Raw genomic sequence first — 56,450 nt, 5'->3', positions numbered from 1 at the left:
GGCAGGTCAGCTTGACCAGCATGGAGTCGAAGTGCGGGCTGATCTCCGCGCCCGAGTAGACGGTGCCGCCGTCAAGCCGGACGCCGGCGCCGCCGGCCGAGCGGTAGCCGGTGATCTTGCCGACGTCGGGCCGGAAGCCGTTGGCCGGGTCCTCCGTGGTGATGCGGCACTGCAGGGCGGCACCCTTGAGCTGGACGCTCTCCTGGGACAGGCCCAGGTCCGCGAGGCTCTCACCGGCGGCGATGCGCAGCTGCGCCTGGACGAGATCGACGTCGGTGACTTCCTCGGTCACCGTGTGCTCGACCTGGATCCGGGGGTTCATTTCGATGAATACGTGCTGGCCGGCCCGCTCACCCACCGTGTCGACAAGGAATTCGACGGTACCGGCGTTGACGTAGTTCAGCGCTTTCGCGAACTTCACGGCGTCGCGGTACAGCGCCTGCCGGATGCCTTCGTCCAGGTTCGGCGCCGGGGCGATCTCGATGACCTTCTGGTGGCGGCGCTGGATGGAACAGTCACGCTCGAAGAGGTGCATCACGTTGCCCTCCGCGTCGGCCAGGATCTGGACCTCGATGTGGCGCGGGCGCAGGACGGCCTGCTCCAGGAACATGGTGGGGTCGCCGAACGCGGCGTCGGCTTCGCGCATGGCGGCCTGCAGGGCCTCCGGGAGCGCCTCGCGGGTGTCCACGCGGCGCATGCCGCGCCCGCCGCCGCCGGCGACGGCCTTGGCAAAAATGGGGAAGCCGATTTCATCCGCGGCGGCGATCAGTTCGTCCAGGTCCTTCGATGGCTGGCTGGACTTGAGGACCGGGACGCCGGCCTTGCGCGCGGCCTCGAGGGCGGCAACCTTGTTACCTGCGAGTTCCAGGACCTCGGCCGGCGGGCCGACGAAGGTGATGCCGGCCTCCTTCGCGGCCCGCGCCAGGCGCGGGTTCTCGGAGAGGAAACCGTAACCGGGGTAAATGGCGTCCGCCCCGGACTCCTTGGCGACGCGCACCACCTCATCAACGTCCAGGTAGGCCCGGACCGGGTGTCCCTCCTCGCCGATCAGATACGCCTCATCGGCCTTCTGGCGGTGAATGGAGTTGCGGTCCTCGTGGGGAAACACAGCGACAGTCTTGGCACCCAGCTCGTAGCTCGCGCGGAAGGCGCGAATCGCGATTTCGCCGCGGTTGGCCACCAGAATCTTAGAAAACATACTTCTCCTGCTTCATCGCGGGCGTATCGGTAAGTGCTCACAGTGTCTAGGACCTGTGCGGGCAAACACAAATCATTGTGGCGACTGTCACAGCATTATCCGTCACGGACGCCGCGATGGGCAGGGCCTTGGCCTTAGAGCTTTCCCCGTCCATCCGATTGGCGAGGTTCTGGCGCCCCACGCCGGATGAAACAGGTTTCGCCGGAGCATCAACATATGATGAGTGGGTGGGTGGCGCACGCACGCCCCGGCTCCGAAGAACGCAGGAGCCGGCACGACCCCGTCTCGGCAACCGGCGTTAGGTATTGGTTTTTCAAGTGCAAGTAGTGAGCATCAGCAGCCTCAAAGGCGGTGTCGGCAAGACATCCGTGACCACCGGACTGGCGTCGGCGGCATTGGCCGCCGGCATCCCCACCCTCGTCGTCGACCTTGATCCGCATGCTGACGCCAGCACGGCCCTGGGCGTGAGTCCGGACGATCAGCTCGATATCGGCAGGATGCTGAGGTCGCCGCGGCGGGCACATCTGGCGGACAACGTGGTCCCCAGCGGCTGGGTGGAACACGCCCGGATCAACGGCCGCAGCAACGCCAACGGCAGTGCCAACGGCAGGATTCAGTCCGGCGCGGCAACCTCCGTCCTGGACGTGGCCGTCGGCTCTGCCTATACCGGCATCTACGACCGCCCCGACCTGGGCCGCCGCGACCTTCGCCGACTCTCCACGGTCCTGGCCGGCGCCACGAACTACGAACTCGTCCTGGTCGATTGCCCCCCGTCACTGAACGGCCTGACCCGGATGGCGTGGTCCGCAAGCGACAAGGTGACCCTGGTAGCCGAGCCCGGGCTTTTCTCGGTGGCCGGCACGGAACGCACCATGCGCGCCATCCAGCTCTTCCGGCAGGAATTCGCCCCCAAGCTGTCCCCTGCCGGCATCGTGGCCAACCGGGTGCGCAGCAGTTCGGCCGAGCACACGTTCCGGCTCTCGGAGATGGAATCCATGTTCGGCCAACTGCTGTTGAGCCCGCATATCCCGGAGCAGGCCAACTGGCAGCAGATCCAGGGCGCCGCCCACTCCATCCACCACTGGCCCGGCGACTCGGCCAAGAATGCGGCCGGGCTCTTCGATGCCCTGCTGCAGAACCTGCTGAACCAGGGCGGCGTGGCCCCGGCCGGCGCTGTCCGCGACCGCAGCCTTCGGTAGCCCCGGACTGCCGTACACAGCCCAACAGAAATGAGGCCGCCTTCCCTGTCCGGGAGGCGGCCTCATCTTGTTGTACTCAGGTTCTGTGCTCAGTCATTCCTGTGCTCAGTCGTTGCTGTGCTCAGTCACGTCTGCAGCTGCGGGCGCTAGCCGATCTTGCGGGCCGCCCGGCGTTTGCTCAGCTCGTCGTCGGGAAAGGACTGGTCCGCGGCGTGTTCGCTGGGAAGAGCTGCGAGGCTTCCTTCAACTTCGCGCCATACGCGGCCGACGGCGATGCCGAACACCCCCTGGCCGCCCTGGACGAGATCGATGACTTCATCTGCCGATGTGCACTCGTAGACGCTGGCGCCGTCGCTCATGAGCGTGATTTGGGCGAGGTCCTCGACGCCGCGCTCCCGCAGGTGTTCCACGGCGGTGCGGATCTGTTGCAGGGAGACGCCCGTGTCCAGGAGCCGTTTGACCACCTTGAGAACCAGAATGTCGCGGAAGCCGTAGAGCCGCTGCGAGCCGGAGCCGGCCGCACCGCGGACGGCGGGCTCAACGAGTCCGGTGCGCGCCCAATAATCGAGTTGGCGGTAGGTAATGCCGGCCGCCTTGCAGGCGGTGGGTCCGCGGTAGCCCGCGTCCTCGTCCAGAACGGGGAGATCCTCGGTGAACAGCAGGCCTTGGGCACCGCTGGCGGGCACAGCAACGCCGGCCGTTGAGGCCTGCTTCAGCTCGCCTGCTTCGCCTTTCGGACTCACGTGGACCCTCCTTGTCGTGGGTTCCCCTGGGTTTGTTGCATCGGCAGCAATAGATGTGAACAGCTGCATGACACCGGATGAATATTTCATCCGTGTAATTCAGCCGGACTGCACCTTCCAGTGTGACTTGCGCGGCTACCGTATGCAATGGGAACTTGTACCTTCGACGTTAGGCCTGCCGGGGCCCAAGGTCAAAGACGTTGGGGCTATTCCAAGGGCGTGTCGAAAGTTTCATCCTCGACTTTAACGTTTGGTGCCGCCACAGCTGTCACGCACGTATCAGAAACACCAGCAGTCACAGGCACGCCCGCAATCGCGGCAGGTTCCCTGGCGCCGGTTGCCTGGGCCGGCTCAGCCGCCGAAGTCTTCGGGTTCGACGTCGTCGAGGAACTCGCGGAAGCGCCGCAGTTCGACTTCCTCGTCCACGGCGGGTCCGGGGTGCGTGTCCTCGCCCTCGTCGTGTTCGGTGATCCGGACGCCGGCCTCGTCCATGACGGCGTCGGCGCACCAGATCCGGCACTTGGCGCGCAGGGCAACGGCCAACCCATCGGAGGCCCGGGAGCTCACGGTGGTGCCGTTCTCGAACTGCAGCTGCCCGTAGAAGATGTTGTCCTCCACCGCCACGATGTTGACGCTGACGATCGTGTGGCCCAGGGCCTCGACAACGTCCACCAGGAGGTCGTGGGTCATCGGCCGGGGCGGGATGACCCCCTGCTGGGCCAGGGCGATGGCGCTGGCCTCCGGGGTCCCGATCCAGATGGGCACGTGGCGCTCACCATGGATTTCCTTGAGCAGGACAAGCGGCTGGTTGGACGGCAACTCGATCCGCACGCCGACAATCTCCACCTCAATCATCAGATGTCCATCCTTGAGATGCGGTCGTGGACCAGCGCCTGGTGCAAGGACAGGCAGAGGTCGCTGATTTCCCGGGCCGCCTCGGCGGCGCGGGCGTGGGAGGCTGCGTCCTTGCGGGAGGTCAGGGTGGCCACAGCACGCTCCACGAGCCCGAATTCGCGGTCGGCAGCCGCCTGGAAGGGCCGCAGGTGGCGGGGTTCCAGGCCATGGCTCTCCAGCTGGACGCAGGCCCGCGCGACCTGCAACGCGTGTTCGTCGAATTTGCCGTTGACGTGCCCGATCAGGCCGTAGCTCAGGAGCGATTCCAGCAGTGGGACGCTCGCCCCGGATTCGGCGCGCAGCTGCTCCTCGCTGAGCCTGCGTGCCCGGCTCTGCAGCTCGGAGGCGAGCTCCTCGGAGACAATCCGCGGGGACAACGTGACGCCTGCCGGCAGGTTCTCCGGCCGTTCGCCCCGGTCGATCGCATCCAGGTAGTCCTTGATAACCTTCAGCGGCAGGTACTGGTCACGCTGGAGTGAGAGGACGAAGCGCAGCCGTTCGACGTCGTTCTCGGAGTACTGACGGTAGCCGGCAGGTGTCCGCTGCGGGTTGATGAGTCCCTTTTCTTCAAGGAACCGGATTTTTGACGCAGTCATGCTGGGGAAGTCGTCGCTCAGTTGAGCCAGGACTTCCCCGATGTTCAGAACCTGGGGTCCGCGCCGATCCGCATGTGCCGTGGCCACAGGCAACTACCCCGGAATCAGACGTTGCCTGCTGCGCGGGCAGGGCTGAGGTAGAAGGTGAGGCGGAATTTGCCGATCTGGACCTCGTTGCCGGACTTCAGTTCCACCGAGTCCACGCGGTCGTGGTTGACGTAGGTGCCGTTCAGGCTCCCGGTGTCCACAACCTCAAAGCTGCGCGCAGTGCGGCGGAATTCGACGTGCCTGCGCGAGACAGTGACGTCGTCGAGGAAGATGTCGGCGTCCGGGTGGCGGCCCGCCGTGGTGACGTCGGAGTCCAGCAGGAACCGCGCACCGGCGTTGGGGCCGCTGTGCGCGACGAGCAGGGCCGATCCGAAGGGAAGGGCCTCAACCGCTGCCCGTTCCTCAGTTGAAAGCTTCGGCGTGAAATTGGGTTCGTCGCGCACCGGAGTGAGGTTGATCGACGTGGTCTCCGAAGCCTTCACTCCACCCGTGCCGTAACCGTCACCGGTGTCGTTCCGTTCGTGCCCAAACATTGAGTCCTCCTCATTCGTTGCAGGTGTCCCCCCTGCAAACAACGCATGCCGTCCGGAAAAGCCTTGCAGTCCCGGTAATGAGGCCCTTCGGCGGGGCGCGGCTTTGTTTTGTTATCCCAACAACACTCGCCGGCGGCCCCGGCCCGAATGACCTCTGTCTTTAGCCTACCTGCTGTTCATACTCGGATGCACTGAGCAAGGACTCGACCGCGTCGGCTTCCGCGAGCTTGATTTCGATCAGCCAGCCTTCACCGTACGGATCGGAGTTGATAAGGGCGGAATCGGTGTCCAGCGACTCGTTCCTGGCCACCACCTCGCCCGTCACCGGGGCGTAAATGTCGCTGACGCTCTTGGTGGATTCGACCTCTCCGACGACGTCGTTGGCCTTGATGGTCGTCCCGACCTCGGGCATCTGGGCGTAGACGACATCCCCGAGGGCGTCCTGGGCAAAATCAGTGATGCCCACGCGCACAACCCCGTCGGCGTTGGGGGCCGAAACCCATTCGTGTTCTGCGGTGTAGGACAAGTCTTCGGGAATGATGCTCATGACGGGCCTTTCATCGGGTCAATCACCTGGCGGCGGCAGTCGTTTGTTCTAGCCGCCGCTGAAAGTATAGGCACATCGGGCAGGGGCCGGGGAGGCATCTGCGAAGATGGTGCCATGGCAGAACATGCTCCGTTGAAGGGCGGGAATGTGAACAACCGGGGCGCCGGGACCGTCCGGACACGTGAGGGCTAGGCCGTGCCTGAGCTTCCTGAAGTTGCGGCCCTGACGGACTTTCTGGACGAGCACCTGCGCGGAGCAATGGTGCGGAAAATCCAGCCGGTCTCCTTCGCCGTGCTCAAGACGGCAGACCCTCCCTACTCCGACCTCCAGGGCAAGGCCGTCAGCGGCGTGCAAAGGTTCGGCAAGTTTGTCAGCCTGGAAGCGGACGGGCTGCATTTTGTCTTCCACCTCGCCCGGGCCGGCTGGGTCCGCTTCACGGACTCCCCCACCGACGCCCAGCTGAAAATGGGGAAGGGCCACATCGCGCTGCGGCTGACGTTCTCCGCCGATTCCGGCCCGGTGGGCATGGACCTGACCGAGGCGGGCACGAAGAAGAGCCTGGCGGTCTATGTGGTCCGTGATCCGCACGACGTGCCCGGCATCGCGGCGCTCGGACCGGATCCGTTCAGTCCGGACTTCGACGTCGATGCCCTGGCCGGGATTCTCGGCTCCAGTTCCCAGCAGATCAAGGGCGTCCTGAGGAGCCAGGGCATCATCGCCGGGATTGGGAACGCGTACAGTGACGAGATCCTGCACGCCGCCAGGACTTCGCCGTTCGCGATCGCCAGGTCGCTGGACCGGACGCACGTGCAGCACCTCTACGACGCCATCCACACCATTCTGGGAACGGCGGTGGCGGAGGCCAAGGGCAAGCCGCCCAACGAGCTCAAGGACACCAAGCGGAGCCACATGCGGGTCCACGGCCGGACCGGCGAACCGTGTCCGGTGTGCGGGGACACGGTCCGGGAGGTTTCCTTTGCCGATTCCGCCCTGCAGTACTGCCCGACGTGCCAGACCAAAGGAAAGATCCTGGCCGACCGCCGGACGTCCCGCTTCCTGAAATAGCGGATCACCGCGGACCTTCCTGGGAACACCACGGAGCGGATGTGTCCGGGAAACAGAAAACCCCGCCATTCCTTCATCAGGAATGGCGGGGTTTCAGCTGTTGGTCGGGCTGACAGGATTTGAACCTGCGACCCCTTGACCCCCAGTCAAGTGCGCTACCAAGCTGCGCTACAGCCCGCTGGTTCCACCGTTCTCCGCCCGGAAGTCTTCCCGGATTCGCTCCAGGTTTTCTTCCAAGCAGTCCGGCCGAACCACCTCCAAAAGCTTACACGATCCGGGAGGGTGCCTGTGACAATTTCAGGCTGTCACGGCAAGGTGTGTCGGAATTAACGTTTCTTGCCACGCTTTTCGCGCACGCGCATGTTGACCTCAATCGGTGTGCCCTCGAAGCCGAAGGTCTCCCGGAGGCGTCGGGTGATGAAGCGGCGGTATCCCGGATCCAGGAATCCGGTGGTGAAGAGCACGAACTTCGGCGGCCGGCTCGAGGCCTGGGTGCCGAACAGGATGCGGGGCTGCTTGCCGCCGCGGACCGGGTGCGGGTGCGCTGCGACAAGTTCGCCCAGGAACGCGTTGAGGCGTCCGGTGGGGATGCGCTTGTCCCAGCTTTCCAGGGCGGTGTCCAGGGCCGGGACGAGCCGGTCCTTGTGCCAGCCGGTCTTGGCCGAGATGTTCACGCGCGGTGCCCAGGCCACGTGTGCCAGGTCCTGCTCGATTTCGCGTTCCAGGTAGCGGCGGCGCTCGTCGTCAAGGAGGTCCCATTTGTTGAAGGCCAGCACCAGGGCGCGGCCGGATTCAACGGCAAGCTGCAGGATGCGGACGTCCTGCTCGCTGAGCACCTCGTCCACGGCCAGGAGCACGACGGCGACCTCGGCCTTTTCGAGCGCGCTCTGCGTGCGCAGGGAAGCGTAGAAGTCCGCGCCCTGGGCCATGTGCTGGCGGCGCCGGATGCCGGCGGTGTCCACGAAGCGCCACGTGCGTCCGCCGAGTTCGATGAATTCATCGACCGGGTCGCGGGTGGTGCCGGCGGTGTTGTCCACCACCACACGCTCGGAACCGGCAAGTTTGTTCAGCAGCGAGGACTTGCCGACGTTCGGGCGGCCGATCAGGGCGATGCGGCGGGGTCCGCCGGAGCGCTCGAGGCCCTCAATCAGTGAGTACTCCGGGAGGGTTTCCATGACGTGGTCCAGGAGGTCCGCCACGCCGCGGCCGTGCAGGGCCGAGACGGGGTACGGTTCGCCGAAGCCCAGGCCCCAGAGGGTGGCCGAGTCGGCTTCCTGGGCGAAGTCGTCCACCTTGTTGGCCACCATGATGACCGGCTTCTTCGACTTGCGCAGCATCTTCATGACGCCTTCGTCGGTCGCGGTTGCGCCCACGGCGGAGTCGACGACGAACAGGACGGCGTCGGCAAGTTCCACGGCCATCTCGGCCTGCTCCGCCACACGGGCGTGGATGCCGCGGGCATCGTGCTCCCACCCGCCGGTGTCCACCACGGTGAAGTTGCGGCCGTTCCAGTTTGCCGAGTACATGACACGGTCGCGGGTGACGCCGGGGGTGTCCTCGACCACGGCCTCGCGGCGGCCCAGGATCCTGTTGACCAGGGTGGATTTGCCCACGTTGGGCCGTCCGATGATGGCGAGGACCGGGTCCAGCTTGACCGGGCCGTCAAAGTCCTCGTCGTCGAAGTGGCCGCTCAGCAGCGCGGCGTCGTCTTCGTCGAGCTCGTAGTCGTCCAGCCCGGCACGCAGCGAGGCCGCGCGCAGTTCCGCTTCGTCATCGTCCAGGGCGGCAAGGTTTTCAGCCACCTGGTCGGTGCCGGTGGGCGTGTATTCGTCTTCGCCGGCGCCAAAATTGCCGGAGGTTTGAGTCGTATCGCTCATTGCACTTTCCTTAGGTGGTGATCTGCCGGCGTCCCGGCTACTTCTTCATGACGTTCATGCGGTGATTCCGCGTGGGGCAGGGGCTGCCCGGTTCTTAGTACTGAGTCCTGGACATGGCGCGCTAATGCGGCCCGGATTTCGGTTCCCGCCCTGTCCATTGAAACACGCCCGGTCTCGCCGGGCCTGCGGCTGACGTTGATGGCCCCGCCGAAGCTGACATGCAGGCGCCGGCGCGGTGCGGGCACGGTGTCCAGGTGTTCGCCGTCGATTCTTGTGCCCAGGATGGCCACGGGGACCACAGTGGCGCGCGAGTTAAGCGCCAGCCAGGCGACGCCGTTGTTGATCGCGGCGGCCTCACCGCTCCCCCGCGTGCCTTCGGGAAGAATCCCGACGCACCGTCCGGCGTCGAGCAGGCTCCGGGCCGTGGCCAGCGCCGCACGGCCACCGCGGCGGTCGACGGGCAACTGGCCCGACGCCGCCAGGACGCGGCCGAGGAACCCGGTGAACATCTCCTGCTTGACGAGGATGTGCATGGGCCGGGGCGAGGCGCCGAACATGACGGGCCCGTCCAGGAAGCTGATGTGGTTTCCCGCGAAGATCACGGGACCGGCCGCCGGGACGTTGGAGCGTCCGCTGACCGACGTGCGGTAGACGAGGTGGTCCAGGAGCCAGCCCACGGGCCGGCTCCACGCCGTCGTCCACTGACCGGGCAGGGAGGCCGGCGCTGTCCCCGGCAGTCCGGCGCGCCCCTCAGTCACCGTGGACGGCCCGGAGCGGAACGGGAGAGTGGTTGACCACGGTGTCCACGATGTCGAGGGCGGCCTGGACCGTCTCGTCAAAGTCCAGGTCGGAGGAGTCCAGGGTCACGACGCCGTCGGCGGCCGTGGTGAAGTTCACTACGGTGGAGTCCTTGGCATCGCGGTGCGTGACCTGGGCTGCCAACTGCTCGGCATTCTGGCTGCCGCCCAACTGGATGCCGCGGCGGCGCAGCCGGGCTTCCTCGCTGGCGGTCAGCAACATCCGCACCTCGGCATGGGGCGCGACGACGGTGGTGATGTCCCGGCCCTCGACCACCATGCGGCGGTGGTGCTTTTCGATCAGCTCGCGCTGCCGGCGGATCAGTTCAGTCCGCGCGCCCAGGGTGGTGGCGACGGCGCTGACTGCCGCGGAAATGGCGGGTTCCCGGATGGCGAGAGTGACATCGTGCCCGCCGACGCGGACGTACTCTTCCTGCGGGCTGGTGCTGATTTCCAGCGGCAGGGTCTCGGCGGCGGTCTCGACGGCGGCCCCGTCGTCCAGGTCCGTGCCGCTCTGCAGGCAGAACCATGTCAGGGCGCGGTACATCGCGCCGGTGTCGAGGTAGGCCAGTTTCAGCCGGCGGGCCACCTCTTTGCTCACGCTGGATTTGCCGGAGCCGGAGGGGCCGTCGATGGCAACCACAAGGCTTTTTCCGGGGCGGACTACGTCCACTGTCTCGATGAGTTCCTGGGTCATTACTGGAGTACCCGCCATCCACGGTCGTTGAGGGCTGCTATCAAAAGGTCGTGCTTGTTGGGCAGGACGGAAATTTCCACCATGCCCACATTCTGCCCCGAAGAGTGGTCGAGGCGGAGGTCTTCGACATTGACGCCGATCTCGCCAATCTCGGTCAGCAGCTTGGCGATCTGTCCGGGTGTGTCATCCACCAGCACCGTCAGCCACGAGTATGCCTGCGGGGGTCCGCCGTGCTTGCCCGGGATCCGGGACTGGCCGGCATTGCCTTCGCTGATCAGCTGGGCAAGGTCCAGCCTGGCGCCGGGAGCGGCCGGTGACTCCAGGGTGCCGATCAGCCGGTTGAGGTCCTCGCGGACTCCGTGCAGGATCTCCACCACCTTTTCCGCGTTCGCGCCAAGGATCTGGACCCAGAGCGTGGGATCGCTTGCGGCGATCCGGGTGACATCCCTCAGCCCGTTGCCGGCCAGGGACAGGGCGTGCAGGGGCGTGCCCTGCAGGCGGCTGGCCACGAGCGAGGACATCACCTGCGGCAGGTGTGAGACGAGCGCCACGGCTGCATCGTGCTCGTCGGCAGCGAATTCGGACACGACGGCGCCGAGATCGCCAGCCAGCGCACGCGCCACCCGCAGGGACTCCGGCAGTGTCTCCTCCGCCGGGCACACGACCCACGGCATGGAGGTGAACAGCTCGCCCCGGGCCGCGACCGGGCCCGATTTCTCGCGCCCGGCCATGGGGTGGGTCCCCACGTAGCGGCCCAGGTCCGCGCCTCGGCTGCGCAGATCGGCCAGGATCTGCGCCTTCACGCTCGCGATGTCCACCACGACGGCGTGCGGGTAGTCCTGGAGCGCCTTGGCCACGACGTCCGCCGTGACATCCGGCGGCGCGGCCACGACGACGAGCTCCGGCGCCTCCCCCTCGAGGCGCGCCAGCGGCAGGCCGGCGCCGATGTCGACGGCGACGGCCTGGTTGGTCGGTGAGGGATCCGAGAGGAACACAGGGACGCCCCGCCCCCGCAGCCCCAGCCCGATGCTGGTGCCCAGTAGCCCGGAGCCCAGGACGAGCACCGGGCCGTTCAGGTGGCCGCGTCCGTGCGTGCGGAAGGCGGACATGCTTACAGCCCCACGGAGGCCAGCAGGTGGCCGACTTCCTGCTTGCCGAGGTTGCGGATGCTGCCCTGGCGCTGGTCGCCGAGCCCGATGGGGCCGACCTTGACGCGCACCAGGCGCAGCACGGGGAAGCCGACGGCGTCGAACATGCGCCGGACGATCCGGTTCTTGCCCGAGTGCAGCACGACCTCGATCAGCACGTGGCCCGGGGTCGAGTCGACGAGCTTGAAGGAGTCCACCGAGGCGATGCCGTCCTCGAGTTCGACGCCGCCCTTGAGTTCGGCGCCCACGCCCTGCGGGAAGGGCCCGCGGACCTGCACGAGGTAGGTTTTGGGCACTTCATAGGACGGGTGCGTCAGGCGGTTGGCGAGCTCGCCGTCGTTCGTCAGCAGCAGCAGCCCTTCGGTGGCGACGTCAAGCCGGCCCACGTGGAAGAGGCGTTCGCCGTGGTGGTTGCGGACAAAATCGCTGATGCACGGGCGGCCGTCCGGGTCCTCCATGGTGGAGACAACGCCCTTGGGCTTGTTGAAGACCATGTAGACCATGTTCTCGTCCAGCTGGATGCGCAGTCCGTCGACGTGGATCACTGCCGTCTTCGGGTCGACGCGCACGCCGAGTTCGGTGACCACCTGGCCGTCGACCTCGACGCGGCCCTCGGCGATCATTTCCTCGCAGACCCGCCGTGAGGCGACGCCGGCGGAAGCCATGACCTTCTGGAGGCGGGTGCCGTCGGCGTCGTGCAGCTCAGACTGCGGCACCTCGGCTCGGGGTCCGCGCTTGCGGGCCGGCTTGCGCACGGGCCCGAGGTTCTGGCCGAAGCGTTCACTGCCGAAGACGCGGGAACCGGTGGCCTTGGCCGCTCCGGCGCCGACGCGCGGCTTGGGTTTGAGGGCGCCGGGAGTGCCGGGGGCCTTGCCGAAGCCGGGCTTGCGGGCTGCTGCCTTGCGGGCGGCCTCCTTGCCGGAAGGCGCTTTCGACTTCCAGTCAGCGGAAGCCGGGCGGGCGGCCGACGGCGCGCCGTCCGGACCCTGCAGGTCCGGATCGATGAAGGCCTCTTCGCGAGGCTTGGGGTGCTTGAAGGGGCGGTCTCCGCCGCCCTTGTAGCCGGCTCCGCCGCTGCGGCCTGCGCCGCCCTGGGAGCTGCGGCCTGCGCCGCCCTTGTAGTCGGCTCCGCCGCTGCGGCCCGAACCGCCCTGTGCGCCGCGGCCTGAGCCTTGCGCTGAGTTTTGTCCGGCACTGTTACGTCCCGAACTGTTACGTGGTGAACCCTGGCGTCCCGCCTGTGTCATGACCCGTCCTTCGTTTGTTGGCCGACGGCCGCTGTCTCCCGACAACACCCGCCGACTGGGCAAAATGATTCTGCCCTAGTGGATACTCGTGCGCAGGCAGTTGTTCCTGCCTACATTCTTCCAGCGTCGTAAAACTCTTCGATGCCTTCAAGCCCCGGAAGGTGGGGTGAAAGCTGTGGCAATTCCGCCACCGAGCCGATTCCCATTCGCTCCAGGAAATACGACGTCGTGCGGTACAGGATTGCTCCGGATTCAGGATCGGTTCCCGAGTCCTCGATCAGCCCCCGCTGCGTCAGCGTCCGCACGACAGAGTCAACGTTGACTCCTCGAATTGCAGACACCCGCGCCCTAGATACGGGCTGGCGGTAAGCGATGACGGCGAGCGTTTCGAGCGCCGCCTGCGTCAGCCTGGCCGTCTGTCCTTCCAGCACGAATTCGCCAACGATCTCGGCGAATTCAGCGCGGGAATAGATCCGCCAGCCTCCGGCGATATTCCGCAATTCAAAACCCCGGGCGGTGGCGCTGAAGCCGTTCAAACTGGCATCGTCCACATCCGGGGCATTAACAGTATAACCGTTATACTCCCGCTGCAGTTCAGCCAGCAGGGTCTCGACGACGTCGACCGTCAGGTTCAGTCCGGCTGCCAGGGCCTGGGCCGTGGCCGGTTCGTCGATCACCATCAGGACCGCTTCGAGGGCCGCGCGGGCACCCCCTGGCAGGCTCGCGACGTCCGGCCGCGCGTCTGTCCCGGCGTCCGGCCCGGCCTCGCGGGCAGCGTCAGGGAGTCGTTCGTTCACGGTTGGTCCTCGTATTCTTCACTCAGGTTTTCGCTGCTCCACCCCTGGGTATCGGCCGTCCAGTGCACCGTCAGTTCCCCCAGCGGCAGCAGCTGGTCAAAGCCCACTGCCCGGTCGCGGAACAGCTCCAGCAACGCCAGGAACCGCGCCACCACCACCAGCGTGGATTCGGCGTCGGCGATCAGGGCCCGGAAGCTCAGCGGCGTGCCCAGCCGCAGCCGGTTCCCCAGCAGCTCGGCCTGTTCCTTGACGCTGACGGGCGCACCGTGCAGGTGCGCGAGGCCTACTTCGGTGGGGGCTGCCTCCTTGGGTTTGAGGGCCGCCTCGGCCAGGGAGGCGAACTGGGCAGGGGTGTGCCGCCACAGCAGTTCCGGAAGCAGGGCAGCGAAGTGTCCCTCAAGGGCAACCTGCCGGGGATATTGCCGGGCCTCAAGCTCGAGTGTGGAGCCGATCATGCCGGCCACCTGCTTGAACGCCTTGTACTGCAGCAGCCGGGCGAACAGGAGGTCCCGGGCCTCCAGCAGGGCAATGTCCTCATCGTCCTCAACCTCGCCCGCGGGCAGCAGCCGGGCCGCCTTGAGGTCCAGGAGGGTGGCCGCAATCACCAGGAATTCGCTGGCCTCATCCAGGGCCCACTCCTCCCCCAGCTGCTGCAGGCCCCTGATGTACTTGATGAATTCGTCAGTGACCGTGGACAGCGCCACCTCGGTGATGTCCAGCTGGTGCTTGGAGATCAGGCCGAGCAGGAGATCGAACGGGCCGGTGAAGTTGGCCAGCCGCACTTCGAATCCGGGCTTTTTGACGCCCTGTTCTGCTGGGTGCTCCGGCCGCGCGGCCCGCGCGGATTCCGCGCGTGTGTCGAGCTCCGCAGGCATGTCGAGATTCGCTGGCGGAGAAAAGGCGCCTGCCACGACCCTGGCTAGGGCGCGCCGCCGCGCGAGATCAGCTCTTTGGCCAGGCGGCGGTAGGCGTCGGCACCGACGTGGTTGCCCGCGTAGGTTGTGATGGGCTCGGCCGCGACCGTGGCGTCGGCAAATTTGATCGAGCGCTTGATGACGGTTTCGAAGACCTTGTCGCCAAAGGCCTCCACGAGGCGGGCGATCACCTCGCGGCCGTGCAGGGTCCGGGCGTCGTACATCGTGGCGAGCACGCCGTCGACCTGCAGGCGCGGGTTGAGGCGGTCCTGGACCTTGTCGATGGTTTCCACGAGCAGCGCCACGGCGCGCAGGGCAAAGAATTCACAGATCAGCGGGATGATGACCCCATGGGCGGCGGTCAGCGCGTTGACGGTGAGCAGGCCGAGCGAGGGCTGGCAATCGATCAGGACGACGTCGTAGTCGTCCTCGACCTTTTTCAAGGCCCGGTCCAGCACCTGTTCGCGGGCCACTTCATTGACCAGCTGCACCTCGGCGGCGGAGAGGTCGATGTTGGCCGGGAGCAGATCCACGTTTTCCACGCCGGTCTTCTGGATGGCGTCGCGGATGTCCACCTTGCGGTCCATCAGCACGTTGTACACCGTGAGGTCGAGCTCGTGAGGATTGGTGCCCAGGCCGGCGGACAGGGCACCCTGCGGATCGAAGTCGACCAGGAGCACGCGGCGGCCGTATTCGGCCAGGGCGGCGGCGAGGTTGATCGTGGACGTGGTTTTGCCCACCCCGCCCTTCTGGTTCACCATGGCGATAACCCGCGCAGGACCGTGGGAGGACAGCGGCGCGGGCTCCGGAAAGTCGCGTTGGGGCCGCCCGGTGGGGCCCATGACGGCGTCTTCCAGATCGAGTTCGGTGCCTTCCAGAGTTGCTGAACCCTGTTCGCTGCTCACGTATCTATCCACACTTTCGATGACGGTGATTGTCGTGCTTCATTTTGCCGCCTCCGGGCTCCCGGAGCCCAGCGCGTTCCTCCCAAGGTTACAGCGCCCGACACGGTATTCGCCGGACCTTGACACTGCGCCGGAGGCTGTGCCTTGACGTTCGGGTTGAAGTCGAAGGTTGCTACCCGGCTGTCACGGCGGCCCGGGCGTGCCGGCAGGCACGCCCGGGGGATGCCGAGGGGACGCCCGCAGGCGCGCAGCGAGGGGCTGAAACAGGCAGGCGGGCCCGCGCTCCGGCGGCCCCGGAGATATTGAAGTTTGTACCACGCAGGCCTACATTGAAACGACGAGGTGGCAGCGGCTCATGCACGAACTTTCGATCACGCAAAGTCTTGTAGAGGCGGTCCTGGACCGGACCGGTGGCCGCTCCGTGATGGGCGTCAACCTGCGGATCGGACCCTTGAGCGGCGTCCTCCCGGACGCCGTGCGCTTTTGCTTCGAAGTCGTTTCAGCTGACACGCCGCTGGCCGGGGCAACCCTGACGATCGATGAATCCGAGGGCCGGGCCAGATGCCGCAGCTGCCGCGACGAGTTCGTCCTTGAGGACATGTTTCTGCTCTGCCCCTGCGGCAGTGCCGATGTCGAAGTCGTCAGTGGCCGGGAGCTCCTGGTCACCTCGGTGGAGGTTGCGTAGACATGTGTGCGACGTGCGGATGCGGCGACGACGCCGGCACCAGAGTTTCGGACCTCGACGGCACTGTGCACGACATCTTGCCCGCTGCTGCGGCCCCGCACGAACATCCGCATCCGCACGATCACGGCCATCAGCACGCCCACGATCACGATCACGGCCATCCCCATCCCCAATCCCCCGGGACAGCCGACGCCGGGCACAGCCCCGCGGCGGAAGGACGGACCCTCATCTCCCTGGAGGAGAACCTGCTCGCCAAGAACGACCTCCTGGCCGCACGGAACCGGGGTTGGCTGGAAGGACGCGGCATCCAGGCCTTCAATGTCATGAGTTCCCCAGGGGCCGGCAAGACCACGCTCCTGGTCCGGACCATCAGGGAACTTGCCGGTGAGCTGGACATTGGTGTGATCGAAGGGGACCAGGAGACCTCGCTGGACGCCGACCGGATCCGGTCCACCGGGCGGCCGGTGATCCAAATCAACACCGGGGCAGGCTGCCACCTGGATGCCGGGATGCTGCAGCGGGCGCTCGGCGCGCTGGATCCGGTCCCCGGATCGACACTCTTCATCGAAAACGTGGGCAACCTGGTGTGCCCCGCATTGTTCGACCTCGGCGAATCGGCCCGGGTCGTCGTGATCTCAGTTACGGAGGGCGATGACAAACCGCAGAAATACCCCCACATGTTCCTGGCTGCCGACCTGGTGATCATCAACAAAGCAGACCTGCTCCCCTATGTGGAGTTCGACGTCGAGCGTTGCGTGCGCCAGGCGCGCCTGCTGAATCCCGGCGTCGACGTCCTGACCCTGTCAGCTACCACCGGCGACGGCATGGACGGCTGGCTGGAGTGGATCCGGAAGAATCCCCACCCGGCGGCGGCTGCCGCCGGGAGTGCGCCGCGCTCTGGCGGACTACGCGTTTGACCGTTGACGCAACATTCGAGCCGCGGCCACAGGGCGGGCTCCGAAGGAGGCAACGATGCCTACAGCTACTGCATTGAAAGCGGAAGAAACCTTGATCCACGTCCTGTGGATCAATGCCGGACTCAGTTGCGACGGTGACTCCGTGGCCCTGACGGCGGCAACCCAGCCAAGCGTCGAGGAGATAGCCCTTGGGGCGCTTCCCGGACTACCCAAGATTGCCATGCACTGGCCGCTGATCGACTTCGAATGCGGCCCGCAGCAAGGCGCCGACGACTTCCTCGAGTGGTTCCGCAAGGCGGACCGCGGCGAGCTGGAGCCGTTTGTGCTGGTGGTGGAGGGGTCCATCCCGAATGAAAAGCTGCACGCCGCGGGCGGCTACTGGGCGGCCTTCGGCAACAACCTCGACACCGGACAGCCGATCACCACCAGCGAGTGGCTGGACCGGCTGGCGCCCAAGGCGACGGCGATCATCGCCGCGGGGACCTGTGCGACCTACGGCGGCATCCATGCCATGGCCGGAAACCCCACCGGCGCCATGGGGGTGCCCGACTATCTCGGGTATGACTGGCGCTCCAAAGCCGGGATCCCGATCGTGTGCGTCCCGGGCTGCCCCATCCAGCCGGACAACCTTTCCGAAACCATGACGTACCTGCTGTATCAGGCCACCGGACAGGCCCCCATGATTCCCCTGGATGAGGCGCTCCGGCCGACCTGGCTGTTTGGCCAGACGGTGCACGAGGGATGCGACCGCGCGGGGTACTACGAACAGGGCGACTTCGCCACCGAATACGGGTCCCCGAAGTGCATTGTCAAGCTCGGCTGCTGGGGGCCGGTGGTCAAGTGCAACGTGCCCAAACGCGGCTGGATGAACGGAATCGGCGGCTGCCCCAACGTGGGCGGCATCTGCATCGGTTGCACCATGCCGGGCTTCCCGGACAAATTCATGCCGTTCATGGACGAACCTCCCGGCGGCAAGCTGTCGACCGCCTCGATCATGCCGTACGGCAAGACCATCAGGACACTGCGGAACATCACGAAGCACACGCTGGACCAGGAACCCCGCTGGCGCAATCCCGGTAATGATCTGCTGACCGGCGCCAAGCGGACCTGGTAGGGACGCTAGGCAGAGAGGCAATGCAATGACTTCGACGATTCCGATGCCCTCAGCGGACGGTACCGCGGGCGAGAACCTGGTAGAGATGGCCTGGGACCCGATCACAAGGATCGTCGGCAGCCTCGGCATCTACACCAAGGTCGATTTCAAGAACAACCAAGTGGTGGAATGCCACAGCACGTCCTCGATTTTCCGCGGCTATTCCATCTTCATGCGCGGCAAGGACCCCCGGGACGCACACTTCATCACGAGCCGGATCTGCGGAATCTGTGGCGACAACCACGCCACCTGTTCCTGTTACGCGCAGAACATGGCCTACGGCGTGAAGCCGCCCCACCTCGGCGAATGGATCGTCAACCTCGGCGAGGCTGCCGAGTACATGTTTGACCACAACATCTTCCAGGAGAACCTGGTCGGCGTGGACTACTGCGAGAAGATGGTCTCCGAAACCAACCCGTCGGTGCTGGCCAAAGCCGAGAACACACCGGCCCCGCAGGCAGCCGCGCACGGCTACCGCACCATCGCGGACATCATGCGCTCGCTGAACCCGTTTACCGGGGAGTTCTACCGCGAGGCACTGCAAGTGAGCCGGATGACCAGGGAAATGTTCTGCCTGATGGAGGGCCGGCATGTCCATCCCTCCACGCTGTATCCCGGCGGCGTGGGCACCGTGGCGACGATCCAGCTGATGACGGACTACATCACCCGGCTCATGCGGTACGTGGAGTTCATGAAGAAGGTCGTGCCGATGCACGATGACCTCTTCGACTTCTTCTATGCGGCCCTGCCCGGGTACGAGCAGGTGGGGCTGCGGCGCACCCTGCTGGGCTGCTGGGGGTCCTTCCAGGACCCGGAGTTCTGCAATTTCGCCTACAAGGACATGACGGAGTGGGGCCGGAAGATGTTCGTCACGCCCGGCGTCGTGGTGGACGGCAAACTCGTGACCACGGACCTGGTGCGCATCAACCTGGGGATCCGGATCATGCTGGGCTCGTCTTACTACGAGGACTGGGGCGACCAGGAAATGTTCGTCACCCGCGACCCGCTGGGCAACCCGGTGGACCGCCGGCACCCCTGGAACCAGCACACCAACCCGCGGCCGCAGAAGCGCGACCTCGAGGACAAGTACAGCTGGGTGATGTCACCGCGGTGGAATGACGGCGAAAGCAACCTGGCGCTGGATACCGGCGGCGGCCCGCTGGCCCGGCTCTGGTCGACCGCCCTTGCCGGCTTAGTCGACACCGGCTACCTCAAGTCAACGGGCACCAGCGTCCAGATCGAGCTACCCAAGACTGCGCTGAAGGGCCCGGTGACCCTGGAATGGAAGATCCCGCAGTGGAGCAACACGCTGGAGCGGAACCGCGCCCGGACCTATTTCCAGGCCTACGCGGCGGCCGCCGCCCTGCACTTCGCTGAAAAGGCGCTCGAGGAAATCCGGGCCGGCCGCACCAAGACGTGGGAGTCCTTCGAGGTGCCGGAGGAAGCCATCAGCTGCGGCTTCACCGAAGCCGTCCGCGGCGTGCTCTCGCACCACATGGTGATCCGCGACGGCAAGATCGCCAACTACCATCCCTATCCGCCGACGCCGTGGAACGCCAGCCCGCGCGACTCCGAGGGAACACCAGGCCCGTATGAGGACGCGGTGCAGGGCCAGCCCATCTTCGAGGAGAACGACCGCGACCATTTCAAGGGCATCGACATCATGCGCACCGTCCGCAGCTTCGACCCCTGCCTGCCGTGCGGCGTCCACATGTATCTCGGCGACGGGCAGACGCTGGACTTGCTGCACTCCCCCACGCAGTCGCTCACCGGTGAGTAGCCCGCCATGGACCGGGAGAATCTGTTGGGCTCGGCCGGTGAACGGATCAGTTCGCTCCTGGACGCGCTGGGCTCCGGCGGTCCGGTGGCCCGGGACCGGGCGGAAGAACTGGTCCGGCAGGTGACGGAACTGTACGGTGCCGGGCTGGAACGGATCCTGCACGTGCTCGATTCGCAGGATGCGCTCGGGCCCGGAACGGTGTCCGCCCTCACGTCCGACCCGTTGGTGTCGGGCCTGCTCCTGATCCACGGGCTGCACCCCGTGGACCTGCCCGGCAGGGTCGCCGGCGCCCTGGACTCGGTCCGGCCCTACCTCGGCTCGCACGGCGGCGATGTGGAACTGCTCGGCATCAGCGAAGAAGGCGTCGTCCGGCTGAGGCTGCTGGGCAGCTGCCAGGGCTGTCCGTCGTCGTCGGTGACGCTCAAGCTCGCCGTCGAGGACGCGATCGAATCTGCGGCGCCCGAGGTGACCGGCATCGAAGTGGAGGAAGCGGCTCCCGCCGCCGTTCCCGCCCTCATCCCGGTCGGCGCCCTGCGCTCGCGGCTGGACGGGCTGGTCGGCCCGCCCGACGGCGGCATTCGCAGTGCCGCGCCGGACTGGGCGGTCCCCGACTCCGGCACACCGGCCCCAGGCACGTGGCAGGCGGTCCCGGCCCTCGCTGAGCTGGAGTCCGGAGCCGTGGCCGGCTTCCTGGTGGCGGGCGTGGAGGTGCTCACGTGCCGGATCGGCCCGGACATCTACGCGTTTGTGGACAGCTGCCCGCGGTGCACCCACACCATGCCGGGCGCCTCGCTGCAGCGGGCGCTGGCTGCCCCGGTGGGCGGGGGGCTGTTGCGCTGCCCGCACTGCCGCAGCCACTTCGACGTCCGGAAGGCCGGGGCCTGCCTCGAGGACAAGGGGCTGCATCTTGATCCCCTCCCGCTGCTGCTCCGCGACGGGGTTCCCTCCGTGGCCGTCCCCACCACCGCGGACCCGCTGTGAGATGCCGGCACATGAATTCCGCGGCACCGGAACGGAGCAGGGCATGACGGCGACGCCGGGAACCGGGAGTCAGCCGGCCGGCAGCGCCGGAAACAGCGCCGGAAACAACAGCGCCGGAATCAACAGTGCCGGAAACAGCGCGTCGGCGCTGGCCGTGCTCCGCCGGATAGCGTCCACCCGCCCGGCCCAGCCTGCCGGCGAGCGCTGCGAGATGTGCGCGGAGCCCATCCCGGAAGTCCACCAGCACGTGGTGGATCTGGAGGGCCGCTCCCTGCTGTGCACGTGCCGGCCCTGCTATCTGCTGTTCACGGACTCGTCGGCCCATCTGCGCTACCGCTCCGTCCCTGACCGCTACCTCTCGTTCGAACCCTTCGAGCTCGGCCAGGCCCAGTGGGACGAGCTGGAAATCCCGGTGGGGCTGGCATTCTTCTTCTTCAACTCGACTCTTGGCCGGACGGCCGCTTTCTACCCGAGCCCCGCGGGCGCCACTGAGTCCGAACTACCCCTGGCTGCCTGGGCGTCGGTCGAGGCGGCCAACCCGGCCATCACCGTGCTCGCCCCCGACACGGAAGCCCTGCTGATCCGCGCCCCCGGCCCCGACCGGGACCGGGCGGACTGCCACCTGGTCCCCATCGATGCGTGCTACGAGCTGGTGGGCCGCCTGCGGCGGGTATGGAAGGGCTTCGACGGCGGCCAGGAGTCCCGCCAGGAGCTCGCGGGATTCTTCGACCGGATCAGCCGCCGCAGCAGGCCGGGCGCCCGCGCGGCAGATCTGGAGGGACGCCATGGTTGAGCTCGAATTCAGTGTGCTGGACATCGCCCCGGAGCCCTACGCGGCCGCACCCCAGCTGACCGCGCGCCTGCGGATCCAGGAGAAGAGCGGCGCCGCCGTCCATGCCATGGCCCTGCGGTGCCAGGTGTGGATCCTGGCCCAGCGCCGCGGCTACGACGCCGACGAGGAAGCCGGGCTGCTGGAACTCTTCGGCACCCGCGGACGGTGGCCCACCACGCTCAAGCCCTTCATCTGGATGCACAGCGGCGTCCTGGTTCAGGGATTTGCGGACAGTGCGGACGTTGACCTGCCGTTGCCCTGCACGTTCGACTTCGACGTCGCAGCGGCAAAATACCTGAACTCCCTGCGGGACGGGACGGTCCCGCTGGAGTTCCTCTTCTCCGGGACGGTCTTCACGCGCGGCGCGGCGGGCTTCGGCGTCGAGCAGATTCCCTGGGACCGGGAAACGCGGTACGCCCTGCCCGTGGCGGCCTGGCGCTCGCTGATGGACGCATTCTTCCCGAACCAGGGATGGATCCGCCTGGACCGCGACGTCCTCGCGGCCCTGGCCAGGTACAAGGCGGTCCACGGCTTGATTTCCTGGGAGGCCGCCATCGAGGGGCTGCTGGCCGGGGCGGGTGACCCGGTGCCGTGAACACCGGACTCAGCCTGGCCCGCGCCGTCGCCGACGCCGTCCTCTACGAGGGGTACCTCCTGTACCCCTACCGCGCCTCGTCCGCCAAGAACCAGGCCCGCTGGCAGTTCGGCGTGCTCGGGCCGCCGGGCGCGGCTGAATCCGGTGCCGGCGAAGCGCCGGACATGGCAGCGGATTGCCTCCTCGAGCCGGGACCCGCAGCCCGGGTCGACGTGCACCTGCGCTTCCTGCACCTCCAGAGACGGTCCGCCGAACGCGCGGATGACGGCGGATTCACGCCCGTCGACGAACTCACCGTCGGCGCCTCCCGGTGGCTTAGCTGGGACGAGGCAACGGATCAGGAGATCACCCTCGGGCCGTACAGCCTCGGCCAGCTTGCCGCCGGCGTGTCCGCGCCGGTGAACGTGCCGGCGAACGAGGACATCGAGCCCGTGCTGGATTCCGCCGGCGCCATTGCCGGCCGGCTTGTGCGCCGGCGGCGGGAGCTTCGTGGGGAGGTGCGCCTGCTGGCGGCGCAAGTGGTGGCGCCGGGGCAGGCCGCCGGAGCAGATGCCGCGGCGGGGCAGGCCGCCGGAGCAGATGCCGCGGCAGCGGCCGGGCCGGCCCACGGGCCGCTGTGGCGGCTCAGGGTCACGGTGGAGAACGCGGCGGCAGCGGCCACCGACACGCGTTCCGCCATCGAGTACTCGTTCATCGGAGCCCATGTCCTGCTCGCCGTCCACGATGCCGATTTCCTGTCGGTGATCGATCCGCCGGGATGGGCAGCGGCGGCGGCGGCTTCGTGCAGCCAGCACCGCTGCTGGCCCGTGCTCGCCGGCCCCGAGGGGCAGCGCGATGTCCTGCTCCTGTCCCCGATCATCCTCTATGACCATCCGGCGGTGGCACCGGAAAGCACCGTGGAACTGTTCGACGCGACGGAGATCGATGAAATCCTGACCTTGCGGGTGCTCACCCTGACCGATGCGGAAAAGGCGGAGGCCCGGTTAACCGATGCCCGGGCCGCGGCGATCATCGAACGCTGCGAAAACATGACGGCAGAGGAGCTCCAGCAGTTGCACGGCATCCTGCGGAACCCGCACGCCGGTGCGCCCCGCGGACCCGGGAGCATCGGAGGCGACGGCTTCCCCGGCCCCGCGGTCCCGGCCTATCCGGAGTTCTCAGTTCCGGAGTTCTCAGTTCCGGAATTCTCGGTTCCGGGCGCCTCCGACGCGGACACCGGCACGCCGTGGTGGGATCCGGCCCGGGACGCCGCCGTGGATCCGGGATCGGACACCGTCTTCATCGACGGCGTCCCGATCTCACGCGGCAGCAGGGTGCGGGTTGTCCCGCTGCGCCGCGCCGACGCCCAGGACCTCTTCTTCGCCGGCAAGTCGGGGCGCGTCACCGGAGTCCACTTCGACGTCGACGGCGGAACGCACGTCGCGGTGGTCCTCGAGGCCGACCCCGCCGCCGAACTGCAGGAGTGGTACGGACGGTATCTGTATTTCGCCCCCGAGGAACTCGTGCCGCTCACCGCGGCGCCGGCCCCGGACAACGGAAAGGAACCATCACCATGAAAGCTCTGGGCATCATGACAGTCGTGCTCTTGCTGGCCGCGGGCCTGGCAGCAGCCGTCGTCGGCCTGCGTTCAATTCCGGACATCAAGCGCTACGTGCGAATGCGGAGCATGTGAGGCCCGGTGTGAGCGGGGTCCTCGTGGCGGGCGTGGGGAACGTGTTCCTTCGCGACGACGGATTTGGGCCGGCCGTCGCCCGCCGGCTGGCCGAGGAGGTGTCCGGCCTGCCCGGCTGGGCGCCGGAGGAGGTCCAGGTGCGGGACTACGGGATCCGCGGGCTGCACCTCGCCTACGATCTCCTGGACGGGGTGGATGCGCTGGTGCTCGTGGATGTGCTCCCGGCCCCGGCGGACGGGAGCACAAGCGCCGGAACGCTCCGGATCCTGAAGATCCGGGTGGAGGACCTGGAAAGCGGCGGTCCGCTGACGCCGGCCGGCCTGCGGGCCAATCCGGCCTTCGATCCGCATGGCATGGACCCGCTGGCTGTCCTCCGCCGTCTGCGTGTTTTGGGCGGATCGCTGCCGGAGACCTACCTGGTCGGCTGCATCGCGGGGCGAACGGACGAGGGCATGGGACTGTCCGAGAACGTGTCCCGCGCCGTTCCGGCAGCCGTGGAAGCAGTCCGCACCCTGGTCACAGCCCGCATCACGAACGCAGACGCAGCGCCCGCGAGCGCGGCTCCGGATGAAACAGGCTGAGGAGGAACCACGGATGTGTCTGGGAATACCGGGCCGGATCATCGAAGTGATCGACGGCTACAACGGGCAACTCGCCCTCGTGGATGTTGCCGGGGTGGAGCGCAAAATCAACATTGGCCTCCTCGATGACGGCCCCGTGGAGAGCGGCACGTGGGTCCTGATCCACATGGGCTTCGCCCTGGAACGCGTGGACCAGGAAGGCGCCGACCGTGCGATGACGGGACTTGAGCTCATGGGACGGGGCCCGGACCCCACCGACACGGTCCCGTAGCCTTCACTCCCCCACTGAAGGAACTCTCCAACTGAAGGAACTCCCCCACTGAAGGATCTGAAGGCGCCGCTATTCGAGGGCGATCGCGGCGCCGCGGTGCTCCACGCCGGAATTCGCGATCTTGAGGTGGCGCGCAAAGTAGTGCTGGAGCCGGTGGAGCTGGGCGGCCGAGAGCCGGTCGCACACCCAGTCCCAGTGGAGGGACACCATGTCCCCGGGCATGAGGTCAGCGATGAAGCCGGACCCGGCCACGGCGTACTTGGCCGTCTCGATCACCGGTTCCCCCAGCGACAGCGCCATCCCGTCCCACGCCAGGGGCCGCGAGCGCACGAGGGCGCTGTCCCCTTCGACGGCCACCACCTCGCCCCACCGGATGCGGCATTGGTCAAGGACATTCAGGGCCGTGGATGAGCGCCTGTCATCGCGCAAGAGTCCCGTCCACGGATAGATTTCCAGGACGTGGAAACTGTGATGCGGGACGCCGCCGGCCAGGACCCCTTCCATCAGATGCGGGAACTGATGCCCGGTCCGTGCGCGGAACCGGTCCTCCATGGAATTGCCGATGCTGCGCACACCCACGGAGTCCAGCAGCGTGTTTCCCACCCAGTAGGCCTCCACCACCGCGTAGTCCAGCGGGTCCGGGTTGCCGGTGGCACCGGCGATGAGCTCCAGGTACGGCCAGGCGCCGGCGAACCCCTTCGCAAGTTCGCGCAGGCCCGCGTCGGTCACCCCGGACTGGCCATAGTGCAGCAGCGCGTCGCTGTCAGGCGGCCCGCAGCTGCCCCGCGAATTCGGCGGATACGCGTAGCGGACAAACAGTTGGGCGCCGTTGATTTCCATCCCGTGGCCTCGTTTCACAGGGGATATCAGCGAGGCTAGCACCGGCGCCCATCGGCGAACAATGCCCGTCGTGACCGGCATTGACACCCCTGCGCATTCGGCGGATGCTGTGAGGAAATGCCGCACCGGGACCATTGCTGTGGCCGGCGCGGAGCGAAAGGCCGTTGCGCGCGGTCCTTCCCGGGAGGTAGGCCGATGAGCATCCCCGAAGCCAACCGACGATCTGTACTGGCAGCGGCCCTCTACGGCGGAGGGGCGGTGTTCCTCGCTTCCTGCGCCGCCGCCGGCACGGCGCCACAGTCGTCGCCGCAGTCAACGCCGCCGACAGGGGCTGCCGGTACAGCGCCCCCGGGTTCCGCCTCCGGCCCCGCCGGGATCCAGGTGACGGACCAGCGCGGGACGGTCCTGAGTTTCGACCGCCCGGTCACCCGTGTGGTGACCATTCCCATGCCCGCCGCCTCCCTGCTGGCCGCCGTCGACCAGGGCGCCAGCCATCTCGCCGGGATGCACAACGCCTCATGGGTCGCCATGCGCGACGGCGCCATGGGCACCATGTACCCGGAGGCCCTGAACATCCCGCACGACATCGCCACGACCGACTTCACGCCCAATGTCGAAAGCATCCGGGCGCTGAACCCCGACGTCGTGGTCCAGTGGAGCGATGCGCAACTGACGGCACCCCTGGAACAGGCCGGGATGAAGGTCCTGGGCATCACGAACACCGGCACGCAGCAGGACGTGGACACGTGGACCGCGCTTTTCGCAACGATGCTGGGCCGGCCGGACCGGGCCGGGCAGATGAAGGCGCGCAGCGACGGACAACAGAAGGCCATCCAGGCCGAGGCCGCCGCCCGCGGCACCGGCGGCCCGGGCATCATCTACTTCAACAGGTTCAGCGGCGGCCTCAAGGTAGCCGGAAACGGCAGCTACAACGACTTCTACATCAAGCTCATCGGGGCACACAACCCCGCCACCGGCCCGCAGGGCCTTCAGGGCAAGGGCATGGTGGGCGTGGACGTCGAACAGGTCCTGGCCTGGGATCCGGAAATCATCCTGCTCGGGAACTTCGACGACGCGATGCCCGCCGACGTCTACGGCAACCCGGTGTGGCAAAGCGTCTCCGCCGTGCGCTCCCGCCGCGTCTACAAGGTCCCGCTGGGCGGCTACCGCTGGGATCCCCCCGGCCAGGAATCGCCACTGATGTGGCGCTGGCTCACAGATGTCAGTTTCCCCTCCGGCAACCGCTCCACTCTAAGGGACGAGACAAACGACTACTTCGACTTCCTGTACCGCTACCGGTCATCGGCGCCGGAGCTGGACAAGATCCTCTGGACCGAGGCCAACGGCACCTCGGCCAACTACCGGCAGTTCGATGCTTCGTGAGGCCCAGCCTCTGACCACGGGACCCCCCGGCGGCCGGGGACCGGGGCTGCGCCAGGTCATCGGTCCATGCCTGCTTTCAGGAGCAGTCCTGGCGGCCGTGTCGGCGGTTGCACTCGCCAGCGGCCGCTACAGCGTGTCCCTGGACCATGTCGTGCAGATCCTGGCGTCGCGAATAGTTCCCTTCGGCCCGGGCGTTCCCGCGGCCGAGGAAAACGTGGTGCTGCTGGTCAGGTTGCCCAGGGTCCTGCTGGCCCTGCTGGTCGGTGGCGCCCTCGCAATCGGCGGCGCGGCCCTGCAGGCCGTGTTCCGCAATCCCCTGGTCAGCCCTGAGGTCATCGGCGTCTCCTCAGGCGCCTCCTTCGGCGGTGCCCTGGCCCTGCTGCTGGGCCTGGGCCCCGTCGCCCTCGTGGGCGGATCGTTCGGCTTCGGGCTGCTGGCACTGGGAATCGTCTTCCTCATCACGTCCGGGCGGGGCGGCGCCCACATCCTCATGGTGGTCCTCGGAGGAATCGTCACGGCCTCCTTCTTCTCCGCCCTGGTGGCCCTGGTGACGTATCTGGCGGACCCGTTCACCACCTTGCCCGCCATCGTTTTCTGGCTGCTTGGCAGTGTCTCCACCGCCACCTGGGCGAAAGTGCTGGTGGCCCTCATTCCGATCGCTGCCGGCGGCGTCGTCCTGCTGGCCCTGCGGTGGCGGATCAATGTGCTCTCGCTCGGCGACGACGACGCCACCGCCCTGGGGCTCCGGCCCCGCCCCCTGCGCTGGGCGGTCCTCGCCGCCGTGGCCCTCATGGTCGCCGGGGCCGTCGCCGTCAGCGGCGTCATCAGCTGGGTGGGGCTGGTCATCCCGCACCTCGCACGCATGTGGGTGGGACCGGACCACCGGGTGCTGCTGCCGGTCTCCTTCCTGCTGGGCGGGGCCTACCTGATCGCCATCGACACCATCGCGCGCACCGCCACGGCCGGGGAAATCCCGCTGGGCGTCCTGACCGCCCTGATCGGCGCACCGGTGTTCTTCGTGCTGTTGCGCCGAAACCGGGAGAGGATCTGGGACGGTGCTTGAGCTGCGCGGGGCCGGGTTTGGCTATTCACCGCAGAACTGGGTGTTCAAGGATCTCAGCTTCTCGGTGCCGCCGGGCACCGTGACCGCGGTCCTCGGGCCCAACGGCAGCGGCAAAACGACCCTGGTGCGCTGCGCGGCCGGCATGCTGGCCGTACAGGAGGGTGCGGTGCGCAGGTCCGAGACGGCGGGCTATGTTCCCCAGGCGCGCGGCAGCACGTTCGGCTACCCGGCCCTGGACATGGTGGTCATGGGCCGTGCCCGCCACATCGGCGTTTTCCGCTCCCCCGGCAGCCGGGACAGGGCCGCCGCGCTCCGCGCCATGGACCGGGTGGGGATCGCCGCCCTGGCCGACCGGCTGTTTCCGACGCTGAGCGGGGGCGAGCAGCAGCTGGTCCTCATTGCACGGGCTATCGCGGGCGGTTCGCGGCTCCTCGTCCTGGATGAGCCGTCCACCGGGCTGGACCTGAAGAACCAGGTCCGGGTCCTCCAGCTGCTGAGGGAACTCGTGCGGACCGGGATGTCGCTGCTCGTGAGCACCCATCACCCGGACCACGCCCTGTTCCTCGCGGACTCGGTGGTCCTCATGGGCGCCGCGGGTGTGGTGACCGGGCCTGCCGGGCCGCTCCTCGCCGATGCGCAGCTTTCCGCGCTGTACGGCGTCCGTGTCAGCACCCTGAACTACGACGACGCCGGGACGCCCCGCCGCACGGTGGTCACCCCCTTCGGCGCCGACGAGGGCTGAACCGAACGCCCAAGCGCCCGGCAGCTGGGCTGCCGGGCGCTTGGGGCGTCATCGAGCGGTAGTGCGTCCGGTCAGTTTAGGGCCGGGGTGCGGCCCTGGCCGGTTCCCGCGTGGTTCGGGACGGTGCAGGCGCGGGTTCAGGCGTGTGCCAGGACCGGTTGTGCCGGCTGTGCGGGCTGTTCGGCGGCATCCTGTGCGCCGGAGTGGCCGGCCAGCATCGTCTCTTCGTCGAACGGCTCGGCACCGGCCAGGACACGGTCCACGCGTCCGCCGTCGATCTCCTTGACCCAGGTGCCGATCAGCACCGTGGCGACGGCGTTGCCGGTGAAGTTGGTCAGGGCGCGCGCCTCGGACATGAACCGGTCGATGCCGACGATCATGCCCACGCCGCCCAGCAGTTGGGGTGCGTGCGCCTGGAGTCCGGCGGCCAGCGTGGCCAGGCCGGCACCGGTGACGCCGGCGGCACCCTTGGAGGCGATGATCATGAAGACCAGCAGGGAAACCTGGGCGCCAAGGTCCAGCGGCGTGCCCATGGCGTTGGCGACGAACAGTGCGGCCATGGTCAGGTAGATGGCGGTCCCGTCGAGGTTGAAGGAGTACCCGGTGGGGACCGTGACACCCACGACGGGCTTGGACACGCCGAGGTGTTCCATCTTCGCGATCAGGCGGGGCAGCGCGGCTTCGGAGGAGGACGTGGAGAAGATCAGCAGGTATTCGCGGCCGAGGTACTTCATGAGCTTGAAGATGCTGACGCCTGCGACCGCCTTGAGCAGGCCGCCGAGGATCACGACGATGAACAGGGCGCAGGTGATGTAGAAGGCGCCCATCAGGGTCGCCATGCTGATGATGGCCTGGAAGCCGGTTGCACCGACCACTGCGGCGATCGCGCCGAAGGCTCCGACCGGGGCCAGCCACATGATCATGATGAGGATGCGGAACACGAGGGCCTGGCCGTAACCGACGGCCTTGAGGATCGGGGCTCCCTGCGGGCCCATCTTCTGCAGCGCGAAGCCGACCAGGATGGCGGCGAGGAGGGTCGGCAACACGGGAATGTCGCCCGGGATGATGCCCAGAAGGAAGTCAACGGTGCTGTCGACTGCCGCTTTCTTGTTCGGATCATAGGGGGCGAGCTTGAGGCCCTCGCCCGGGTGGATCAGGTTGCCGACCACCAGGCCGATCCCCAGGGCGAACGTGGACATGACCACAAAGTAGGCGAGCGCCAGGCCGCCGACCTTGCCGACCGTGGCGGCCTTGGCGATGGAGCCGATGCCCAGCACGATGGTGCAGAAGATCACGGGCGCGATCATCATCTTGATGAGTTTGATGAAGCCGTCGCCGAGTGGTTTGAGGGATTTGCCGACCTCGGGGAACAGCAGGCCGATAACGGCACCTGCAATCACGGCTACGATGACTGCGATGTAGAGGTAGTGGGACTTGTCCAGTCCCTTGCGCTTCTTGGCCGGAGCGGCGGCCGGTGCTGCTGACTCTCCTCGTTGAGAGGCCATGGTGTTCTCCTTGGATAGGCTGGACTTGGTGCGGTCCTGGCTGTGGTCCGCTCTTGTCCTTCTTGCGTGTAACCCCATCATTGATGAGAAGGTGACGCGCATCACCCTTGCGTTCATATTGGTCATGGAAGGTGTTGATGATCCGGCGCTGGAGCATCGCCCGCAGGCTGTTTGCGGCCAACCTGCTGTTCGTGGTGGCCCTGACGGCCATCGTTGGCACGGCCGTGTTCGTGGACGCGCGCGATCACGCCTACGACGAGGCCGGACGCCGGATGGCCGGCATCGCCACCGCCGTCGCCGACGCCCCCTTCGTCCTGGCGGCGGCGGACTCGGCCGATCCCACGGCCCTGCTGCAGCCGTATGCCCTAAAGACCATGAACGACGCCGACGCGGATTTCATCACGATCATGGCCCCGGACCGCACACGCTGGACCCACCCGCGGGATGAGGAACTGGGCAAACCGTATATCGGCTCCATTGATGCGGCCCTCCATGGCCAGGTGTTCACGGAAGTCGTGGCCGGCACCCTCGGCCCGTCGGTGCGCACCATCGCCCCGGTCAAGGATGCCGACGGCAAGGTCCGGGCGCTCGTGGCCGCGGGCGTGACGGTCCGGACGGTGGACGTCGCACTCTCCGGCCGGCTGCCGGCGCTGCTGGCCATCAGCCTGGCGCTGCTGGCCGGCGGGTCGGCGGCGGCCTGGCTCCTGGGACGGTACCTGCGCCGGGTGACCCGCGGCTGGGGCCCCGAAGAGCTGGGCCAGCTCTTCGCGTACTACGAATCGGTGCTGCATTCGGTGCGCGAGGGCGTGATCCTCATCGACCCCAAGGGCAAAGTGGTGATGTACAACGACCAGGCCGCCGAACTGCTCGGGTTGAGGAAGCAGTCCGCCGACGGCGGTCCCACCTCCGGCGCTGACCGCGGGGTTGCGGGGGGCGGCCGCCAGGCGGCGCCCTCCCTCGCGGAGTTGCCGCTGGCCCCCAGCCTCAAAGAGCTCTTCGAATCGGGGCGGACCGCCCTGGATGAGATCCACCTGACCGGCTCGCGGATCCTGGTGGTCAACCAGGGCCCCGCGGTGGGACCCGAATCTGCCAGCGCCCGCCCGCGCGGAGCGAAGTCCGGCGCTGCCGGCGCTGGCACTCCTGTTTATGGAACGGTCGCCACCATCCGGGACCGTACCGAGATCGAATCCCTGGGCAGTGAACTCGAGACCATGCGCACGCTCTCGGACGCGCTCCGCGCCCAGACCCATGAACACGCCAACCGGCTCCACACCATCGTCTCGCTCATGGAACTGGGCCGGGGCCCCGAGGCGCTGGACTTCGCCACCAAAGACCTGGAACTGAGCCAGCGGCTCACGGATGACATTGTGAGCTCCATCGAGGAACCCGTGCTCGGCGCCCTGATCATGGGCAAGGCAGCCGAAGCACACGAACGCGGCGTCGAACTGACCCTCAATACCAGCGGTTCCACGGCCGTGACCGGACTGGCCGTGCAGGACCTCGTGGCCATCCTGGGGAACCTGCTGGACAATGCCATCGACGCCGCGGCCGAGGCGCCGGCACCCCGGCTCGTGGAGCTGACCGTCGAGACCACCGGCTCCGCCCTGGAGATTACCGTGGAGGACAGCGGCCCCGGGATCGATCCCGCGGCCGTGGAGGACGTCTTCCGGCATGGTTTCAGCACCAAGGCCCCTGGACCGTTCGGACGCGGCCTTGGACTGGCCCTGGTGCGCCAGGCGGTACAGCGGCTGGGCGGTACCATGACAATCACCAGCCCGGCCGGGGCGCTGTTCCGCGTCACTCTGCCCGTCACAACACCGCCGGTCACTCCGCTGCCGGTCACTACCGAGGGACAACCATGAGCGAGATCCGGGTACTCGTCGTCGAGGACGAGCCCATCGCTGCCGCAGCGCACGCCGCCTACATAGAAAGGCTGGACGGTTTCACCCTGGCGGGCTCCGCGCCCGACGGCCAGTCCGCCCTGCGCCTGCTCACCGAATTCTCCGCGGCAGGCAATCCGGTGGAGCTGGTCCTGCTGGACATGAACCTCCCGGACCTCCACGGGCTGGACATCGCACGCCGGATGCGGGCGGCCGGACTGTTCGCGGACATCATCGCCATCACCGCGGTGCGGGAACTGAACATTGTCCGCAGCGCGGTGGCCACCGGCGTGGTCCAGTACCTGATCAAACCGTTCACCTACGCGACCTTTGCGGACAAGCTCGCCAGCTACCGGCTGTTCCGCGAGCAGCTGGCCGCACCCCTGGCCGGGGAAGCCGGAGCCCGGGCGTCCCAAAGCGATGTGGACCAGGCCTTCGCCAGCCTCCGTGCCCCGTCCGAGCTGTCGCTGCCCAAGGGCCTGGCCGTATCCACGCTGGAATCCGTCCAGGACTACATCAAGCAGCAGGCCGAGGCGGTGTCGGCCAGCGAGGTCATGGAGGCGCTCGGGATGTCCCGGGTCACCGCCCGGCGCTATCTCGAATACCTCGCCGACGCCGGAACGGTCTCCCGCGCCGCCCGCTACGGCGCCCCCGGGCGGCCGGAGAACGAATACCGCTGGAACCGGCCGCGGACGTAGGCCTGCCGCTCCCCGTTACCGTCACCGGGAGGGCACTTGCCGGCAATCCCGGGAAACACTGCCGCGAAATGCCGTCCCGGCGGTTTCCTTGTGGCGGGATGATCGCGAATGCTTAGTGCCATGCGGCCGCTGTTGACGTGTCAGGGCAGCGGGGCGGCGCGCGTTGCGAATAGGCGATGATCCGGGTGATCATCATTCGCCGCCCCACTGCGGTCTGGTGCCGGCGGACACTGTGTGTCCGGGCCTTCTGCGTGGTTACTTGCCGCAAACGAAGACTTCATTCAATGCGGCGGGGTCGGCCCGGCTATCGGTAGCCGCACCGCCGGTGGCCGCTCGGTTACATGATGCCGGTGGGAACCAGCAGGACCCAGGCGAGGGCCGGGGCTACGAGCACCACTCCCCCGGCATACGCCATCAGCTGCCGGTACACTCGCTGCCTGTCATTGTCGCGGGCGTTGGCGACCACCAGCGCACCGTCGGTGGAGAAGGGCGAGACATCCACCACCGTGGCAGCTATAGCCAGCGCCGCGACCGTTCCTGATGCGCTCAGCGAGCTGGTAGCCAGGAGCGGACCGGCCAAGGGAATGAACGCGGTCAGCAACGCCGTGGAGGAGGCGAAGGCTGAGCCGACGCCAATGACATAGCAGAGGACCAGCGCCACCAGCAGCGGTGCGCCCAGTGCCAGAGCCTGCTCGGCGAGGGTGTCGATGACGCCAACGTGCTGGAGCAGGGAGACATAGGTGATCATGCCGGCTACCAGCAGGACGGTGGACCAGGAGACACCGCCGATGAACGTCTGGTGTTCTTTGATATTGACCAGCGCCAGCAGGAGCCCGGCGGAGAGTGCGACAAAGCCGATCGGCAGGTGGAAGCCCAGGGTGCACACGAGCATCACCGCGATCAGTGCCAGCGTGAGGATCTGCTGCCCGCGAGGGCGGCTGGTGCGGGCGGTGTCGACGTCGGCATGCTGGCCGCCTTCGCCGTCCCGCAGCCTGCCCAGGAGGGCGAACAGGACGATGGTGAGCACGGAGAGAATGAGGTTAAGAGCGAAGCTGGCGATGAAGAGTGCGCCCTGGGAAATGGGAAATCCGTTCTTCAGGGCGATATCGTGCACCAGCACGCCGGCGACGGACAGCGGGGAAAAGCCGCCGGCGTGGGCTCCGTTGATGATGAATGCGCCCATCAAGACGGGATGGATCCGGGACTCGTAGGCGAAGCCGATGGCCGCCGGCGCCAGCAGCGCGACGGCGGCCGGCGAGAAGGTGCCCAGTGACGTGAGCGCAGCAGCGATCAGGAAGAACACCCAGGGCAGCAGCATCGTCTTGCCCCTGACGAGGCGTACACAGGTCTGGACGATGATGTCGATGGTGCCGTTCCGCTGGGCCATGCTGAAGAAGTACGTGACTCCGATGATCGTCACCACGATGCTGGCGGGGAACTCTTCGAGGATCTGCTTGTCCGTCATTCCGAGCATGAAATAGCCGACGCCGAAGGAGGCAACCAGCCCCATCACGCCGATGTTCAGCGGCCATTTCGTGGCGACGATGAACATAATGACGAGGATGACGAGCGGGATGATTTGGACAGCGGTCATGGAGTGCTCCGGTTGCGGGGTGGCCGAAGGGTTGAAGATATCACCCCCCAGCACGAGCGCAATCAAAGCCAGGAACGCGAACCCGGCGGCCGCCACCAGTAGGATTCGGCGGCGGCGGGTTGGACGCGGGGCATCGTTGTCCCGGGTCTGGTCCGCAGCGACAGCGGTGCGGTGCTCAGTCTTGGTCATGATGGTCTCCTCAGCGGGTGGCTCCCGCGAGGGAGGCAGCGACGGCGCTGCCGGGGACCTCGGGGAGATGGATGATGGTTGTGGCGATGGTGCGGGCCGTGCGGTCGACGCCTACGAGGAGCGTCCCGTCGTGCTCCTCGCTCCAGGTCTCGATGACCCCGGCGGGGGTGCGGAGCCGGAGCGTGCTCCCCAGGGAGTCGCCCGTAATGGTGTGCAGCACGGTGCCGGGGGTGCGGGCGGCCAGGGTCAGGGCGATGCTGCCGGTGATGGCCAGGGCCGGGTGGGGCTTGCCCATGGAGAGCATCATGACGTTGGCGTCGCAGTCTGGGTCAGCCTGGGCGGCCGCGGCGACGATGGCGAGCTTGGGGATGGCCCGGGCCGCTTCGGCTGTTGTGCGGACCAGCCCCATCCGCACCGCCGCCTGCCGCCGGATCTGCTCCAGGGTATCCAGCTGCAGCTCCACTCCGGCGCGCCAGCTGTCGTACCTGGCCGGGTCCAGGCCCAGTTCTTCGGCGTTGACGATCACGACGGGCGCTCCGGCGTCGACCATCGACACAGTCCAGCGGGTTCCGCCGGCGGTGAGGGTGTCAGTGGCCGCACCGGTGGGCAGCAGCGCACCGGTGGTCCTGCCGGCAGGGTCCTGGAAGCCGAGCCCCACAGCGTAGCCGGGGAAGGGTACGCCTGGCGTCCGGGCGTCCGGAACGGAGGCCAGGGCTCCGGCAGGGGTGGCCACGCGCTGGACGATGATTTGGTTGGTGTTGGTGTTGCGGGTGACGATCCGGGTGACGTCTCCGTTGGGGAGCACCCAGCCCTTCTCGATGGCGTACAGACCCACCACCGCCGAGCCGTTCCCGCAGTTGCTGCCCCAGTCCACCGCGGCCTCTTCGACACCGACTTGGGCAAAGGTGTACTCAACGTCGACGTCGCCACTGACGGGCCGGTGCACGATCACGGCCTTGCTGGTGGTCGAGGTGGCGCCGCCGACGCCGTCGATCTGGCGCGGATCCGGGCTGCCGAACAGCCGCGGCAGCAGCACATCCAGGCTGATGCCGCCCGCCTGAAGATGCTCCGCTTCGAACACCCAGCACTTGCTGGTGCCTCCGCGCATCCATTGGGCTTCGATCTTCATGGTGTTTCCCGCTTCTCCTCGTGCCTCAGACTTGAATGAGGACCTGAAAAGAGATTGAGCCAGATCACAACTTTAGACAATGTTGGATTTTTTCAGGGGGATGTAGGATTGCTTAATTCATAGAGCGCTGGAGGATTATTCCCCAGCTGCAAAGCGTCCGTTGCCAGGAAAAGTGCTCGAAGTCCTCAAGGCAGGCCTCGTCCCGGCAGGGAATGAACCAAAGGCGAAGAAGGGTGAAGCGTTGCTAAAGGACGAAGGTCAGGATTTGTTCGACATAAGGCGGCTGGCGCTTCTGCTGGAGGTGGTGGAGCAGGGCTCGATCACCGCGGCGGCCGAGTTGATGATGTACACGCCCTCGGCCGTCTCCCAGCAGCTGCGCAAGCTCGAACAGGAAGTGGGGCAGCCTCTGCTCACCCGCCGCTCCCGCGGGGTGGTGCCCACCGAGGCCGGCCAGGTTCTGGCCGGCCACGCCCGCAAGATCGTCTGGCAGATGCAGGCAGCCCGGTCCGACCTGGGCCAGATTGCCGGCCTCAGACGCGGTTCCCTGACTGTGGGTACATTCCCAACCCTGGCCGGATCCTTCCTGCCCATCGTCATCCGGACCTTCAAGAAGCGCTACCCGGCCATCAGCCTCTCTTTGCGCAGCGCCCGCTTCGACGAACTAGTCGCAGATCTGCAGTCCGGGGTCACGGGTCTGTGCCTGCTCTGGGATTACCCCTGGAACCCGTTCCGGGACGATTCCATCCGCGTAACCGAGGTCTTCCGGGAGAGCACCGTTATCCTGGTGGCCCGCAGCCATCCACTCGCCGAGCGGGAGCAGGTACGCATGGAAGACCTGCGCAACGAGTCCTGGATCGTGCGCGCCGAGGCCCACCCCGTCGTGGAGGTGCTGCAGCGTTCCGCTCACGACGCCGGATTCGAACCGGAGATTGCCTTCCTGGCCAACGACTACCAGGAGGCCCAGGCCATGGTCAGCGTGGGAATGGGCGTGGCTATGGTGCCCAAAACCGCCGTGGCACTTCAGCATCCCGACGTGAAGGTGCTGAGCCTGGGTTCCGCTGCCCCGCTGCGGAGAATACTGCTGGCGCAGCGGGAGGACAAGGTCTATGCCCCGGCCGAGGTGGCCTTCCACTCCACCCTGTTGGAAATCGCCCGCGAACGGGCCGGCGACTATCACTAGACCACGAGGCTGCTCCGGTCACTCCGTAGGGCCGGGGCGCAGGGTGTCGAGCAGCGCGTCGATCACGCCGGCGTCCTCGATCGTGGAGGGCACCACGTAGGTCTCGCCGTCGGCGATCTGGCGCATGGTCTTGCGCAGGATCTTTCCCGAACGGGTCTTCGGCAGGGCATCCACCACGGTGACGTGCTTGAAGTCCGCCACGGCCCCGATGTCGCGCCGGACCAGGGCGATCAGGTCCTTGACCAGGACTTCCTCGGGCACGTCCACCCCGGACTTGAGGACCACGTAGCCGCTGGGCCGCTGGCCCTTGAGCGGGTCGGCGAGGCCGATCACGGCGCATTCGGCAACTGCCGGGTGCTGGCCGATCACCTGTTCCATGGCGCCGGTGGAGAGCCGGTGTCCGGCGACGTTGATGATGTCATCCGTGCGGCCCATGACGAAGACATAGCCGTCCTCGTCCCGGTAGCCCGAGTCACCGGTGGCATAGTAGCCCTCAAACGCCTGGAGGTAGGAGGAAATGTAGCGGTCGTCGTTGCGCCAGAGCGTGGTCAGGGTGCCAGGCGGCAGCGGCAGGCCGAGGACGATGTTGCCTTCCGTGCCGGCCTCGACGTCCCCGCCCGCGCCGTCGACGACGTTGAGCCGGAAGCCGGGCATCGGGACGCTCGGCGACCCGGCCTTGATCGGCAGTCCGCCGAGGCCTCGGGGGTTGGCGCAGATGGCCCAGCCCGTCTCCGTCTGCCACCAGTGGTCGACCACCGGAACACCGAGCACCCGGGAGGCCCAGTGGAAGGTATCGGTGTCCAGCCGCTCGCCGGCCGCGAACAGGGTCCGCAGGCTGGCAATGTCGTACTTGTCCAGGAACCGGCCCTCAGGGTCGGCCTTGCGGATGGCCCGCAGCGCGGTGGGCGCGGTGAACAGCACGTTGACCTTGTGGTCCTGGATGACCCGCCAGAACGCGCCGGCGTCGGGCGTCCCCACCGGCTTGCCTTCGTACAGCACCGTGGTGGCGCCGGCAAGCAGCGGACCGTAGACGATGTAGGAGTGGCCCACCACCCAGCCGACATCCGAGGCGGTCCACATGACGTCGCCGGGGCCGACGTCGTAGAGGTTTTCCATGGTCCATTTCAGGGCCACGGCGTGGCCGCCGTTGTCCCGCACCACGCCCTTGGGCGAGCCGGTGGTGCCCGAGGTGTAGAGGATGTACAGCGGGTCCGTCGCCTTGACGTCCACCGGCGCGGCCGCCTCGGCGGAGGCCATCTCGGTGTCCCAGTCGAGCCACCCGGGGTGCTCGGCCGCCATGGAGGCCACCGTCGAGCCGAAGCCGTCCCTGGCCTTGACCAGCACCGGGGTTTCGGCGGCGCCGGCGATACTGAGGGCCTCGGCGACGGCAGGCAGGTACTCAATCCGGCGCGACGGCTCGATGCCGCCGGACGCCGTCACCACCGCCGCGGGGGCTGCGTCGCGGATACGGGCGGCAAGTTCCTTGGGGGCAAACCCGCCGAAGACGACCGAGTGCACGGCGCCGAGCCGTGCGGTGGCCAGCATCGCGATCACGGCCTCGGGGATCATCGGCATGTAAATCACCACGCGGTCGCCCTTGCCGACGCCGCTGCGGCGCAGGACACCGGCGAACCGGGCCACGAGGTCCGTCAGTTCCGCATAGGTATAGCTCTGCCGGATGCCCACCATCGCGGAGTCGTAGACCAGGGCATCCTGCTGACCCCTGCCCTGGGCGACGTGCCGGTCAAGGGCGTTGTACGACGTGTTCAGGACCCCGTCCGGAAACCAGTCGTAGAGCGGCGCCCGGCCCGCCTCGAGGGCCTGCCGCGGGGACGTCTGCCAGGAGATCCCTTCCGCGGCCTCCAGCCAGAACTCTGCGGGATGTTCCAGGCTCCGTTCGTAGGCTGCCCTGTAGCTCTTGGTGACCATGACGTACATCCTGTCCACGACGTTGTGATGCAGCCATGGTAAACCGGGGCGGACCGGCGATACAAGGGTCATGTATACACAACTCGGCTATTTGTTCACCACAGGCGGCAATTGCTGGGCAACGGGCCGTTGCGTGTATACACTGATGATGTTCCATCCCGACACAGCCGCCACCGAAGGAGGTAGGATGCGCGCCAGCGACAAGGCCTACGCGGCCCTGCGCGACGACATCATCGAATGGCGCCTCCTGCCCGGAACCGTGCTCGCGGAGGTGGAACAGTCGGCGCGCCTCGGCATCTCCCGCACCCCGCTGCGGGAGGCCCTGAGCCGGCTCACGGCCGAAGGGCTGACGACGACGGCGGGCGGCCGCGGCGTCGTCGTCACCGACATTTCCCTGGACGACATCGACGAACTGTTCGAACTGCGCGAAACCCTCGAGGGCAGGGCCGCCGCCCTGGCCGCCGAGCGCGGCGACCCCGCAACCTTCGATGCGTTGCGGCGCGAACTGCTCCAGGCCCCGGAACTGATCGGCGGACAGGATCCGGCCCTGCACGACTATTACGGGCTGGTCGGACGGCTGGACGCGGCCATCGACGCCGCCATTTCCAACGCCTACCTCGTCCAGGCCATGCGCAGTCTCCGCGTCCACCTCGTGCGCGTCCGGCGCCTGGCCGCCGACGACGCCGCCCGGCTTACTGCCGCGGCCGCCGAGCACGCTGCCATCGCCGAGGCGATCGCCGCCGGCAACCCGCGCCTGGCCGAGGCCGCCACCACGCTTCACCTGCACCGCAGTCTTTCGCACGTCAAAGCCACCCATACACCTCAGCAAAGGGAGCACCATGGTTAAGGAACACCACGTCCGCGTTTACAAGAGCGAGGAAAACCTGGGCCGCGAGGACCAGCTCGCCTACAAGATCGCCAAGGTCGCCGCGGATCCCGTGGAGGTCACCGATGAGGTCACCGACATGGTGATCAACCGGATCATCGACAACGCCTCGGTGGCGGTTGCCTCGCTGAACCGCGCCCCGATCGTCGCGGCCCGGGCCCAGGCCCTCACCCACGGTCCCAGCACCGGCGGCAAGGGCGCCAAGGTCTTCGGCATCGAGGAACGCGTCTCCCCCGAATGGGCCGCCTGGGCCAACGGCGTCGCGGTCCGTGAACTCGACTACCACGACACCTTCCTGGCCGCGGACTACTCGCACCCGGGTGACAACATCCCCCCGGTCCTGGCCGTCGCCCAGCATGTCGGTGCCAGCGGCCGGGACCTGGTCCGCGGCATCGCCACCGGCTACGAGATCCAGGTCAACCTGGTCAAGGCCATCTGCCTGCACAAGCACAAGATCGACCACGTGGCCCATCTCGGCCCGTCCGCCGCCGCCGGCATCGGCACCCTGCTGGGCCTCGACGTCGAGACCATCTTCCAGTCGGTCGGCCAGGCGCTGCACACCACCACCGCCACCCGGCAGTCCCGCAAGGGCGAAATCTCCACCTGGAAGGCGCACGCCCCCGCGTTCGCAGGCAAAATGGCCGTCGAATCCGCGGACCGTGCGATGCGCGGCCAGACCTCGCCCGTACCGATCTACGAGGGCGAAGACGGCGTGATCGCCTGGATGCTGGACGGCCCGGACGCCTCCTACACCGTGCCGCTGCCTGAGGCCGGCGAGGCCAAGCGGGCCATCATGGACACGTACACCAAGGAACACTCGGCCGAATACCAGGCCCAGGCGTGGATCGACCTCGCTCGCAAGCTCAACGGCGAACACCCCGAGGTCACGGACCCGGCCAATGTCGAATCCGTGCTGATCAAGACCAGCCACCATACCCACTACGTGATCGGCTCCGGCGCCAACGACCCGCAGAAGTACGATCCCACGGCCAGCCGCGAGACGCTGGACCACTCGATCCCGTACATTTTCACTGTCGCCCTGCAGGACGGCACCTGGCACCACGTGGACTCCTACGCCCCGGAACGCGCTGGCCGCCCCGACACCGTGGAACTCTGGCACAAGGTCACCACGGTCGAGGACCCGGAATGGACCCGCCGCTACCACTCCCTGGACATCGCCGAGAAGGCCTTCGGCGGCACCGTGGAGATCACGCTCAAGGACGGCACGGTCATCACCGATGACATCGCGGTCGCCGATGCCCACCCGCTGGGCGCCCGGCCGTTCGCCCGGGAGCAGTACGTCAACAAGTTCCGCACCCTCGCCGCCGGCCTGGTGGCCGACGAGGAGATCGAGCGCTTCCTCGCCGCCGCCGCCCGGCTCCCCGAGCTCGCCGCCGGCGAGCTGGACCAGCTGAACATCCAGGCCGCCGACGGCGTGATCGACCTCGCCGGCGCCCCGAAGGGACTCTTCTAATGTTGTATTCGAAAGTCACCCCGGAGCAAAAGCGGATCCGGTTCCGCGAAATCCTCGCCTCCGGCACCATCGCCCAGTTCCCCGGCGCGTTCAACCCGCTCTCGGCGCGGCTGATCGAGGAGAAGGGCTTCGCCGGGGTGTACATTTCCGGCGCCGTCCTCGCCAATGACCTGGGCCTGCCGGACATCGGGCTGACCACCCTCACGGAGGTCGCCACCCGCGCCGGGCAGATCGCCCGGATGACGGACCTGCCGGCAATCGTCGACGCCGACACCGGCTTCGGTGAGCCCATGAACGTGGCCCGGTCGGTCCAGGAACTCGAGAACGCCGGCCTGGCCGGCTGCCACATCGAGGACCAGTTCAACCCCAAGCGCTGCGGCCACCTCGACGGGAAGAACGTCGTGGACCTGGAAACCGCCACCAAGCGGATCCGGGCCGCGGCCGATGCCCGCCGCGACCCGAACTTCCTGATCATGGCCCGGACCGACATCCGCGCCACGGACGGGCTCGGGGCCGCCCAGGAGCGCGCCAAAGCGCTCGTGGAGGCCGGTGCGGACGCGATCTTCCCGGAGGCGATGAAGGACCTGGCCGAATTCCAGGCCATCCGCGACGCCGTCAACGTCCCGATCCTGGCCAACATGACCGAATTCGGCCAGAGTGCCTTGTTCACCGTGGAGGAGCTGGCCGGCGTCGGCGTCAATATGGTCATTTATCCGGTGACGCTGCTCCGTAGTGCCATGGGCGCTGCGGAGCGTACTCTGGAATCGATTAAGGCCGACGGAACCCAGGAGGCACAGGTTGGAAGCATGCTGACCCGTGCGCGTTTGTACGATCTCGTTGATTACGAGGCTTACAACCGTTTCGATACCGGAGTCTTTAATTTCCAGATCCCCGGGAAGTAAGCCCCGCATAGAACCTCCGGCACGTGCCGGTATACAGGCGTTAGGAACAAAGGAGTTTCAGCATGGCTGAACAGGACATTAAAAAGGGCCTCGCCGGCGTCGTGGTGGACTACACCGCAGTCTCCAAGGTCAACCCGGACACGAACTCGCTGCTGTACCGTGGCTACCCCGTCCAGGAACTGGCTGCCAAGTGCAGCTTCGAGGAAGTCGCGTACCTGCTCTGGAACGGCGAGCTGCCCGACGCGGAGCAGCTGGCGGAGTTTACCGCCCGGGAACGCGCCGGGCGTGCCCTGGATCCGGTCGTCAAACAGGTGATTGACGCGCTGCCCACCACCGCGCATCCCATGGATGTCTGCCGGACTGCCACGTCGGTGTTGGGGGCCCGGCACCCCCTCGCCGAGGACGCCTCGCGCGAAGCCAACCTGGCCAAGGCCATCGATCTGTTCGCCGCGATGCCGGCCGTGGTGGCCTACGACCAGCGGCGCCGGCACGGCCAGGACGTGGTGGAACCCCGCGAGGATCTGGGCTACGACGCCAACTTCCTCTGGATGACGTTTGGTGAGGAGGCCGTCCCCGAAGTAGTCGACGCGTTCAATGTCTCCATGATTTTGTACGCCGAGCACTCCTTCAATGCCTCGACCTTCACGGCCCGGGTAATCACCTCCACGCTCTCGGACCTGCACTCAGCGGTGACCGGCGCCATCGGGGCCCTCAAGGGCTCGCTGCACGGCGGTGCCAACGAGGCCGTCATGCACACCTTTGACGAGATCGGCATCCGGCCGGAGGAGTCCCTGGAGGACGCCCACGTCCGGGCCAAGGCCTGGATGGAGGACGCCCTGGCCCACAAGAAGAAGGTCATGGGCTTCGGCCACCGCGTCTACAAGCACGGCGACTCCCGGGTGCCCACCATGAAGTCGGCGCTGGACAAGATGATCGCGCACTATGGCCGGCCGGAGCTGCTGGGCCTCTACAACGGGCTAGAGACGGCGATGGACGAGGCGAAGGGGATCAAGCCGAACCTCGACTACCCGACCGGACCCACGTACCACCTCATGGGCTTCGACACCGCCACGTTCACCCCGCTGTTCGTCGCCAGCCGCATCACAGGCTGGACGGCGCACATCATGGAGCAGCTGGATTCGAACTCCCTGATCCGTCCCTTGAGCGAGTACAACGGCGTCGAGGAACGGCACCTGGCGTAGCAGGGCTTCCTGCGGGACGCACGGGACCGGACAGCCGGCACGGGCCGGCCACCTATTCGTAGGTGGCCGGCCCGTGCTGTTTGCCCGCGGACTTCAGCGCCGCGGGATCCGGACCGACGCAACAGTCTCGTTGTCCTCGTTGAGGACCACGACGACGTCGATCGTTTCGCCTGCCAGCGCCGGAGGCAGCCAGTGCCCCGCATCCTGCCACATCCGCTCCAGCGGCAACGCCGCGGAGTCGAACCATTCGGGCGTGATTTCCGGGCTCTCGGCGGGTTCGCCGTGCCACCGCCGGGTGGTGAAGAGCCGGCACGACATGTTCCAGTCAGGCCGGGCCGGAAAGATGAACTCGACAACGCCGGCGTGGGCCAGGTCCTCTTGGAGCACTATGATCCCGGCTTCTTCCCAGACCTCGCGGACCACGGCCTCGGCGTCGCTCTCCCCCGGCTCAACGTGGCCGCCGATTCCCACGATCTTGCCGATGCCAAAGCCGGTCCTTTTCATGCCCAGCAGCACCTCGGTGCCGCTCTCCGCATCACGGAGCGGGAAGCAGAGAGTGACTGGCGTGAGCTTCATGTGCTCAACCCTATAGCTGCCGCAGGCTGCCGGCGCTATCCGGCGGCCGGGCCGTCGCCGACAAGCTGCGGCCTCAGTTCGACCGGTATCCCCTTCTGCGCGAATTCCTTGTCCATGGCCTGCTGCGGCGTGAGGCCCTGGTTGTTCGTGGCTTGGAACTCCCAGTTGTAGACGCTGGACCACTCCTGCCGGACATCGCAGAGGAACCGGCCGTTCTGCAGTTTGGCGAGCTTGAACCAGGCGTTGCCGCCGTCGAGCTGGAGTGCCCGGATCCCGTCACCGGAAATGGAGTAGGCGAGCCATCCGCCGGCGCAGCCCAGCACCGTGTAGTAGCCCTGTTCGGCGGGGGCAATCGGGATGATCGCGCGCTGCTGGTCATTGCGCTGCTGGTCAATGTTGGCCAGGGTGCATGCGACCCCGCCGGTGCTCAAAGCGGCTGGACCCGCTTTCGTGGGAGAGGCTGTGGGGGCGGCAGCGGACGGGGTTGGGGACGACGGCGATGGGCTGGCGGAGATAGTCGGGGCCGGGATGCCCGTCTGGGCCGGCCCCGGCGCTGGTTGCGGCATCAGATTGCCGCCGACAACCACCGCGCCAACGATGGCTGCAGCGGCCAGTACAGTCGCGGCCGCAGACCGCACGGCATTCCGTCGTGCCGGAGTGCGCCCTGCCAAAAGGGCGACATTCGGATCCGTGGAAAATACGATTGAGCGGGCAGAGTCGCTTCCGGGCTCTGCTCCCGGCGCTCCCACCCGAGGTTTTGCATCCCTCATGAGCTGTTCGATGCGGTCCATGGCTAGTCCTTCCGTTCGGTCATGAGATGTGAGGGGGCAGCTTTCGCGAACGCCCGGCGTGCCCGGTGCAGGCGAACCGCAGCGGCGGATGAGGAACATCCCAGCGTCTGCGCCAGTTCAGCGATGGTCAGCTCGTCCCAGTAGCTGAGCATGAGGACCTCGCGGTCCCGCTCCCTGAGCTGCACCAGCACCTCTGCCACGGCGGCTCGTTCTTCATTGTTTGACTCGGGGATTTGGCTGCGGGCATCGTCTTTCAGCCTTTCGACAAGTTCCTGGCGGCGACGGCGGCCCTTGTACTCATTGCCGACCACATTCCGGGCCGTTGCCAACAGCCAGCCAATGCCGGGCGGTTCCGACAGCTCCTTCTCCCAGGCAATTCTGAAGACGTCCGCGGCCAGTTCCTCGGCGCGGTGCCGGTCACTGATACGGCAGGCAATGTAGCGGTAGACCCGCGCGGAGTGCTGGGTGTGCAGATCAATGAACGCTTGCTCTTTGGCAGCCAACATGGTGGTTCCCCCGGACATCGATGACTTCTTCTTGCTGTGTAAGTGTCCAGTGAACGGCATTTTCTTACACAGGCCCGCAAAAAAGTTTGCCGGAACCGGCGCGGTGCGGGGACCCGGCGGACTACGCGTTAGCCCAGGGCGCGCGGGTGCGCGGCGGCGTAGATCTCCCGCAGCGTATCGGCCGTCACCTGGGTGTAGACCTGCGTGGTGGTCACCGAGGCGTGCCCCAGCAGCTCCTGCACCACCCGGACGTCGGCGCCGCCCTCCAGCAGGTGGGTGGCGAAGGAGTGCCGCAGCGTGTGTGGCGAAACGTCCTTGGTGATGTGGGCCTTGTCCGCCGCCGCCTTCAAAATGGTCCAGGCGCTTTGCCGGCTGATCCTGCCGCCGCGGGCGTTGAGGAACAGGGCGGGGGTGCCCTTGCCCTTGGCGGCCAGCAGGGGCCGGCCGCGGACGAGGTAGGCGTCAAGGGCTCGTGCCCCATAGGATCCGAGCGGGACGAGGCGTTCCTTGGACCCCTTGCCGAAGAGCCTGACGATCGCGGGCCCGTCGCCGGCATCGGACCCGCCGGAGGTATGCAGGGAAATGTCGTCAACGTCCAGGCCCACGGCTTCGCTGATGCGGGCACCGGTGGAATAGAGGAATTCGAGCAGCGCGCGGTCGCGCAGGCCCGTTGCCGTGTCCGTGCCGGCCGCCTCGAGGATCCGGGTGACCTCATCGACGCTGATGGCCTTGGGCAGCCGCTTGCCGGGCATGGGCGGGTGGACGTCGCTGGCCGGGTCGGTGGACGTGATGCCTTCGAGGGCCCAGAACTTGTGGAGTCCGCGCACCGCCACCACCGTCCGGGCCGCCGAGCGGATGCCCAGGGCGGAGCCGCCGTCGGACCCGTCGGAGAGCGCCTGAACGAATCCGGTGACGTCGTGCCGGGTGATCTCCGCGGGGCGCTCCCGGCCCGCGTGGGCCAGATGCCTGGCGTAGCGGGCCAGGTCCCGCCGGTAGGCGGAGAGGGTGTTGGCCGCGAGGCCCCGCTCCACGCCCATGTGCTGCAGGTAGTCAGTGATTGCGCGGTCGATCGCCGTCAACGCCCTGGCGGGCGGCCGCTCGGGAGCGGCTGCCTGCGCCGGGGCCGGCGGTTCGGCGATCAGCGGTTCCACTAGCGCTGGCTGGGATGGGCGGGCCAGGGCGCGTCGGCCGGGCGGAGGCTTTCGAAATTGCCCGCGCGGGCGGCGGCAGCGGCCAGGACGCCGACGACGGCGGACGGGTTGTGGAGGCGGCCGTCAAGGACCGCCTGCACGGCCTCGTCCAGCGGGGTCCAGCGCAGTTCGATTTCGGCTTCCTCGTCTGTGCGGACGTGCCGCTCATGTCCCGGCACCTCACTCAGGCCGCGGGCCATGTAGATGCGGATGGCCTCGCTGGAGGAGCCCGGGGAGTTGAAGAAGTCCGCCAGCACATTCCAGCGGTCCGCGACGAGGTCCGCTTCCTCGGCCAGTTCGCGGGCGGCCCCGACGACGAAGTCCTCCCCTTCGACGTCAAGCAGCCCGGCGGGGATCTCCCAGAGGTCCATGCCGACGGGGTGCCGGTACTGCCGGAGCAGCAGCACGTCGCCGTCGTCGTTCATCGGGAGAACCGCCACCGCGCCTGGATGGTCGATGTAGTCCCGGACCAGGGTGTCGCCGTCGTCGTTGAGCTGGAAACTGTCGCTGACGACGTCCCAGATCCTGCCCTCGTACACCTTTCGGGATGACAAAAGACGGCGCGGGCTCGGCTCATCCGAAACCTGCCGTGCAGCATTGGGGGTCTCAGACATACCGGGCATCGCGCCGTCCTTTGATTCAGTTGGAAATTACTTGGACACTGCTGCCGACGAGGGCTTGGGCGCAGGTGCCGGGGCATCGGCCTTCGCACTCGGGCTGCCGCTTGCAGCGTTCGCGGCGTCGCCGGCCCGCTGGTGGCCAAGGGCAGCCTCAATCAGGCCCGCGAACAGCGGGTGCGGACGCGTGGGCCGCGAGCTGAGCTCGGGGTGCGCCTGCGTGGCCACGTAGTACGGGTGGACGTCGCGGGGAAGTTCCACGAACTCGACCAGTTTGCCGTCGGGCGACGTTCCGGAGAACGACAGGCCCTTGGCGGCGATCTGATCGCGGTACTTGTTGTTGACCTCGTAGCGGTGCCGGTGCCGTTCGCTGACCTTCGTGGCGCCGTAGGTCTCGGCGACGACGGAGCCTTCGTCGAGCTTGGCCTCGTACAGGCCCAGGCGCATGGTGCCGCCGAGGTCGCCCTTGCCGTCAACGATGTCCAGCTGCTCTTCCATCGTGGCGATGACGGGGTACTTGGAGTCCGGCTCGAACTCGGACGAGGACGCTCCCTCGAGGCCGACCACGTTGCGGGCGTACTCGATCACCATGCACTGCAGGCCCAGGCACAGGCCCAGGACCGGAAGCTTGGTTTCGCGGGCGTACTTCAGGGCGCCGAGTTTGCCTTCCAGGCCGCGGATGCCGAAGCCGCCGGGAACGCAGATGGCGTCGACGCCGGCCAGGGACTGCACGGCGCCCTCACGGGTTTCGCATTCGTCCGAGGGGACCCAGCGGATCTTGACCTTGGTGTCGTTGGCGAAGCCGCCGGCGCGCAGGGCCTCCGTGACGGACAGGTAGGCGTCCGGCAGGTCGATGTACTTGCCCACGAGCGCGATCTCAACTTCGTGCTTCGGGTTGTGGACGGCGTCGAGCAGCTTGTCCCAGCTGGTCCAGTCCACATCCTTGAACGGCAGGTCCAGGGCGCGGACGATGTAGGAATCCAGACCCTGGGAGTGCAGGGTCTTCGGGATGTCGTAGATGCTCGGTGCGTCCGGGCAGCCGATCACGGCGTCGATGTCGACGTCGCACATGCGGCCGATCTTGTCGCGCATCGGCTGCGGGACTTCGCGGTCCGACCGGATCACGATTGCCTCGGGCTGGATGCCGATGGAGCGCAGCGCGGCAACGGAGTGCTGCGTCGGCTTGGTCTTCAGCTCCTGCGACGGGCCGATGTACGGCACGAGGGATACGTGGAGGAAGAACACATTTCCGCGGCCGATGTCCTGGCGGACCTGGCGGGCGGATTCGAGGAACGGCTGGGACTCGATGTCGCCCACCGTACCGCCGATTTCGGTGATGATGACGTCGGGGGCGTTCTTGCCCTCGGCGGGAAGCCGCATGCGCCGCTTGATCTCATCGGTGATGTGCGGGATGACCTGGACGGTATCGCCGAGGTATTCGCCGCGGCGTTCCTTCGCGATGACGGTCGAGTAGACCTGGCCGGTTGTGACGTTGGCCGATCCTTCGAGGTTTTCATCGAGGAAGCGCTCATAGTGGCCGATGTCCAGGTCCGTCTCGGCGCCGTCGTCAGTGACGAAGACTTCGCCGTGCTGGAAGGGGTTCATCGTGCCCGGATCCACATTCAAATAGGGATCGAGCTTTTGCATTGTTACAGACAGACCGCGTGCCCGCAGGAGGTGGCCGAGGCTCGAAGCCGTCAGTCCCTTACCGAGCGAGGACGCTACACCACCGGTGACGAAGATGTGTTTGGTCGTCTTGGACGAGCCCGGAAACCGGGAATTTACACGAGAGTTTGATCGCTGCACCACGGGGTTTGAGCTTATCATCAATTCGGCCTTCCACGGGTTCCTTGGCGGGATCCCGATGTGATTGTTGTCCTAGCAGCGGTCCTTGCGGGAGTCCCTGCGGACGTCCTTTCGGGCCCGCCTAGCTTTGCGGGAGGAGTTTGGCGTCGTCCAACAGCTCCTGGGCGTGGGCCTGGGCTGATTCGGAGTCCTCTTGGCCGGCCAGCATGCGGGCCAGTTCGCGGACGCGCTCGGCCTCGTCAAGCAGCTGCACGTCGCTGGAGGTGAAGCCGGTGGCGGTAGCCCCGTCAGCGCCCCGCACGGAGGTCTTGGTGACCCTGATGTGCTGGTTCGCGAAAGCGGCCACCTGCGGCAGGTGGGTCACCACGAGGACCTGGACGTGCTGGGCCAGCATCGCCAGCCGGCGCCCGATCTCGACGGCGGCACGGCCGCCGACGCCGGCGTCGACCTCGTCGAAGACAAACGTCGGGACGGGATCGACGGCAGCAAGCACCACCTCAATGGCGAGCATGACGCGGGAGAGTTCACCGCCCGAGGCGCCTTTGCCCAGCGGCCGGGCCGGCGCGCCGGAGTGCGGCTGAAGCAGGAAGGAGATCTCGTCGGCCCCGAACGGTCCCAGCTGGCCTGCGGGCTCCACATTGATGACCAGGGTGGCATCGGCCATGGCCAGCGCCGTGAGCTCAGCGCTGACCCGCGCGGAGAGGTCCTTGGCGGCCTTGGTGCGGGCCTTGCTGATCCCGGCGGCCTTCTTCCGGAGCTCGGTTTCGGCCCGGGCGACCTCGGCGTCCAGCGCTTCGATCCTGGTGGAGTCGTCCTGGAGTTCCTCGTGCCGGGCCCGGGCCTCCTCCGCCCAGACCAGCACCTCGTCGATGCTCGGCGCGTACTTGCGGACCAGCTTGGCCAGCGCGGCCCGTCGGTCCTCGATTTCGGCGAGCCGTTCCGGGCCCTCCGTGTCAAGGGCGGCCTGGTAGCTGGCGAGTTCAGCGGCGATGTCGTTGAGCAGGAAACCGACCTCGGCCAGGCGCGCCGCGGCAGAGCCCAGCTCCCCGTCGTGTTCGGCCACGTGCTCCAGGGTGCGTTTGGCAGCGTCCACGAGGGTGGTGGCGTCGGCTTCTTCACCGAAGTCCTCGGCGATGAGGGCCTGGTGGGCGGTGCTGGCCGCGATCCGCAGTTCCTCTACGTTGGCCAGTTTCACGGCCTCGGCCTTGAGGGCCTCGTCCTCCCCCGGCTGCGGGTCCACGGCGTCGATCTCGGCCAGGGCAACGTGCAGCGACTCGGCCTCGCGGAGGCGTTCACGCGCGGCACTGCGCAAGGAGTCCAGCTCGCCCTGGCTGGCATGCCAGTGCGCGTAGAGGTCCTGATAGGCGGTCAGCGCGCCCGCAAGGCTCTCGCCAGCGAATTTGTCCAGGGCGCCGCGTTGCGCCACCGGGCTCTTGAGCCGGATCTGGTCCGACTGTCCGTGCACCACCACGAGGGTTTCGCCGATTTCGGCCAGCACCCCCACCGGCGCGGCGCGTCCGCCCAGATAGGCCCGGCTGCGGCCGTCGGCTCCGACGCTGCGGGCCAGCAGCAGTTCCACACCGCCGTCGAACTCCTCCACCTCGGCCCCGGCTTCCCTGCACCGTGCGACGGCAGCGTGGCCGGCGTCGAGCTTCAGCACAGCCTCCGCCGAGGCGCTCTTCGCGCCGCTGCGGACGGCGCCGGCGTCGGACCTGGCACCGAGGAGCAGCCCGACGGCGGTCACCACCATGGTCTTGCCGGCACCGGTTTCACCGGTTACCACGCTGAGGCCCGGGCCCAGCGGCAGGGTGGCGTCGGTGATGACGCCGAGGTCGCGGATACGCAGTTCTTCAAGCATGGTTCACTTCTCGGTTGAGGGATCGGGCGCGTCACCGGGTTCGGCGTGGCGCGGCGAGGGAAGCGGCGGCATGGGACGGGGCGTGCGGATGATCGGGAGGGGGCCGGTGTGGATGGCCCGGGTTTGGGGCACGGGCCCGCGCCAGCCCTGGATGGGGAGCTGGAATTTGCGCACGAGCCTGCCGGAGAAGGGGGTCTGGTGCGTCCTGGCCAGACGCACGGGCGTTGCGGAGCGGGTCACTTCGACGCGCGCGCCGGGCGGCAGGTCCACCGAGCGGCGGCCGTCGCACCAGAGGACGCCCTGGGCGTCGGTGCGGTTCAGGATCTCGACGGCGAGCCGGGACCGCGGCGAAACCACGAGCGGCTTCGCGAAGAGGGCATGGGCGCTGATCGGCACGATCAGGAGGGCCTCGACCTCGGGCCACACCACGGGACCGCCGGCGGAAAACGCGTAGGCCGTGGAGCCTGTGGGCGTGGCCAGGACGACGCCGTCGCAGCCGAATGAGGTCAGGGGGCGTTCGTCGACTTCGGTGACCACCTCCAGCATCCGTTCCCGGTTGCCTTTTTCGATCGCGGCCTCATTCAGGGCCCAGGTGTGCCAGATCTTCTGGCCGCGGACCCAGACCTGGACGTCGATCGTCATGCGCTCTTCCACCGTGTAGTCACGGCTGGCGATCCACTCGACGGTCTGGGCGAGGTCGGCCCGTTCGCTCTCGGCCAGGAACCCCACGTGGCCAAGGTTCACCCCAAGCAGCGGCACATCGACTTCGCGGACCAGTTCGGCAGCCCGGAGGATGGTGCCGTCTCCGCCGAGGACCATGACAAGTTCCACGTCGGGCAGCTTCACGTGGTCGTGAAGGACCTCGACCGGGTGGTCGAGCCGGCCGAAGAAGCGGACCATGTCCCCGAGCTCGTTCTCCTGCAGCACGGGGACCAGCCCGGATTCGTGCAGCAGCGCACACGCTTCCCAGGCAGCCTTGAGGGACTCCTCGCGCCCTGTGTGGGCCAGGATCAGGACACGCCTGCTCATCAGGTTCCGCCTTCTGGTGGTACTAGTGGTTCGGCCAGATTGTTCCGAGCAACGCAGCAACAGCTGCGTCCCGCTCCTCGATCTTAGGCGGGACTTCCGACATCGCGCGTTTTATCCACAGGAAGTATTCGACATTGCCGTCCTGGCCCGGCAGCGGGCTCTGGGCGAGGCCTGACAAGACCAGGCCCGCGTCCACGGCGGCGGCAGCCACCTTGCCCACGGCGAGCCGGCGTTCGCGTTCCGAGGTGACCACGCCGGTCCGGCCCAGCCGGTCCTTGCCGATCTCGAACTGTGGCTTGACCATGAGGACGAGGTCGCCGCCGGGCAGGGTGCAGGCCGCGAGTGGCGCCACCACAAGCGTCAGCGAGATGAAGGACAGGTCAGCCACCGTCAGGGCGGCCGGTCCGCCTATTTCCGCGGCCGCCATGTAGCGGACGTTGAGGCCTTCGTGCACGGAAACCCTGGAGTCATTCCGGATTTCCGGCACCAGCTGGCCGTGCCCCACGTCGACGGCCACCACGTGGGCCGCACCGCGCCGAAGCAGCACATCGGTGAACCCGCCGGTGGAGGCGCCGGCGTCGAGGCACCGTTTGCCTGCGACGTCGACGGCGGGAAAGGCATCCAGCGCGCCGGCCAGCTTGTGCCCGGCGCGGCTGACGTAGCCGTCCTCGGCCGAGGCCGTAACGTCCAGCGCGGCGTCGTCCGGGACCTGCAGGGACGCCTTGGCGAGGACCTCGCCCCCGGAGCTCACCTTGCCCTCGGCAATGAGCCGGGCGGCATGGGTCCGGGACCTGGCGAGCCCCCGGCTGACGAGTGCCTGGTCAAGCCGGCTCACGATCCCCCGTTCCCCGCGGCATGGATACGGCGCGCCACGCCGGCGTGGCCGGCGACGTCTTCGTTCAGGGCCTCCAGCAGGGCATCATGCATGCCCGCATAGACTTCGCCGTGCCCGGACACAGGCATTTGCCGCACGGCCCCGAGGCGGTCCAGGACAGCGTTGACGGCCGGATCCAGGACTGCTGCCGCGTGTTCTGGTGCGGCGTGCCCGGACAGCTCCGCCGGGAGCTGCTGCGACGGCAGCTCGGGCCAAGCGACATCGGCCGCAGGGGTCGGCGCCTCAGCCGGCTGTTCGTCTGGGGCCTGGTCCAGTCCCTGGTGTAGCTCGCTCATGTGTCCAGCCTAGTGATCGGACCACTCGAGGACCGGAGCCAGCGCGCTGGTCGTCTCGGGGTTTGCGGCCCACCAGGCCGAACAGGCGGCACGCCACGAATCGAGGTCGGCGGGGTCGCCGCTGATGTGGACCGACTGCCCCCGCACGACCGCCGAGGCCGTGCCGCTGCGGAACCGCCCGGCGTCGTGCTCTACGGCAGGGTATGGCGCGTACAGGCCGGTCAGATCATTGATGAGGAAATCGGGGCGTTCCACAGATCGTGCCGCGAGGATCGATTCCCTCGTGTCCACTCCGGTCAGCACGGCGACGGTGGCGAAACCGGCGTTGTTGCCGCCCAGGATGTCGGTGTCCAGGCGGTCGCCGACGACCAACGGCCGGTCCGCCGCCAGCCGCTTGGCGGCAGTGTGGAACAGTGGGGCTTCGGGTTTGCCGGCCACGATCGGACTCTTGCCAGTCGCGGCTGCCACTGCGGCCACGAGCGTCCCGTTACCGGGGGCAATTCCACGCGCCTGGGGAATGGACCAGTCCGTGTTGGTGGCCACCCACAGGGCGCCGCCGGCGACGACGTACGATGCCTCGGCGAGGTCCTTCCAGCCAAGTTCCGGACTAAAGCCCTGAACGACGGCGACGGGGGCATCCTCCGCGCCGCGGACGGGAACCAGGCCAACCAGTTCAATTTCCCGGGCAAGTGCGGCACTGCCCGTGATCAGCACGTGTGCCCCGGCCGGCAGCATCGACGCCAGCAGCGCTGCCGCTGCCTGCGAGGAACTCACCACCTGGTGGTCCTCGGCGGGGGCGCCGAGATCGCGCAGGTGTTGGGCCACCTGTGCCGGGGAACGGGATGCGTTGTTGGTGACGTAGCCCAGCCCGACGCCCACCCCGGCCAGCCGGCGCAGCGACTCGACGGCCCCGGGAATGGCGTTGGGGCCGGCATAGACAACGCCGTCAAGATCGGAGAGCAGGGCATCAAAGGTGGCGATCAGGGCGGTTCCCGTCATGCGATTAGTCCTCCACACTTTCGTGCTGCGCCGGCTCTGAGTCATCGGAGAGTTCCTGGTCCGCGTCATCGTTCAGTTCCAGGTCGGCCTCGTCGATCGCTTCGCCGTCGGCTTCGTCATCGGCTTCGTCATCAGCTTCGTCGAGCACGTCGGATTCCACTGAATCCACGTCGGACTCGGCGTCGTCAGACTCGAAGTAGTCGGCTTCTGCGTCGTCGGCTCCGTCGTCGCTGGCGAGCTCATCGCCCGCGTTCAAGCCGGCCACTCCGGCTGCGGCGCCGGTGGCTTCTGCCGCGGCAGCGGCACCTGCGGCACGCGGTGCGCGCTCTTCGGTTCCGGCGTGCGTGTCGGCATGCTCCTGCGCCCGGAGGCGGCGCTGCCGTTCCTCCTCGCGGGCTTCTTCTTCCTCGTCCCAGCCGAGATCGATGATGTCGGGTTCCTCGTCAGCCCCGAGGCCCAGCGCGTTTTCGGCCACGGTGGCCTGGCGTTGCCATTTGGCGGCTTCGGCAGCGCGGCCGGCTGCCGTCAGCGCGTCAGCATAGGCACGGAACAGCCGGGGGCTGTAGGAAAAGGCGCGGTTGATGTCCAGCTGCGGGATTTCCAGTTCGGAAACCGCGGCGTCGAGCTGCCCGAGGTCGGTGCGGGCCCCGGCTGCAACGATGGCCAGTTCCACCTTGCCGGGGGCGTCGAGATCCTTGGCTTCGTCGGACCGGGCCATGTCCAGGGCACGGTCCGGGCGGCCAAGGCCGCGTTCGCAGTCGGCCATGACCGGCAGGTGCATGTTGGAGCCACTGATCCGGCGGTAGGTCCGGAATTCCCGGAGGGCTTCACCATAGTGGCCGGCTGCGTAGGCCGTCAGGCCGACAGCTTCGCGGACGGACGCGAGGCGTCCGCCACGGCGGCTGGCCGCCAGGGCATGCTGGAAGGCAAGCTCGGGTTCTTCGTCCAGGAGCCGCCCGGCCATGACGAGGTGGCGGGCCACCCATTCGGCGCTGGTGCCTTCGAGGGTCTTGATCTGGTGCTGCGTGGCGCGGTCAAGCTCCTTGCCCGTGATGTCCTCGTCGATCTGGGGTGAACGCTCCCGGTCCGGGCGGTTGGCGCTGCGGAGGTCGCGGGCATTGGGCACGCGAACCGGACGGTCCTCGGGGCGGTCGCGTCCGTACTGGCGCGGGCCTGAGTCGCCACGGTCGAAGCCCCGTGCGGGACGATCCTCGCGGGTGCCGAAGGGCTTGCGGTTCTCGCCGCTGCCGTACGGCTTGCGGTCACGGTCGCCACCGCCGCCGAAGCTGCGCTGGCCGCCGCCGTCACGCGGGGCACGGTCACCGTACGGCTTACGGTCCCGATCGCCACCACCGCCGTACGGCTTGCGATCACCATAGGACGGGCGGCTGTCGCCACCAAAGCTGCGCTGGCCGCCGCCGTCACGCGGGGCACGGTCACCGTACGGCTTACGGTCCCGATCGCCACCACCGCTGTACGGCTTACGGTCACCGCCGCCGCTATACGGCTTACGGTCACCATAGGACGGGCGGCTGTCGCCACCAAAGCTGCGCTGTCCCCCACCTTCACGGGGAGCACGATCACCGTACGGCTTACGGTCACGATCGCCACCACCGCTGTACGGCTTACGGTCACCATAGGACGGGCGGCTGTCGCCACCAAAGCTGCGCTGTCCCCCACCTTCACGCGGAGCACGATCACCATAAGGCTTACGGTCGCCGCCGCCGAAGCTGCGCTGTTCCCCGCCCTCACGCGGAGCACGATCACCATAAGGCTTACGCTCACCACCGCCGCTGTACGGCTTGCGGTCACCATAGGACGGGCGGCTGTCGCCACCAAAGCTGCGCTGACCCCCGCCCTCACGCGGAGCACGATCACCATAAGGCTTACGCTCACCGCCGCCGCTGTACGGCTTACGCTCGCTGTTTCCGAAGCCGCGCTGATCCCCGCCCTCACGAGGAGCACGATCACCATACGGCTTGCGGTCACGGTCTTCCCTGGAACGGAATCCGCGGGGATCGCCGCCAGAGTTGCTGGTGCCGCGGAAAGGGGCTCCACCGGAACTGCGTCCGCCCGAGTTGCCGTGGGCCTTGCCGCCGCGGTTGCCATCATTGTGCTCAGCCATGCTGGAATCCTCCTGTTGTGAGCTGACCACTGGCGCAATCGCAGCCGCTCTGTTCCGTGTTTCGTTTCCTACGCAACCCGAAATCAAGCGCTTCGAAGTCCGTACATCTCCCCCAATTCTAGGCGAGCAACCCGCCACCGGCTAACGGCACCAGGTCGACGGGGGCCCGCGGTGGGAAGTCTCACAACCTCCTGTGGCACTTCTGTCGACGGCCGCCGGCTGGCGCGCAGTTGGGTGGTCGACGGCGGCTGTGACGCTCCCCCACCTTGGGCGGGAAGTCCGGTGACGCTCCCTCACGTTTGGCGGGGTGTGGCGGGATGCTCCCGCAGGTGTTGCCGGGGGCCCGGCCCTGCCTGAGAGGGGGGTTTAAATGCGGGAGGACCCCCACCTGGTGGTGGGGGTCCTCGACCGTTAATGGTGTTCCGGCGGTGACCTACTCTCCCACACCCTCCCGGGTGCAGTACCATCGGCGCTGTGGGTCTTAGCTTCCGGGTTCGGGATGGGACCGGGCGTTT

General features: G+C 67.5%; 54 protein-coding genes, 1 tRNA gene and 1 rRNA gene (1 of these 56 running past the window's edge). 23 read left to right on the top strand and 33 right to left on the bottom strand.

Translation table 11 applies throughout. The features are described from left to right. Positions 1–1,198, bottom strand: partial view of a pyruvate carboxylase gene (locus tag AC1DKN_RS04685; protein ID WP_476870563.1) — the beginning only. Its footprint begins 2,198 nt before the window's first position; the window shows 1,198 of its 3,396 coding nt (coding positions 1–1,198); the start codon lies at positions 1,196–1,198; its stop codon lies off the left edge, out of view. A 317-nt stretch (positions 1,199–1,515) separates the two neighbouring features. On the opposite strand from AC1DKN_RS04685, the gene AC1DKN_RS04680 reads away from it, so the two are divergent. Continuing rightward, the gene (locus AC1DKN_RS04680) at positions 1,516–2,397 is read left to right on the top strand and encodes a ParA family protein (protein ID WP_476857893.1); all 882 of its coding nucleotides are present in this window, start codon (positions 1,516–1,518) and stop codon (positions 2,395–2,397) included. 146 nt (positions 2,398–2,543) lie between these two features. Here the strand turns inward: AC1DKN_RS04680 and AC1DKN_RS04675 are convergent, their stop codons facing one another. The 5 genes from AC1DKN_RS04675 to gcvH all read right to left on the bottom strand — a co-directional run bounded on the left by AC1DKN_RS04675 (position 2,544) and on the right by gcvH (position 5,758). Next, positions 2,544–3,140 (bottom strand): MerR family transcriptional regulator, encoded by a 597-nt coding sequence (locus AC1DKN_RS04675; RefSeq protein ID WP_028275903.1) that lies wholly within the window; start codon positions 3,138–3,140, stop codon positions 2,544–2,546. A 351-nt stretch (positions 3,141–3,491) separates the two neighbouring features. Continuing rightward, entirely contained in the window at positions 3,492–3,995 is a 504-nt protein-coding gene (locus tag AC1DKN_RS04670) for a bifunctional nuclease family protein (protein WP_230009361.1), read from the bottom strand. After that, positions 3,995–4,717 carry a transcriptional regulator FtsR gene (gene ftsR / locus AC1DKN_RS04665; protein ID WP_026266235.1) on the bottom strand — a complete coding sequence of 241 codons (723 nt, stop codon included), beginning with the start codon at positions 4,715–4,717 and terminating at the stop codon, positions 3,995–3,997. The genes AC1DKN_RS04670 and ftsR overlap by 1 nt, the downstream gene beginning before the upstream one ends. Before the next feature lie 17 nt (positions 4,718–4,734). Next, on the bottom strand, positions 4,735–5,211 hold the full coding sequence (locus AC1DKN_RS04660; protein WP_028275906.1) for an FHA domain-containing protein: 477 nt from the start codon (positions 5,209–5,211) through the stop codon (positions 4,735–4,737). 160 nt (positions 5,212–5,371) lie between these two features. Next, positions 5,372–5,758 (bottom strand): glycine cleavage system protein GcvH, encoded by a 387-nt coding sequence (gcvH, locus tag AC1DKN_RS04655; protein ID WP_079553886.1) that lies wholly within the window; start codon positions 5,756–5,758, stop codon positions 5,372–5,374. A gap of 195 nt (positions 5,759–5,953) precedes the next feature. Between gcvH and AC1DKN_RS04650 the strand changes: the two genes are divergently transcribed. Then, entirely contained in the window at positions 5,954–6,823 is an 870-nt protein-coding gene (locus tag AC1DKN_RS04650) for an Fpg/Nei family DNA glycosylase (RefSeq protein ID WP_476859861.1), read from the top strand. 101 nt (positions 6,824–6,924) lie between these two features. Here the strand turns inward: AC1DKN_RS04650 and AC1DKN_RS04645 are convergent. The 9 genes from AC1DKN_RS04645 to AC1DKN_RS04605 form a co-directional block, all read right to left on the bottom strand. Then, positions 6,925–7,001, bottom strand: a tRNA-Pro gene (locus AC1DKN_RS04645). 148 nt (positions 7,002–7,149) lie between these two features. Further along, positions 7,150–8,700: a ribosome biogenesis GTPase Der gene (der, locus tag AC1DKN_RS04640; RefSeq protein ID WP_476870562.1), complete on the bottom strand. Its 1,551-nt coding sequence runs from the start codon at positions 8,698–8,700 to the stop codon at positions 7,150–7,152. Continuing rightward, positions 8,697–9,377, bottom strand: coding sequence for a lysophospholipid acyltransferase family protein (locus AC1DKN_RS04635; protein WP_476850474.1), 681 nt, complete (start codon positions 9,375–9,377; stop codon positions 8,697–8,699). Before AC1DKN_RS04635 ends, der begins: the two co-directional genes overlap by 4 nt. Before the next feature lie 73 nt (positions 9,378–9,450). Further along, a complete protein-coding gene (gene cmk / locus AC1DKN_RS04630) occupies positions 9,451–10,194 on the bottom strand; it encodes a (d)CMP kinase (RefSeq protein ID WP_028275911.1) in 744 nt (247 codons plus the stop codon). Next, complete coding sequence (locus AC1DKN_RS04625) at positions 10,194–11,303, bottom strand: prephenate dehydrogenase (protein ID WP_476859862.1); 1,110 nt, start codon at positions 11,301–11,303, stop codon at positions 10,194–10,196. Before AC1DKN_RS04625 ends, cmk begins: the two co-directional genes overlap by 1 nt. 2 nt (positions 11,304–11,305) lie before the next feature. Beyond that, the gene (locus AC1DKN_RS04620; RefSeq protein ID WP_476870561.1) at positions 11,306–12,589 is read right to left on the bottom strand and encodes a pseudouridine synthase; all 1,284 of its coding nucleotides are present in this window, start codon (positions 12,587–12,589) and stop codon (positions 11,306–11,308) included. Between the two features lie 110 nt (positions 12,590–12,699). Next, positions 12,700–13,386: an SMC-Scp complex subunit ScpB gene (scpB, locus tag AC1DKN_RS04615; RefSeq protein ID WP_459384365.1), complete on the bottom strand. Its 687-nt coding sequence runs from the start codon at positions 13,384–13,386 to the stop codon at positions 12,700–12,702. After that, complete coding sequence (locus AC1DKN_RS04610; protein ID WP_476870560.1) at positions 13,383–14,261, bottom strand: segregation and condensation protein A; 879 nt, start codon at positions 14,259–14,261, stop codon at positions 13,383–13,385. Before AC1DKN_RS04610 ends, scpB begins: the two co-directional genes overlap by 4 nt. A gap of 44 nt (positions 14,262–14,305) precedes the next feature. Then, positions 14,306–15,205, bottom strand: a complete 900-nt coding sequence (locus AC1DKN_RS04605) for a ParA family protein (protein WP_018772307.1) — start codon at positions 15,203–15,205, stop codon at positions 14,306–14,308. A gap of 355 nt (positions 15,206–15,560) precedes the next feature. On the opposite strand from AC1DKN_RS04605, the gene AC1DKN_RS04600 reads away from it, so the two are divergent. From AC1DKN_RS04600 to AC1DKN_RS04550, 11 genes are read left to right on the top strand one after another with little or no spacing between them, the layout of a single operon-like run. Further along, positions 15,561–15,890: a hydrogenase maturation nickel metallochaperone HypA/HybF gene (locus AC1DKN_RS04600; RefSeq protein WP_476870559.1), complete on the top strand. Its 330-nt coding sequence runs from the start codon at positions 15,561–15,563 to the stop codon at positions 15,888–15,890. Positions 15,891–15,892: 2 nt separating this feature from the next. Beyond that, a complete protein-coding gene (gene hypB, locus AC1DKN_RS04595) occupies positions 15,893–16,807 on the top strand; it encodes a hydrogenase nickel incorporation protein HypB (RefSeq protein ID WP_476870558.1) in 915 nt (304 codons plus the stop codon). A 55-nt stretch (positions 16,808–16,862) separates the two neighbouring features. Continuing rightward, the gene (locus AC1DKN_RS04590; protein WP_476870557.1) at positions 16,863–17,921 is read left to right on the top strand and encodes an NADH-quinone oxidoreductase subunit B family protein; all 1,059 of its coding nucleotides are present in this window, start codon (positions 16,863–16,865) and stop codon (positions 17,919–17,921) included. A gap of 25 nt (positions 17,922–17,946) precedes the next feature. Beyond that, entirely contained in the window at positions 17,947–19,740 is a 1,794-nt protein-coding gene (locus AC1DKN_RS04585) for a nickel-dependent hydrogenase large subunit (protein WP_476870556.1), read from the top strand. 6 nt (positions 19,741–19,746) lie between these two features. Then, on the top strand, positions 19,747–20,721 hold the full coding sequence (locus AC1DKN_RS04580; RefSeq protein WP_476870555.1) for a NifU family protein: 975 nt from the start codon (positions 19,747–19,749) through the stop codon (positions 20,719–20,721). A gap of 43 nt (positions 20,722–20,764) precedes the next feature. Continuing rightward, positions 20,765–21,514 carry a DUF5947 family protein gene (locus tag AC1DKN_RS04575; protein ID WP_476870554.1) on the top strand — a complete coding sequence of 250 codons (750 nt, stop codon included), beginning with the start codon at positions 20,765–20,767 and terminating at the stop codon, positions 21,512–21,514. Further along, positions 21,507–22,148 carry a DUF6084 family protein gene (locus tag AC1DKN_RS04570; protein WP_476870553.1) on the top strand — a complete coding sequence of 214 codons (642 nt, stop codon included), beginning with the start codon at positions 21,507–21,509 and terminating at the stop codon, positions 22,146–22,148. Before AC1DKN_RS04575 ends, AC1DKN_RS04570 begins: the two co-directional genes overlap by 8 nt. After that, positions 22,145–23,704 carry a hypothetical protein gene (locus tag AC1DKN_RS04565; protein WP_476870552.1) on the top strand — a complete coding sequence of 520 codons (1,560 nt, stop codon included), beginning with the start codon at positions 22,145–22,147 and terminating at the stop codon, positions 23,702–23,704. Before AC1DKN_RS04570 ends, AC1DKN_RS04565 begins: the two co-directional genes overlap by 4 nt. Continuing rightward, positions 23,701–23,820 (top strand): DUF6893 family small protein, encoded by a 120-nt coding sequence (locus AC1DKN_RS04560; RefSeq protein WP_018772298.1) that lies wholly within the window; start codon positions 23,701–23,703, stop codon positions 23,818–23,820. Before AC1DKN_RS04565 ends, AC1DKN_RS04560 begins: the two co-directional genes overlap by 4 nt. Further along, complete coding sequence (locus tag AC1DKN_RS04555; RefSeq protein ID WP_476870551.1) at positions 23,817–24,401, top strand: hydrogenase maturation protease; 585 nt, start codon at positions 23,817–23,819, stop codon at positions 24,399–24,401. The genes AC1DKN_RS04560 and AC1DKN_RS04555 overlap by 4 nt, the downstream gene beginning before the upstream one ends. Positions 24,402–24,414: 13 nt before the next feature. Beyond that, positions 24,415–24,672: a HypC/HybG/HupF family hydrogenase formation chaperone gene (locus AC1DKN_RS04550; protein ID WP_230008283.1), complete on the top strand. Its 258-nt coding sequence runs from the start codon at positions 24,415–24,417 to the stop codon at positions 24,670–24,672. A gap of 69 nt (positions 24,673–24,741) precedes the next feature. Here the strand turns inward: AC1DKN_RS04550 and AC1DKN_RS04545 are convergent, their stop codons facing one another. Beyond that, positions 24,742–25,512: a DUF6390 family protein gene (locus AC1DKN_RS04545; RefSeq protein ID WP_476870550.1), complete on the bottom strand. Its 771-nt coding sequence runs from the start codon at positions 25,510–25,512 to the stop codon at positions 24,742–24,744. 195 nt (positions 25,513–25,707) lie between these two features. Here AC1DKN_RS04545 and AC1DKN_RS04540 point away from each other — a divergent pair, with 195 nt between their 5' ends. The 3 genes from AC1DKN_RS04540 (at position 25,708) to AC1DKN_RS04530 (ending at position 28,700) form a co-directional block, all read left to right on the top strand. Beyond that, positions 25,708–26,895: an ABC transporter substrate-binding protein gene (locus tag AC1DKN_RS04540; protein WP_476870549.1), complete on the top strand. Its 1,188-nt coding sequence runs from the start codon at positions 25,708–25,710 to the stop codon at positions 26,893–26,895. A gap of 97 nt (positions 26,896–26,992) precedes the next feature. Continuing rightward, on the top strand, positions 26,993–27,958 hold the full coding sequence (locus AC1DKN_RS04535; protein ID WP_476850389.1) for a FecCD family ABC transporter permease: 966 nt from the start codon (positions 26,993–26,995) through the stop codon (positions 27,956–27,958). Beyond that, complete coding sequence (locus AC1DKN_RS04530) at positions 27,951–28,700, top strand: ABC transporter ATP-binding protein (protein WP_476850388.1); 750 nt, start codon at positions 27,951–27,953, stop codon at positions 28,698–28,700. The genes AC1DKN_RS04535 and AC1DKN_RS04530 overlap by 8 nt, the downstream gene beginning before the upstream one ends. A gap of 137 nt (positions 28,701–28,837) precedes the next feature. Here the strand turns inward: AC1DKN_RS04530 and AC1DKN_RS04525 are convergent, their stop codons facing one another. Then, a complete protein-coding gene (locus AC1DKN_RS04525) occupies positions 28,838–30,205 on the bottom strand; it encodes a cation:dicarboxylate symporter family transporter (RefSeq protein ID WP_476850387.1) in 1,368 nt (455 codons plus the stop codon). 137 nt (positions 30,206–30,342) lie between these two features. Here AC1DKN_RS04525 and AC1DKN_RS04520 point away from each other — a divergent pair, with 137 nt between their 5' ends. Then, positions 30,343–32,067, top strand: a complete 1,725-nt coding sequence (locus AC1DKN_RS04520) for a sensor histidine kinase (RefSeq protein WP_476850386.1) — start codon at positions 30,343–30,345, stop codon at positions 32,065–32,067. Further along, positions 32,064–32,783 carry a response regulator gene (locus AC1DKN_RS04515; protein ID WP_223916554.1) on the top strand — a complete coding sequence of 240 codons (720 nt, stop codon included), beginning with the start codon at positions 32,064–32,066 and terminating at the stop codon, positions 32,781–32,783. Before AC1DKN_RS04520 ends, AC1DKN_RS04515 begins: the two co-directional genes overlap by 4 nt. Before the next feature lie 337 nt (positions 32,784–33,120). Here the strand turns inward: AC1DKN_RS04515 and AC1DKN_RS04510 are convergent, their stop codons facing one another. Together AC1DKN_RS04510 and AC1DKN_RS04505 are read right to left on the bottom strand one after the other, a co-directional pair. Next, a complete protein-coding gene (locus AC1DKN_RS04510) occupies positions 33,121–34,566 on the bottom strand; it encodes an SLC13 family permease (RefSeq protein WP_476870548.1) in 1,446 nt (481 codons plus the stop codon). A 10-nt stretch (positions 34,567–34,576) separates the two neighbouring features. Then, positions 34,577–35,695 carry a PrpF domain-containing protein gene (locus tag AC1DKN_RS04505; RefSeq protein WP_476850384.1) on the bottom strand — a complete coding sequence of 373 codons (1,119 nt, stop codon included), beginning with the start codon at positions 35,693–35,695 and terminating at the stop codon, positions 34,577–34,579. A gap of 241 nt (positions 35,696–35,936) precedes the next feature. On the opposite strand from AC1DKN_RS04505, the gene AC1DKN_RS04500 reads away from it, so the two are divergent. Beyond that, a complete protein-coding gene (locus AC1DKN_RS04500) occupies positions 35,937–36,875 on the top strand; it encodes a LysR substrate-binding domain-containing protein (protein ID WP_476850473.1) in 939 nt (312 codons plus the stop codon). An 18-nt stretch (positions 36,876–36,893) separates the two neighbouring features. Here the strand turns inward: AC1DKN_RS04500 and AC1DKN_RS04495 are convergent, their stop codons facing one another. Beyond that, on the bottom strand, positions 36,894–38,804 hold the full coding sequence (locus AC1DKN_RS04495; protein ID WP_476857879.1) for an AMP-binding protein: 1,911 nt from the start codon (positions 38,802–38,804) through the stop codon (positions 36,894–36,896). 187 nt (positions 38,805–38,991) lie between these two features. On the opposite strand from AC1DKN_RS04495, the gene AC1DKN_RS04490 reads away from it, so the two are divergent. From AC1DKN_RS04490 to AC1DKN_RS04475, 4 genes are all read left to right on the top strand, one after another. Next, on the top strand, positions 38,992–39,651 hold the full coding sequence (locus tag AC1DKN_RS04490) for a GntR family transcriptional regulator (RefSeq protein ID WP_028277407.1): 660 nt from the start codon (positions 38,992–38,994) through the stop codon (positions 39,649–39,651). Beyond that, positions 39,644–41,164, top strand: a complete 1,521-nt coding sequence (locus AC1DKN_RS04485) for an MmgE/PrpD family protein (protein WP_476870547.1) — start codon at positions 39,644–39,646, stop codon at positions 41,162–41,164. Before AC1DKN_RS04490 ends, AC1DKN_RS04485 begins: the two co-directional genes overlap by 8 nt. Then, on the top strand, positions 41,164–42,066 hold the full coding sequence (gene prpB / locus AC1DKN_RS04480; RefSeq protein ID WP_476870546.1) for a methylisocitrate lyase: 903 nt from the start codon (positions 41,164–41,166) through the stop codon (positions 42,064–42,066). Before AC1DKN_RS04485 ends, prpB begins: the two co-directional genes overlap by 1 nt. A 62-nt stretch (positions 42,067–42,128) precedes the next feature. Further along, positions 42,129–43,268, top strand: a complete 1,140-nt coding sequence (locus AC1DKN_RS04475; protein WP_028277410.1) for a bifunctional 2-methylcitrate synthase/citrate synthase — start codon at positions 42,129–42,131, stop codon at positions 43,266–43,268. A 93-nt stretch (positions 43,269–43,361) separates the two neighbouring features. Here the strand turns inward: AC1DKN_RS04475 and AC1DKN_RS04470 are convergent, their stop codons facing one another. The 13 genes from AC1DKN_RS04470 to rrf all read right to left on the bottom strand — a co-directional run. Further along, positions 43,362–43,844 carry an 8-oxo-dGTP diphosphatase gene (locus AC1DKN_RS04470; protein WP_028277411.1) on the bottom strand — a complete coding sequence of 161 codons (483 nt, stop codon included), beginning with the start codon at positions 43,842–43,844 and terminating at the stop codon, positions 43,362–43,364. Positions 43,845–43,879: 35 nt separating this feature from the next. Then, positions 43,880–44,275, bottom strand: coding sequence for a hypothetical protein (locus AC1DKN_RS04465; protein WP_476870545.1), 396 nt, complete (start codon positions 44,273–44,275; stop codon positions 43,880–43,882). A 362-nt stretch (positions 44,276–44,637) separates the two neighbouring features. Next, positions 44,638–45,159 carry an RNA polymerase sigma factor gene (locus AC1DKN_RS04460; RefSeq protein ID WP_476857874.1) on the bottom strand — a complete coding sequence of 174 codons (522 nt, stop codon included), beginning with the start codon at positions 45,157–45,159 and terminating at the stop codon, positions 44,638–44,640. A 110-nt stretch (positions 45,160–45,269) separates the two neighbouring features. Further along, the gene (gene xerD / locus AC1DKN_RS04455; protein WP_476870765.1) at positions 45,270–46,280 is read right to left on the bottom strand and encodes a site-specific tyrosine recombinase XerD; all 1,011 of its coding nucleotides are present in this window, start codon (positions 46,278–46,280) and stop codon (positions 45,270–45,272) included. An 11-nt stretch (positions 46,281–46,291) separates the two neighbouring features. Then, positions 46,292–46,954: an NUDIX domain-containing protein gene (locus AC1DKN_RS04450; protein ID WP_476857873.1), complete on the bottom strand. Its 663-nt coding sequence runs from the start codon at positions 46,952–46,954 to the stop codon at positions 46,292–46,294. Positions 46,955–46,981: 27 nt separating this feature from the next. After that, positions 46,982–48,775, bottom strand: a complete 1,794-nt coding sequence (locus AC1DKN_RS04445) for a CTP synthase (RefSeq protein WP_476870544.1) — start codon at positions 48,773–48,775, stop codon at positions 46,982–46,984. A 100-nt stretch (positions 48,776–48,875) separates the two neighbouring features. Further along, positions 48,876–50,612: a DNA repair protein RecN gene (recN, locus tag AC1DKN_RS04440; protein ID WP_476859880.1), complete on the bottom strand. Its 1,737-nt coding sequence runs from the start codon at positions 50,610–50,612 to the stop codon at positions 48,876–48,878. 3 nt (positions 50,613–50,615) lie between these two features. Continuing rightward, positions 50,616–51,641 carry an NAD kinase gene (locus tag AC1DKN_RS04435; RefSeq protein ID WP_476870543.1) on the bottom strand — a complete coding sequence of 342 codons (1,026 nt, stop codon included), beginning with the start codon at positions 51,639–51,641 and terminating at the stop codon, positions 50,616–50,618. A 22-nt stretch (positions 51,642–51,663) separates the two neighbouring features. Continuing rightward, complete coding sequence (locus AC1DKN_RS04430; RefSeq protein ID WP_476870542.1) at positions 51,664–52,476, bottom strand: TlyA family RNA methyltransferase; 813 nt, start codon at positions 52,474–52,476, stop codon at positions 51,664–51,666. Beyond that, positions 52,473–52,811: a hypothetical protein gene (locus AC1DKN_RS04425; protein ID WP_230010829.1), complete on the bottom strand. Its 339-nt coding sequence runs from the start codon at positions 52,809–52,811 to the stop codon at positions 52,473–52,475. Before AC1DKN_RS04425 ends, AC1DKN_RS04430 begins: the two co-directional genes overlap by 4 nt. Before the next feature lie 9 nt (positions 52,812–52,820). Further along, positions 52,821–53,810, bottom strand: coding sequence for an HAD-IIA family hydrolase (locus AC1DKN_RS04420; protein ID WP_476850374.1), 990 nt, complete (start codon positions 53,808–53,810; stop codon positions 52,821–52,823). A gap of 4 nt (positions 53,811–53,814) precedes the next feature. Continuing rightward, positions 53,815–55,935 carry a hypothetical protein gene (locus AC1DKN_RS04415; RefSeq protein WP_476870541.1) on the bottom strand — a complete coding sequence of 707 codons (2,121 nt, stop codon included), beginning with the start codon at positions 55,933–55,935 and terminating at the stop codon, positions 53,815–53,817. A gap of 420 nt (positions 55,936–56,355) precedes the next feature. Beyond that, positions 56,356–56,450 (bottom strand): 5S ribosomal RNA (gene rrf / locus AC1DKN_RS04410); the annotation flags it as partial.

This window comes from Arthrobacter sp. 01N444 (assembly GCF_056399305.1).
The sequence above is the reverse complement of the archived record's forward strand: the minus strand, read 5'-3'. Positions and strand labels throughout refer to the sequence as shown.

Coding starts and splice junctions, on each gene's coding strand:
- AC1DKN_RS04670 (WP_230009361.1), bottom strand. CDS start 3,995: ATGATTGAGGTGGAGATTGTCGGCGTGCGGATCGAGTTGCCGTCCAAC.
- AC1DKN_RS04660 (WP_028275906.1), bottom strand. CDS start 5,211: ATGTTTGGGCACGAACGGAACGACACCGGTGACGGTTACGGCACGGGT.
- gcvH (WP_079553886.1), bottom strand. CDS start 5,758: ATGAGCATCATTCCCGAAGACTTGTCCTACACCGCAGAACACGAATGG.
- der (WP_476870562.1), bottom strand. CDS start 8,700: ATGAGCGATACGACTCAAACCTCCGGCAATTTTGGCGCCGGCGAAGAC.
- cmk (WP_028275911.1), bottom strand. CDS start 10,194: ATGACCCAGGAACTCATCGAGACAGTGGACGTAGTCCGCCCCGGAAAA.
- AC1DKN_RS04625 (WP_476859862.1), bottom strand. CDS start 11,303: ATGTCCGCCTTCCGCACGCACGGACGCGGCCACCTGAACGGCCCGGTG.
- AC1DKN_RS04620 (WP_476870561.1), bottom strand. CDS start 12,589: ATGACACAGGCGGGACGCCAGGGTTCACCACGTAACAGTTCGGGACGT.
- AC1DKN_RS04610 (WP_476870560.1), bottom strand. CDS start 14,261: ATGCCTGCGGAGCTCGACACACGCGCGGAATCCGCGCGGGCCGCGCGG.
- AC1DKN_RS04600 (WP_476870559.1), top strand. CDS start 15,561: ATGCACGAACTTTCGATCACGCAAAGTCTTGTAGAGGCGGTCCTGGAC.
- hypB (WP_476870558.1), top strand. CDS start 15,893: ATGTGTGCGACGTGCGGATGCGGCGACGACGCCGGCACCAGAGTTTCG.
- AC1DKN_RS04590 (WP_476870557.1), top strand. CDS start 16,863: ATGCCTACAGCTACTGCATTGAAAGCGGAAGAAACCTTGATCCACGTC.
- AC1DKN_RS04585 (WP_476870556.1), top strand. CDS start 17,947: ATGACTTCGACGATTCCGATGCCCTCAGCGGACGGTACCGCGGGCGAG.
- AC1DKN_RS04580 (WP_476870555.1), top strand. CDS start 19,747: ATGGACCGGGAGAATCTGTTGGGCTCGGCCGGTGAACGGATCAGTTCG.
- AC1DKN_RS04575 (WP_476870554.1), top strand. CDS start 20,765: ATGACGGCGACGCCGGGAACCGGGAGTCAGCCGGCCGGCAGCGCCGGA.
- AC1DKN_RS04570 (WP_476870553.1), top strand. CDS start 21,507: ATGGTTGAGCTCGAATTCAGTGTGCTGGACATCGCCCCGGAGCCCTAC.
- AC1DKN_RS04560 (WP_018772298.1), top strand. CDS start 23,701: ATGAAAGCTCTGGGCATCATGACAGTCGTGCTCTTGCTGGCCGCGGGC.
- AC1DKN_RS04550 (WP_230008283.1), top strand. CDS start 24,415: ATGTGTCTGGGAATACCGGGCCGGATCATCGAAGTGATCGACGGCTAC.
- AC1DKN_RS04545 (WP_476870550.1), bottom strand. CDS start 25,512: ATGGAAATCAACGGCGCCCAACTGTTTGTCCGCTACGCGTATCCGCCG.
- AC1DKN_RS04540 (WP_476870549.1), top strand. CDS start 25,708: ATGAGCATCCCCGAAGCCAACCGACGATCTGTACTGGCAGCGGCCCTC.
- AC1DKN_RS04525 (WP_476850387.1), bottom strand. CDS start 30,205: ATGGCCTCTCAACGAGGAGAGTCAGCAGCACCGGCCGCCGCTCCGGCC.
- AC1DKN_RS04520 (WP_476850386.1), top strand. CDS start 30,343: ATGATCCGGCGCTGGAGCATCGCCCGCAGGCTGTTTGCGGCCAACCTG.
- AC1DKN_RS04515 (WP_223916554.1), top strand. CDS start 32,064: ATGAGCGAGATCCGGGTACTCGTCGTCGAGGACGAGCCCATCGCTGCC.
- AC1DKN_RS04510 (WP_476870548.1), bottom strand. CDS start 34,566: ATGACCAAGACTGAGCACCGCACCGCTGTCGCTGCGGACCAGACCCGG.
- AC1DKN_RS04505 (WP_476850384.1), bottom strand. CDS start 35,695: ATGAAGATCGAAGCCCAATGGATGCGCGGAGGCACCAGCAAGTGCTGG.
- AC1DKN_RS04495 (WP_476857879.1), bottom strand. CDS start 38,804: ATGGTCACCAAGAGCTACAGGGCAGCCTACGAACGGAGCCTGGAACAT.
- AC1DKN_RS04490 (WP_028277407.1), top strand. CDS start 38,992: ATGCGCGCCAGCGACAAGGCCTACGCGGCCCTGCGCGACGACATCATC.
- AC1DKN_RS04485 (WP_476870547.1), top strand. CDS start 39,644: ATGGTTAAGGAACACCACGTCCGCGTTTACAAGAGCGAGGAAAACCTG.
- prpB (WP_476870546.1), top strand. CDS start 41,164: ATGTTGTATTCGAAAGTCACCCCGGAGCAAAAGCGGATCCGGTTCCGC.
- AC1DKN_RS04475 (WP_028277410.1), top strand. CDS start 42,129: ATGGCTGAACAGGACATTAAAAAGGGCCTCGCCGGCGTCGTGGTGGAC.
- AC1DKN_RS04470 (WP_028277411.1), bottom strand. CDS start 43,844: ATGAAGCTCACGCCAGTCACTCTCTGCTTCCCGCTCCGTGATGCGGAG.
- AC1DKN_RS04460 (WP_476857874.1), bottom strand. CDS start 45,159: ATGTCCGGGGGAACCACCATGTTGGCTGCCAAAGAGCAAGCGTTCATT.
- AC1DKN_RS04450 (WP_476857873.1), bottom strand. CDS start 46,954: ATGCCCGGTATGTCTGAGACCCCCAATGCTGCACGGCAGGTTTCGGAT.
- AC1DKN_RS04445 (WP_476870544.1), bottom strand. CDS start 48,775: ATGATAAGCTCAAACCCCGTGGTGCAGCGATCAAACTCTCGTGTAAAT.
- recN (WP_476859880.1), bottom strand. CDS start 50,612: ATGCTTGAAGAACTGCGTATCCGCGACCTCGGCGTCATCACCGACGCC.
- AC1DKN_RS04435 (WP_476870543.1), bottom strand. CDS start 51,641: ATGAGCAGGCGTGTCCTGATCCTGGCCCACACAGGGCGCGAGGAGTCC.
- AC1DKN_RS04425 (WP_230010829.1), bottom strand. CDS start 52,811: ATGAGCGAGCTACACCAGGGACTGGACCAGGCCCCAGACGAACAGCCG.
- AC1DKN_RS04420 (WP_476850374.1), bottom strand. CDS start 53,810: ATGACGGGAACCGCCCTGATCGCCACCTTTGATGCCCTGCTCTCCGAT.
- AC1DKN_RS04415 (WP_476870541.1), bottom strand. CDS start 55,935: ATGGCTGAGCACAATGATGGCAACCGCGGCGGCAAGGCCCACGGCAAC.